Below are 57,290 nucleotides of genomic sequence, written 5' to 3'. Positions count from 1 at the left end.
GACCAGTCATCGACAGATGTAGAGCTGGACGGCTCACTGGTGGAATTCAAAGACGTAGCACTTTCCTATGGGGAGAATTCGGTTTTGAACGGCCTCTCTTTTGCCGCCAACTCCGGCACCACCACCGCCTTGGTGGGACCATCAGGAGCGGGCAAAAGCACCGTGTTCAATGTGTTGACCCGTTTGGTCGACCCAGCCAATGGAACAATCACCATTGGCGGCGTCGACGTCAAAGACATGCCGTTGTCGCAATTGCGCGGGCTGTTCTCGGTCGTGTCGCAGGACGCATTGCTGTTCGACGAAACCCTGCGCGAAAATATCCTCCTGGGACGTGACGATATCAGCGACGAACGCCTGACGCTGGTGCTTGAGGATGCCCATGTAAGCGACTTCCTCAAGAACTTACCGGACGGGTTGGAAACCCAAGTTGGCGCGCGCGGCAGCAACCTATCGGGGGGGCAACGCCAGCGCGTCGCCATCGCCCGTGCACTCTTGCGTGATACACCGATTCTCTTGCTGGATGAGGCGACAAGCGCCTTGGATGCCGAATCCGAAAAAGTGGTGCAAAAGGCATTAGAGCGCCTATCAGAGGGCCGCACCACGTTGGTCATCGCGCACCGCCTGTCAACGGTTCGAGACGCCGACCGGATTTTGGTTTTGGACCACGGCACATTGGCGGAGAGCGGTCCACATGACGAATTGTTGGCCAAAGGCGGCATCTATGCCCACCTACATGACCTGCAATTCCAAACCGGATCGCTACCTTTCACAGGCGAAATTCCCGCGACATCTGACCCGGCGACAGGCGCTACGAGCTTGGGGCGCATGTCCCAAGATAATGGCGAAACAGGCATGGTTGCGAAGATCACAAATTTGATTTGGCGATGGGTGCGCGGCAAAAATCGTTAGTGCGCGCTAGCCGCTCCGCTTTGACATGGCTGCGATTTGACTACGATACGTCCAGCGCTTCGCCTCCGCGATGATCTTTTGCCATAACGTACGTTTACGCGACACGGTGCTGCCGCCAGCTTCGGCAGTCAGATCCGCCACACCAGAAGGCACCACGCAATGTGGGCGCACCGATGTTTCCCAAAACATCTGCAAGAAGGTATCTACCGGGCGATCAATCTGCTCACTTGCCGCAAGCAAACTGCGGGCGGCCTCCAAGCTGACGAGCTGCGCGGAGGTACGAAGCGGCGTGATCTGAGGCCGAACAATCGCAGAAGACCCCAATTGATCGATCACATGGAAAGGTTGCTTCACCTCGCGCACCTGCAACTGGATATAGCCCAAAGATGAAACGTGTTTTTGCGCCATTGCCAACGCCGCATCGAAAACTGGCTGATCGATGGCCACGTCATCCTCAAATATCAGGGCTGCGGGGATATTGCGCGCGGCCATATGACGCCAAACGCTGCGGTGGCTCTCGAAGCAACCAATCTCGCCCATAGACAGTTTGAACGGGTAAGCAGGCTCAAACAAAGGGGCTTGCGATAGCAGCTGATCACGCGCGGTTGCCTCCATCGCGGCCCCATCACAAGCGGGCCAAATCTGCGCGGGTTTCGGTATCTTTGCGAGCATGGAATCGACATGGGGGCGGCGCGCAGTGGCACGCTCTAGATGGATAACAAAGGTTTCGATCACGATCTGCCGGCCTCTTCCCAAAGCTGATGATAGACGGCGTTTATGCCATCCACCTCGGTTTGAATTCCATAGCTTTCGCGTGCAACTTCAACTGCGCGATTGGACATCACCTCAAGGCGATCGGGATTGCTCAGCAACGCGTTGACCTTAGCAACCGCGCCGTCGACATCCCCAAGTGATACCACTTCGCCCGCTGTGCCATCAGATGAAAAGGCCGAGAAATACCCGGTATCTGTGGCCACGAAAGGCACGGCGGATGCCATTGCTTCTAGCGGGGTCATTCCATAACCCTCATACCGAGGCAAAGGCACCAAAAGGCTAAGGCCGCGCATTACTTTTCTAAGCTCATTAGGCTCTAACTCACCACAAAACAGTATTCGTTCACTTAAACCTGCAGTCGCAACACGAGCCTTCAAGTCTGCAAGAAACGTCTCATGCGAGCCACCTGCGCGACCAATCACAAGGGCCGTTGTGTCGGGATGATCAGGCAACACACGGATCATCGTATCCACGAATTGATCCGTGCCTTTTTCAGGTCGAATGCGTCCAACAGTGGCGACCCCTCGATTGCCTGCATGACCGGTTTCAGCCCACGCTTCAGCGCGATTTTGTGCAGGGCAGAACGCCTGTGTATCGACCCCATGCGGCACCACGGCGCGCACATGAGGGACATAAACAGCAGCTGCGTCAGTCGTTGCGATCACGGCGTCCATACGCGAAATCAACCAACGTGGAAATGCGGAGTGCCGCCGTTGGGCCGCGGAAGTGAACACAATGCGAATAGGAAGCCGCAACACATCGCGCGCCCAAAGCGCGGCACGCATCTCGGTGTTGCGACGCACGTGCCAGATCGCGAAGGGGTAGCCATCTGGTGCATTGCGCGACAAGGCGCGGGCGCTGCGTAGATCAATCGGTTGCGGGCAATCTGGCAAGGGGCGACCCACAAGGCGCAGGTCCATGTCCTTTGCCTGCGCACGCACAACCCCGGCCGCAGTCGCAGAGACACCGGTGAAGTTCTTGTTGAAATTGGTCACGAAGAGAGGCGCCGTTTTAGTCATGTTGATTGACTACGCGAGGTCGGGCAACAGCGCAAACTCTATGCTTTATCCATTGCGCCGAAGACCGGACACAATCAGCAACGCCCAGCCTAAAACGCCTTTACTATGAGCCGATAAATTTGCGTCAGCTTGGAACGTCAAAAGCTGTAGCAATTCCAGTGGCCCCGATGGCATCCGAACAACGATTTGCTGCGGCAAACCGTCGATGATCATCCGGTAATATTGGTAATAGGCTTGAGGCGACAACCACGAGAATAGGAAGAGCAGCACCAGACCTATCACCAACCGCAGCACCAAAGGTTTGTTCGCACTAAGACGCCATGAGGCGTAGAGCGTTCCCAAAAACAAAACCAACGACAAAACAAGCAGGCCGATTTGACCCGATTGAGAGAGGGTAAAAAAGCTATCAGATTCGTACATTTTAGACCCTAACTTAGACTAATCAGCTATTTCTTACGACGAGGGTGCAACGGCCATAGAAACGGGCTGATACGAGGAGAGGTGCCTGTTTCAGGCCGAGATCGTGTACGCAACACTGGTGTGCTGGAGGTGGTGGAGCGGCTCTCTCGCAGCACAATATATAAGCCACTGGCGATAATAATCGCTGAACCGAACAACGTGCCAATGTCGGGATATTCGTCGAAGAACAGGGCACCATAAGCGGAAGCCCACAGGATTTGGCTGTATTGCATAGGCGCGACGATCACCGCCTCGCCCGAGTTATAGGCGCCGATCAAAAAGCGACCTGCGATCCAAGCAAACAGCGCAACCACAGCGATGCGTCCTAGATCATCGATAGGCATCGGCACGTAGACCGTCGGCAAGAGCGCCCCCATCACCAAAAAGTTCGCCATCATCGGATACAGCATGATGACCACCGTGCGCTCGTCCCGACCAATTTTGCGCACGATGACAGACGCGAACGCCCCGCCAACGGCGCAGGCAAGCGCCGCTAAATGACCAAGGCCAAGCTCCGTTTGCCCTGGTCGAAGGACGACCAGAACGCCGCAAAGGCCAACCAAAACCGCGATCCAACGGCGTAGCCTGACCTCCTCGCCCAAGATCGGGATCGCTAGCACGGTAATGAGAAGGGGAGACGCGAAGATGATCGCATAGACCTGCGCCAAGGGCAGCACGGAAAACGCGTAAAATGCGGAGAACCCTGTGACCATCGCGGCGACAGCACGGGCGACCATCCAATAAGGGTGTCGTGGGATCAGGGTACCATTCGTTTGATCCCTAAGCAGCCACAAGGTGGCAATTGGGAAGCTAAAGAGCACCGAGAAAAAGACGATTTGCACGGGCGAATAGGTACCGCCCAGCACCTTGATTATAACGTCGTGGGTTGAGAAAACCCCGAACGCGACCAGTGCAAGTAATGCGCCTTTAACATTCGGGGTCATATCTCATCTCCTACAAGCTGGCTTCAAGCGCCCCCAAAATGACGTCGCCCATCTCGGTGGTCGAAATCGGGGTGCCGTCCTCAGGACCCATCAAGTCAGCGGTGCGGGCACCTTCGCTCAGGACCTTCTCGATTGCTTTCTCAAGGCGTGTTGCCTCGTCGCCTTGATCGAACGAGTAGCGCAGCGCCATCGCGAAGCTAAGGATACATGCGATCGGGTTGGCTTTGCCTTGGCCCGTGATGTCAGGCGCAGAGCCGTGAACTGGCTCGTACATTGCCTTAGGGCGGCCGTCTGCGTTTGGCAGGCCCAACGACGCGGAAGGCAACATGCCAAGCGAGCCGGTCAACATTGCCGCGCAGTCGGACAGCACGTCGCCAAACAGGTTGTCGGTAACGATGACGTCGAATTGCTTAGGTGCGCGCACCAGCTGCATCGCGCCATTGTCTGCGTACATGTGGGACAGCTCTACGTCAGGGTATTCGGCGTCGTGAATTTCTTGAACAACGTCACGCCACAGAATGCCCGATTCCATAACGTTCGCTTTTTCCATTGAGCAAACTTTGTTGCCGCGCTTACGCGCCAGCTCGAATGCGGAGCGGGCAACGCGCGCAATCTCGGATTCAGTGTAGCGCTGCGTGTTGATGCCAACGCGCTCGTTGCCTTCTTTGTGGATGCCGCGAGGCTCCCCGAAATACACACCAGAGGTCAATTCGCGCACGATCATGATGTCGAGGCCAGCCACGATGTCTTTCTTCAGCGACGAGAAGTCCGCCAATGCGTCAAAGCACTGGGCAGGGCGCAGGTTGGAGAACAGGTCCATCTCCTTGCGCAAACGCAGCAAGCCGCGCTCTGGCTTCAGCGAGAAGTCCAAGTCATCGTATTTCGGGCCGCCAACAGCGCCGAGCAGAACTGCGTCGACTTCCATGGCCCGGGCCATAGTTTCGTCCGTCAAGGGTACGCCGTGCTTGTCATAAGCCGCACCGCCAACCAGATCAGTTTCAACGTCAAACTTAAGATCACGCTTTTCACCGAACCAGTCGATGATGCGCATGACTTGCGTCATTACTTCGGGGCCGATGCCGTCGCCCGGCAGGATCAGAATGGATGGGTTAGACATGGGAAGCGCTCCGTAAAATATGGTCCACAGCGGGGTATCGCGCGGGGCTTACGGGGTCAAGGTAGCAAGGGCTAATCCATAATCGGGATTGAGGCGTCTTGCGACAATCCCGGCCTTAGACCCTCTTCAAGCACCTTCCAAACCGCGGCCACCTTTGGAGTATGGCGTAACGCCTCATGAGTGCTTAACCAAAGCTCCAAGCCCGGCACAGGGAAACGAGGCAACAGCTCCTCAACATGCGGCATAGATGAGCCAAGCGGACAGGACATGATACCGATACCCACCCCTGCACGGATCATTTCGCAATGTATGTTCTGCGCGTCACAGCGGAAAGCGAAATCACTTCGCGACAACTGCCAACCGAGCTTCGCCGCACCACGAATAAAGCGCTCCGAGCGGTCATATCCCAACAGATCATGCGTCATAAGCTCCTCAATCGTGTTAGGCCGACCACATCGATCCAGATAGCTGGTCGCCGCGAAGAACCCGAGCTTCAGGACGCCAATCTTCTTGGTCACGATTTCCAACTGGGTTGGGCGATACATCCGCAATGCAATATCCGCCTCGCGAAACAGCAGGTTTTCACTTTGGTCTGTCGAGTTCAGCTCGATCTGAATGTCCGGATAGCTAATCCGAAGCTGAGCAATAATGGGCGGCAGGGAATACTGCGCGGTGAACTCGCTGGCGGTAATGCGAACCGTGCCATTTAACGAGTTATCGTGTCCAGCAGCTGCTGTCGCCAGCTCGGATGCGGCCTCCGACATTGCGCGGGCATGGGGCAACAATGCCTCGCCCTCAGGTGTCAGGGTTAAGCCTTTGGGTTGCCGGTGAAACACCTCAATACCAAGCTGTTCTTCCATCAGCTTCACCTGACGACCTAAGGTGGGTTGGCTTACCCCCAACGCCCGAGCGGCACCAGAAAGCGACCCTTCGGCCACCACTGACAGAAATGCTTGAATCAAGGTCCAGTCTAGACGGTCAATACGCTCCATTCAGATATGAATAGCAGACCATCACATTTTGGCAATTCCATCACAAAACTGAATGGTTGACGTTGAGGCATCTCAAGTTTGGAGAATTTAACATGAGCAAGTCAGTCCTTATCCTCGGTGCGAATGGTCGCTTTGGCCGCAATGCCGCCGCCGCCTTTTCTTGGGCGAACTGGAACGTCACACGTTTTGATCGCGCCACCGACACATTGCCAGATGCGGCATGGGGCGCGGATATTATCATCAACGCATGGAATCCAGCTTACCCCGACTGGGCGCGCATTGTGCCAGAGTTAACCGCGCAGGTTATTGATACCGCCAAGGACACTGGCGCAACGGTTCTGATACCGGGGAATATTTACAATTACGGCACTGATATGCCTGCCGAGTTGCGCGAGAGCACCCCTCACAACCCGACCAGTCCGTTGGGCCAAATTCGCAACGATATGGAGCAAAGCTACCGCGATGCCAGAGTGCGCACCATTGTATTGCGAGCGGGCGATTTCATCGACACATCCGCAAGTGGAAATTGGTACGACAAAGTAATCACAGCCAAGTTGGGCAAAGGGCTAGTGGATTACCCCGGCAACCTAGACGTGCCCCATGCTTGGGCCTTTTTGCACGATCTCGCCGATGCCGCTGTCATGCTGTGTGACAAAGCCGCGGAACTGCCAGTATTTTTCGAGGCAAACTTCCCCGGCTACACGTTGACCGCGCGCGAATTACATCACGCCATCGAACAAGCAACAGGGCGCCGCCTCATGTTGCGTGAAATGCCTTGGTGGCCAGTGAAGCTGGCACGCCCGTTTTGGCCCACAGCAAAACCGCTATTGGAGATGCAGTACCTATGGGACACGCCACATAGCATAGTCTCCGAGCGTTTAGGCGAATTGCTCCCAGACTTTGCGCCTACCCCTTTGCATGAGGCCATCGCAGCATCATTGCCAGATCACATCGACCCAAACGGGAAAGTGGCGCGAAGCTCCTGCCCCATCAAACGCCCGTTCAACTTTTGCTGCCCTAATGCCAAAACCACGTGACGCCAAGATGTAGTCAACCTGAAGTGAAAGCCCCGAGGACCACAGCGCGGTAGGCTCCGGTCGCACTGGGTTTTGCAACAACTCATGGCCCAGCAAGGCGTTTAATGCTGGCTTCAAGCCTTCACCCGCAGTGGGATCATTGTTGAGGGTCCCAAGCAAGACAAACGGGGCGTTATTGATCTTGCTCTGCTCAATGTAGCGACGCCAGAAAGTGAGTTGGGCTGCATTGCGCAAGCCGTTACGATCCTCTGGCCCATCAAAGGCAGGTGTTGACGCGTGGGTCGTTAACACATGTATCGGGCCATCGGGGGTTTCGATCTGAACATCCCAAGCCCCGACAGAATGTAACGGCAAAACGTCCAACTCTTGGTTGGAAAAGTAGTTTCCAGCGGGCAAGTTTTGCGCCCCTTCGTCCCGCCATAACGCGGCACTAAGATCCTTTGATTGCCGCTCACGTACAGGGAAGCGGGACAAGATCAACATTCCGCCCTGCCCTGCGAATTCCGCGTAACCTAGCATGTCCCGTGGCTCACCAAGCCGCTGGTTTCTATCTAGGTCAAACCCGCTATCGATCCCAGTATTGGGACGTGCCGTAAATCGATGCGGCATGGCATGGCCCAACTCGCGCAACCGCTCTTGTATCAACGAGGCGGCGTATTGATCGTGATCAAAGTCGACGTTCTGTAGAGCGACGATGTCGGGGGCAAGCTTGGCAATCAGTGACAGATCCTCAAGCGTTTCTTCTCGAAGAAGGTCTCGAACAAGCAAAGCCGGCCCGTCGCGAGACAGGCCGGTATGAAATGTCATTATCCGGTAGGTTTCAGCAGTCGCGGGCCAAACCGCGACCAGCAGAAATATTAGGCCGGCAACAAACCAGCTGCGACGGCACGGGCCCCACGCATCCGCTTTTCGTCGATCATGTCGGCAATGCGGTTCATCGCAATACCACGCATGAACAAGCTTGCGGGAAGGAAAGCCCATATGGCGATCATCCAGACCAGTGTTTGCGGCGATTCCATCATCGACGCATCAAACAAACCTGACGCCGAGCGCGCCACAGCAGGAGTGAAGAATGGCAGGAAAAACCCTAACACGATGTTAAAACGGGCATCGCGGTTCAATCGTGCCACCACATCACCGCCCATAGTTGGGTCGAACGTCGGCAGGTTGGTCCAGAAGTTGAACGCCTGCGTGCGGTTTGGCCACCCCATGACGCGAAGGACGATCAAGAACACCGCCAACGTCAGCAAGGAGACCAGATAGCTGAGGCCCACAGCGGCACGCATCAAGTTCATATGCTCGGCGTTGGTTTGGTCAGGCACCAACAGCATGATCAAACGTACGGGGCTGTAGGGGAAGTCGATAACATAACCCACAAGATGCCCAACAGCTTGAATAAACCGCGTCAGCGTTGTGGGCTCGTAAAGGCCGCGAAAAATGATCGACAGAAGAAAAACTGTCACGAAAAGCGACATGAAACGCACGCGGTTGAACGGCGGCGCATTGCGGAATTCGATGAGGCAGGGGTAATTGGAGCCGTATTCAATAAGCGTAATCAGGCCTGCGAACAGTCCAAGCAACACGACCATCTGTGTCGTGTCTTGCGTCACACCCGGCAGCAATAAAGATGGCGTGCAGATTAACAGCACGACAAACATTGCTCGGGCGACCGCGCCTATTAGGCGTGATACCACTTTTAAAAACCCCTCAACCCGGATGGGCCCGATACTTTGCCGAACCCTATCCCAGAAAGATGATCCTTTGGCTTCTGCCGAAAGGTCTCTCATTTTCATTGCCTCAGTTTTGCTAAATTTCCGCATGTTCTTCAACATTCTGATAAGACTCAGGGGTTTTATAGGGAGATTTCGTGGTATTCTTGTGTCACAACAAACAGCCAAAAAGCGTATGTAGAAGTGACCGCAAGGGAATCCCCTACATTTAGATCTGATCATGTCAGCAATGTGATCTGCAGGCCATTTATTATGGGGTAACTGGTTAACCGCCACGACTCTCCTGCGCCCTTAACCAATGACTTGGTGACGCTTCTTTAATTCTTAAAAATTCGCGGTTGAAATTCGATTTGGTATTAAAGCCCGCAGACAACATTGCGGATGTCACGCTCTCCCCAGCTTTCAATGCCTCACAGGCCACATCAACCCGCAGCTCGTTGATATAGCGAGAAACATTCTCCCCAGTTGTGCGATTTATCGCAGACGACACGGATTTAACCGGCAAGGTTAAACGGCGCGCAATCTGGGTGAGTGTCAGGTCAGGATCAAGGTAGAGCTTTTGCTGCTCCATCAACGCCTTGAGCCGCGCCATGATCTTCACGTCCTCTTCGGGATCAATAACGACCTTCAGGGCTACTGGGGCATCTTCCTTTGGATCGGGATCCATCAAGCTGTTCGACAGGCTCAGTCCCCCAAGCAGCAACAGCATGCCAGTAGAAGATACAACAATGATCCAAGGCTGCCATGCGCCATGCCCCATGATCTGGGCCACAATGATCGCCAAATCGCCAAAGGACGACACGATCAAAGACCCCCCAATTACCCGCCACACCAGCGCAGGCACATTGCCCGCCGACAGGCGCGTGATTGGCAAGGCATCCGACCCTCGTGACGACCCGAGTAAGATAACGCAGCCATACCCAAAGAACGCGGCCGGGATAACATAGTCCAACGGGCCACGCGCGAAGACCACGCAGAACGCGATAAAAATCGGAACCAAAGCGTGCGGCACATGACGAGACCACGAAAAGCGGCGCACGGCAGAGGTCTCAAAGGCGATCCACGCAGTCACTGGTATCGCCGCCGCCGTGATGGGTTGCAGCAAGCGTGCCCACGGCAACCCGTAGTGTTGTGCAAGGGTAATGATCAGGCTTTGCAAAGACGCCTGCAGCAACAGCAAGGCGATAAAACTACGCCCTCGTCCATCGACCACAAGCTTCAAAAACATAAAGCCAAGTACGAGACAGCCAAACAAGGGGACGGGTAAAACGGGCATAGATCGGGGTCCTTTCTAGCCTTCAATAGTCCTCAAACGCGTTCTGCTCGACCTGAAACCGGTTTTGGGACGCCGCACCCCGCAGTTTTTCGCATCACCGCTCCAATAGCATCACACATTGAAGGAGCATCGACATGAAACTACTCACAACTCTTGCAGCCGCAACAGCGCTTACACCCGCCATGACCTTGGCCGAGCCAAACATCGCCATGAGCGACTACACCTACCAAGCAAAGCACCACGGCTCAGAGGTTCCGGCGGTCATCTGGTATCCGTCGACCAGCGGTGGCGATACAACACGCGTGGCCGAGAACGCCGTTTTCTACGGCATCGACGCACGGACCGATGGCACCTTGGCGGATGGAGAAAAACTGCCTGTAGTACTTTTGTCCCACGGGCTAGGCGGGAACTGGCGGTCAATGACATGGCTTGCGGGTGATCTGGCGGCACAGGGCGCGTTGGTTATCAGTTTGAACCATCCGGCGAGCTCTACCTTTGATTTCGACATGCGTAGAGGTTTGAAGCATTGGACCCGCGCACGCGATATGTCGCGCGCATTAGATAAGCTGCTTGATGACCCGATGTTCGCGGGGCGCATTGATACCAGCCGCATCATGGCGGCGGGGTTTTCCTATGGGGGGTGGACTGCCCTATCCCTTGGCGGCGTGACTGCAAACCTTGCGGGCGAGATTGCTGAATGCGAAATCCAGCAAGATGCATCGTCCCATTGTGCGGACCTGCGCAAAGCAGGCGTGAGCTTTGATCAGATGGATGCCGATATGTGGGACGCATCTTACAAGGATGCACGGATCACCCATGTCGCGGCAATGGACCCTGCCCTGCACCACGGCTTCACGGCCAAGAACGTAGCTGATCTGGATACTGACACTTTGCTGATTGGCCTAGGCGAAGGCGAAGACCGGCTGATTGCCACCGATTTCGACGCCAGTGGGCTTACTGATCTACTCAAAGAAGCCGAGGTCGTGCGCATCGCGCCTGCGTTCCATTTTAGCTTGCTGCCCCTGTGCAAACCTGCGGGAGCTGCGATCTTGAAAGACGAGAACGATGACCCCGTTTGCACCGACCCAGAGGGCGCAGACCGTGCGGCGATACATAGCCAAGTGATCGCGCTGATTTCGACGCAACTGGATCTGTAAAATGAAAACGGCCAGCCCCGAGATATCAGGGCTGGCCGTCTTATTCGTAATGTTAGCCGCTTAGACCCAAGGACGGGCTGCGCTGGCTTTTGCCTCGAACGCTTTAACGCTGTCGACTTTTTCCATTGTCAGGCCGATGTCATCAAGACCGTTCATCAGGCAGTGCTTCTTGAAGCTGTCGACCTCGAAGCTGAACGCCTCGCCATCGGATGTCGTGATGGTTTGCGCATCCAGGTCAACGGACATACGTGCGTTGGAGCCCTTCTCGGCGTCCTTCATCAGTACGTCTACTTGCTCTTGCGGCAAAACGATCGGCAGGATGCCGTTCTTGAAGCAGTTGTTGTAGAAGATGTCGGCGTAGCTAGGGGCCACAACGCAGCGGATGCCAAAGTCTTTAATGGCCCAAGGCGCGTGCTCGCGCGAAGAGCCGCAACCGAAGTTATCGCCAGCAACCAAAATCTCGGTTTCACGGTATTGCGTCTTGTTCAAAACGAAGTCCGCAATCTCGTTGCCTTGGCGGTCAAAGCGCATCTCGTCAAACAGGTTCGCGCCAAGGCCCGAGCGCTTGATAGTTTTCAAAAATTGCTTTGGAATGATCATATCGGTGTCGATATTGACCAGCGGCATAGGTGCCGCGATGCCTGTGAGTGTGTCGAATTTATCCATTACATCATCTCCCGAACGTCGGTGAGTTTACCGGTGATTGCAGCCGCAGCCGCCATACCAGGCGAGACCAAGTGGGTACGTCCCTTGTAGCCTTGGCGACCCTCGAAGTTCCGGTTGGAGGTGGACGCGCAACGCTCGCCTTCCGCCAACTGATCGGGGTTCATCGCCAGACACATGGAACAGCCTGCAAGACGCCATTCAAAACCTGCATTTTTAAAGATGTCGGCCAAGCCTTCTTCTTCAGCCTGCGCACGCACAAGGCCAGAGCCCGGAACGATCATTGCGCGCAAACCTTCTTTGACTTTCTTGCCCTTCAGGATTTCAGCGGCAGCGCGCAGATCTTCGATACGACCGTTTGTGCAAGAGCCGATGAAGACCGTGTCGATTTCGATGTCAGTCAGTGGCTCACCGGCTGTTAGGCCCATGTAGTCGAGGGAGCGCTGAACCGCGTCAACCTTGCCGCCTTCATATTCGGACGGCGATGGAACCAAAGCGGTGATTGGCAGAACGTCTTCTGGCGATGTGCCCCAAGTCACGGATGGTGCAATGTCTTCGCCCTTCAGGGTGATGACTTTGTCGAAATGCGCCCCTTCGTCAGTAAAAAGCGTTTTCCAGTAAGCAACGGCTGCTTCCCATGCCGCGCCTTTTGGCGCGTGAGGACGGCCCATGCAGTATGCGTAAGTTGTCTCATCCGGCGCAATCAAGCCAGCGCGCGCGCCGCCCTCAATAGCCATGTTGCAGACAGTCATGCGGCCTTCCATCGACAGGTCGCGGATCGCTTCGCCGCAATATTCGATGACGTAACCAGTCCCACCAGCAGTGCCGGTTTCACCAATCACGGACATAGTGATGTCCTTGGCAGTCACGCCGGGGCGCAGCTTGCCAGTGATTTCGACCTTCATGTTCAGCGACTTTTTCTGGATCAGCGTTTGCGTTGCCAGAACGTGCTCAACTTCCGATGTGCCGATACCGTGGGCAAGCGAGCCAAACGCACCGTGCGTGGCAGTGTGGCTGTCGCCGCAAACCACGGTCATACCTGGAAGGGTCCAGCCCTGTTCTGGGCCAACGATGTGCACGATACCTTGGCGCACGTCGGACACCGGGTAGTAGTGCAGGCCAAATTCCTTGGCGTTCTTGTCGAGGGCCTCAACCTGAATGCGGCTGTCCTCGGTCATGGTTTTCGCATTGGCGCGGTCCAGCGTGGTTGGCACGTTGTGATCAGGAACAGCGATTGTTTTGTCAGGCGCGTGCACCGGACGGTTCGCCATGCGCAGACCTTCAAAGGCCTGCGGGCTGGTCACTTCGTGAACCAAGTGGCGGTCGATATAAAGAAGGCAAGTGCCGTCTTCGGCTTCATGGGCTACGTGTGCATCCCAGATTTTATCATAGATCGTCTTGGGGGACATGATGGTCCTCTCCCGTAATTGGATAAGATTGATAGGCTGACAGAGAACGCGCGCCTATAGGTGCGCGAGTACCGAGAAGGTCGCGCCGTAAAAGCGTTCGCGCAGCCGTGCGCGGTCGTCGATGTCAAACACGAGTGTCATAGCCATGCAGATACACACGCAGACTGAGTCTCGCAAGGTCCAGCGCTTGCGGCTTTGCATTCCACATGCAAGGATTCGTAAAGGCAGCCTAGGAACAACATGGCAAATCACGACGAATTAGCTGAACAGAGCGATCAACTACCGACTGACGCGGTCTCTGACACTGCATCGGACACGAGCCCTGAGTTGGTGCCTGATACAGCAACGCAGCCAGTCACTGATCTCGTCGACCTGAGCCAATCCCTGCTTGCGCAAGCCGACACTTTTTTGACCTCCATGTTGCGACCATGGAACGCCTATCAAATCGGTATCGCATTGGCCCTTTGGGCGGCAGCACATCTGCTGAAGTCAGTGCTTGGCCCCCGAGTGCGCAACTGGATGGCCTCCCGCGAGGGCTGGCCGAAGTGGCGTATGCGTATCCTTGTCGTCATTCACCAAAGATTGCGCCCCATATTTTTTATCCTTCTGCTGTGGATCGCAGTAGGATTGATGCGCGAGATGACATGGCCAAGCAGGTCATACATTCTGGGGATCATTGCCACGCTGGCAACCGCGTGGATCGTAGTTGTGTTCGCGACGAGATTGATCCGGTCCAGATTTCTTCGCCGCCTCGTCCGCTATGGCGCGTGGACCTATGTCACCTTGCATGTGTTGGGATTAACTGGCGACGCCGCCCGTATACTGGACAGCGCCGCACTTGAGGCCGGCGAGTTTCGCATCTCCATGCTGCTTATCGTTCAAGCAGTGGTTATTCTGGGTGTCTTAATCGCACTTGCGCGGTTCTTCACCTCAACGACATCAAGGCGCATCCAATCTAACGAGGACATCTCGCCCTCAATGCGAGTGCTGATCGTCAAAGTTTTGCAAATTGGCGTTTACGGCACTGCCTTCTACATCGGCGTCAAAGCCATTGGCATCGATCTAACGGGGTTGGCGGTCTTATCTGGTGCCATCGGTGTGGGCCTTGGTTTTGGTTTGCAAAAGGTGGTGTCAAACCTTGTGTCTGGCGTCATCATCTTGCTCGATAAGTCCATCAAGCCCGGGGACGTTATATCGTTGGGGCAAACTTTCGGCTGGATCAACACACTTGGTGCGCGCTACGCATCCGTGGTCACCCGAGACGGCAAAGAATATCTAATCCCGAACGAGGACCTGATTACCAACCAAGTAGTGAATTGGTCCCATTCGGATGACTTCGTGCGGCTCGATATCTTCTTTGGCACGGCTTATGGCGACGACCCACATGCGGTTCGAAAGCTGGCGATTGGTGCTGCCAAAGGCGTTGACCGCGTGCTGGCCTTCAAGCCGCCCGTTTGTCACATCGTCGGGTTTGGCGACAGCTCGGTCGATTATATCCTGCGCTTTTGGATTCGCGATCCCACCCAGGGGCTGACAAATATTCGTGGCAATGTGTACCTAGCACTGTGGGATGCTTTCCAAGAAAACAACATCTCTATTCCGTTCCCGCAGCGCGAAGTGAAGATGCTGGACGGCGACCAGCCAAGCCTTCCTGACTAGGTAGACATGCCAGAACGCAAAACGGCGACCCAATTGGGCCGCCGTTAAACTTCAAATCTTCGGTTCTTTTAGCTCTCTGGGCTAACCGAAACCAAATACGCCCAAACATCTGCAGCGTCGTCGGCTTTCTTCAGTCTGAAAGACATCTTCGATTTCGCCTTTGGATCATCCAGCTTGGTCCGTAGGAAATCGGTAGGGTTTGCGACCCAAGCGATGAAATCTTCTTCGGTCCATTCCGCGCCAAGCTCGCTCGCTGCGGCAGCAGATTTGCTGTATTTAAAGTCTGTTGAACCGATCACACGGCTAGGAAGGCCAAACAGGTTCGGGCCGGTCTTACCACCTTTGGTGATTACATTGTCACCGTCAGCGATCGTGTGGCACGATTTGCATTTCTTAAAGGTCTTTTCGCCTTTAGCGGCGTCGCCCTCTGCAAATGCCGGTGCGGCCAGAAGGGCTGTGGTCATTGCTGCAATAGCTGCAAATTTCATGGCTGATGTTCCTCTTAGTGAATCTCGTAAGGGTACACTAGATTGTTATCTGCTAATTAGCTGCCAAAAAAATGAAACTTTTGCGTGAACAGGGCAAAATGACACCACCTCGCCAAACGTCAGGACTTGGTCTAGGACAGATACCAACGTCAAATCTAACGGAGTCCTCCCAATGTCGAAACCAGTAGCAATCGTCACCGGCGCGGCCCGTGGGATCGGTTTGGCCACAACAATGCAGCTGCTAAACGACGGCGTCAGTGTCGTCATGGTAGATTGGGATGGCGAAACCTTGTTGGAGGCGGCCGAGGGCCTTGGCGACGTGCTGCCGTTGGTATTGGACATCTCACAGCCCAGCGATGTGGCAACCATGATTGCCGAAACTGAGAAGAAATATGGCCGCATCGACCATTTGGTTAACAATGCGGGGGTGGCCGATTTCGGGCCCATGCTAGAAACCGATTTCGACCGTTGGCGGGCGGTTATGGCGGTAAACCTTGATGGAGCGTTCCTTTGCTCACAAGCCGCGGCCCCTGCGTTGAAAAAGTCCAAAGGAAGCATCGTTAATATTGCCAGCATTTCCGGCTTGAGGGCGTCCACCCTGCGCGTCGCCTATGGGACTTCCAAGGCGGCTGTGATCCAGCTGACCCAACAACAGGCCGTTGAGTTGGGTGAATTTGGCGTGCGCGCTAACTGCGTGGCACCGGGCCCGGTGCGTACAAAATTGGCGATGGCGGTTCACACCCAAGATATTATCGATGCCTACCACGACGCCATCCCACTGAACCGATATGGCAGCGAAGTCGAGATTGCGAATGTCGTGGCCTTCCTATGCTCACCCAAAGCAAGTTATGTTACCGGACAAACCATCGCGGTTGATGGTGGGTTTGAATGCACCGGCGTCGGCCTGCCAGCACTGCGCGACTGAGACAAATAATGACTGACACTCTGAACATGATTCCCGCGTGGGTCGATGGAACTTTAACCCCTGTCGAGAAGCTGCGCGTCCACCAAGAAGGGATGCGCCATAAGGCCATTTCCGTCTTCGTGATGAACCGCGACAAGGTGCTTATCCAACGCCGAGCACTGTCCAAATATCATACGCCCGGTTTATGGGCGAACACCTGCTGCACGCATCCTTTGTGGGACGAAGTGCCTCTTGATTGTGCCAATCGCAGGCTGGACGAGGAGCTGGGCATCACAGGTCTAAGCCCGAATTTTCGTGACCAGCTGGAATACCGCGCCGATGTGGGCGACGGGCTAACAGAGCACGAAGTTGTTGACGTTTTTGTCGCCGAAGCGCCTCAAACGCTGCATGTTGCGCCAAACCCAGATGAGGTCATGGAGATCCGCTGGATCAGCGTTTTTGAGCTCACCAAAGAGGTTGAACAACACCCTGAACGATTCACCGCGTGGCTTAAGATTTACTTGCACGAACACGCTGATCGCATTTTTGGAAGCTTGGTTCAGGCCTGATTCAGACAAATATGCAGCACTTTTTTCATATTTCACTGCGACAGATTGAGACTCAAGCCCGCAAAGCCTTGATCAACTCGGTTCACACCTGTAAGCGCGCGGATTGAGATTTTATCGTTACACTGCTATCTTATAGTTATGATGCGCCTGAAGTTTGGCGCCTGCACAGGAGGTTTGAGCTCTGTCTCAACATTCAAACGTGGCCGCAAATGCCGCCACTTCACCGGCCAATTCGGCCCCTGAAAAAGACCCGGGCACCAGCGAAGAACTGCTGGCGCTAATCGTCAAATTTCTTGAATCGGAAAAAGCTGAAGAGCTGGTGCAGATTGATCTGCGCGGGCGCTCTGAGATTGCCGATTACATGGTTGTCTGCTCTGGTCGCTCGACCCGTCAGGTCACGGCACTGGCTGAAAAGCTAACCGACACCATCAAGCAAGAATTCGGTCGTTTCTCGAAGATGGAAGGCAAGTCGCAAGGCGACTGGGTTCTTCTGGATACCGGCGATGTGGTTGTACACATTTTCCGCCCAGAGGTTCGCGAGTTCTACCAGCTTGAGAAGATGTGGTTGCCTGGCGCCGGCACTGAAGCCGAGTAACGGGTCACGTAATGAGGGTCACGATTTGCGCGATTGGCCGCCTTCGGGCGGGGCCGGAACTGGACCTTATCAAAGATTACCTTCAGCGATTTGACCGCACGGGCCGCAACCTAGGATTGGGGCCCGCCCAGATCATCGAGCTGGAGGACAAAAAAGGTGGCGGCTCCGCGAGTGAGGCGATCCTGCTGCAACGCGCAATTCCGAAAGGGGCAAAGGTTTGCACCATGGATGAGCGCGGCAAAGTCATGACCTCCCCTGAGTTCGCAAACATGTTGGGCAATTGGCGCGACCAAGGCACCAGCGATTTGACGTTCGTTATTGGTGGGGCTGACGGGTTAACCAAAGAGTTGCGTGCGCAGGCTGATACATCTCTCTCATTCGGCAAAATGGTTTGGCCTCATATGCTGGCGCGAGCGATGTTGACGGAGCAGCTGTACCGTGCGGCGTCCATCCTGTCCGGCTCACCATATCACCGCGTCTAAACGCACACCTGCGTACGGTGCTCCTACCACATCTTAATGCCAAGCTGACAGAACACGTGCCGAATTCACCTTTGATTGGACACAGACATCATGGACAGCTTTTCCGCATTTCCAACCACCCCAATTTCACCTGCTCGCTCTGCCAGCACGGTAGTGCCCAGCGACACAACCGAGCTGCCGCATGTAAGCCGCGCTCTCTATGTCGGACAGTCCGGTGCATTGTCAGTAGAGATGGCCGACGGCGGCATCGCCACCTTTGAGGGCGTGCCAGCGGGAAGCATGTTGCCCATTCGGGCCAGCAAGGTTCGCAGCAGCGATACAACGGCAGCCTCGATTCTATCGCTTTGGTAGCGCGCTAAAGCCGCTCGTCCATTGCTTGCCATCGATGACCGGACGCCATGCGTGACTGGTCATCGGTCCGCTTCCTTAGCGCGACCTCGCTGATTACCCGAGCCAACGCATCCGTGTAATCGCCTAAACGCTCCCCCGCGACCAATCGCGCCACAGAGACTTGTTCGCTCAAGGCTTGGCGGTTTCGGTAGGCATTCAACACAGATCCAACCAAGTTATCTTGCCCCAAGGCGCCGCAATCTAATGTCGCGTCATATCCCAGCGAGCCAAATAATCCCGCAAACTTCCCGCTATAGGCCAAGGGCACAACGGGCACCCCAGATGAAAAAGCCGCAATGCACGAATGCATCCGCGCACCCGTGAAGAAATCCAAACTGCCGATATAAGCCTTGGCCGCACCAGGTGATTGAAACGCTGGTGCCACGGTGACATCTGGGAATTCTCGTTGTAGGCTCAAGCTGGCGGCCATGTCATCCTCATCGGGCACGGTTGGACTGATCACATGCGGGATTAACACAACATCCGGCCGCTCCGACAATGCCAAGAATTGGCCAATCAAAGCCCGCATTGCGGATGGGTAATCGATATTCAGCTTAAACTGATTTTGTCCTGTATACCCGCCCGCCATGAGCAACCCAGACACGTTGATACCAACGGTAGAGCGAGCCCAAGCAGGAGGCACTCCTACAGCAGGAAGTCGCAGCGCAACATCACTAGCCGTCACCACAGGTCGCGTCACACCAAGCTGTCGAAGTGCGCCGGTTGAATGATCGTCTCGCGTGGCAACCAACGTTGCACGTTTCACCAAATCGCGCGCAAATGGTCGCGTGATCCACGAGGTAAAAGGCCCAAAAGTTTGCGGCGCCAGAACAACGGCGCGTCCCGCTAGGTGCACAAGGTACTTCAGGTAGATCATCCGATTTAGTCGCTTTGAGCCGTAGATGTCCGCGAAACTGTCACCCGCCCCGATATCAATCATGACATCGCATTTTTTGAACATCCCAATGATGCGCCTAGGGTCTTTCATCGCCTCGCCATTGATCGGGACAATGGTGATATCAGCCCCCTCTACATAAGCGCGACGCGGACCAACCCAATCAAACAGGGTTATTGCGATTTCGATTCCCGTCGCCCGCGAAATGCCTCGAATGATGTCAATCTGGCCAATGGTTAAAGCGCCCACGCCAAGATTATCCGAGTTCGATGAATGAAAAAGCAAGCCGATGTTCAACATGAGTTCTCTCCATTTCTGGATGCTCGAAAAGATCGTCGCACCATACCGGCAAAGTTGCGAAACAGCTCCGAGACAGGTGCACGCCGCGTCATCAACCCAAGCCCCATCCCCCGATATCGCGGAGTAGGGCGGCCCATCAGCCAAGCTGCCAATAAACGCGCAGATACAACCTTACGACGACGAACCTGTCCGGTCTGAATTTTGGCAAGCTCTTGAATGTCAAAAGGGGCAAGCTTCAGATGCCCAGACATCTGGGCTGAACTAATTAAAGAGTGGCCTAATTCCGTACGCGCCAGCACGAGGCTTTGTCCCGGCCGATCGGAGAAATTCGGATATCCTTCGCCATCGACCTCCCACGCATCCGCGAACACTGCATCCGCGAAGACACCGCTGCCGTCGGCGCATAGTTTACAGCGATGTTGAACCTGCTTTGACAGCACCTCGCCCCAGCTCTCGCTGTAACTTAGGCTAACCTTGCCGCCACCTTTCAGGGTGGCCGAAGCGTGACCCGGCCACCCATCCGAGCGATGTCGAAAGCTCTCCACGTCATCCGTTTTCACCGACATTCGATCAAGAAGCGCGCGGCCTGCATTCAAAGACGGAGCCCCCGCACAAAAGAACGACACTGCAACCGGAACCATCTTGGCGATCTGCGGATCCACGGCCTGAAGCGACCGCAACGCCGATACATCGCAAGGCTTTCCCACAAACGCATACCGCCGCCCGTCGCCGCGCAATTGAGGGAGTATTTCAAGCGGATTTGACGGCGCATACCGCGAACCAGAGGCCGCCAAAATTTCCGCACGTGTAGAGGAAACCGTGGACACATTGGCCAAAGGATCCTGCGGATCTGCCTTGATGTGGATGATCGCATCAACGGTCTTACCTTCAATCAATGCCAGCAGAAATCCTGACAGTGCCCCGCCGGAAGACGCGTAATTTCGCAAATCCGCATCCGTGGAATACCCGACCTCGGTCGATACATATGGGCCCCAATATGGGTCAACGCGCCTATCTTCTTCCTCAACAGATTGCTCAATACTCGGGCAGATACTTGAAATTGTTCTTCGCTCATGGCCCGTCAAGTCGCGACTAAAGTGAGGGCGGGCAAACCCGTCAGATGATACCTGCATCTTGGCCGCACTTGGAGCAACGGCAGCACAACCGCCGCAACCAGCACATAACCCACCTTTTAGAACCTTTGAGAGCTGATCACTCAATTCGACCCACTTTCCGTGTTTGGGAAATACATTTACCTGCCGTTAAACACCTAAGTGGTTAATGGCTCGTAAAGCATGAACGGAGCCGCTCATTTGAAACGCATAGCTATCCTACTCTCAGGCCATAGCCTTGCGGCCCTCGCGACCTTGACGCGAAACCTTGTGCTCGCCCGCATGTTGGGGCCTGAAAACTACGCTTTAGCGGTTGCGTTGATAGTCCTGTTGGCAGCGGCAGAGATGGCAACAACATTGGGTCTTCCCCAGCAGATTGTCAGCCACAAGCAAGGAGGCACACGCCAGCATCAAAACGCGCTTCAAACGGTGCAATTACTTCGCGGTCTCATAGGTGCAGCCATTGTTTTGGCCATAGCAACCCCGTTGGCCAACGCACTTGATGCACCTGACGCGCGATATATCTTTGTCATTGCGTCCTGCATCCCGCTTCTACTTGGGATTAAACATCTCGACCCCTTCAGGTTTCAACGTCAACAACGTCACCTGCCACATATCTTGGTTCTGGGCTTACCTCCGGCACTATCATTTCTCGCCTTGTGGCCGGTAACAACGATTTGGTCCGGTCCGATCGTGATGCTTTATCTGATGCTGTTTCAAACCATTCTAACGGTTGTCATCTCCCACGCTGTATCGCGTCGACGGTATTGTTTACGCCTATCGCGTCCGCACTTCCGCACAGCTTTGCGGTTTGGACTGCCGTTGGCTGGGAACGGTGTTTTGATGCTGGCAGTTTTACACGCTGAAAAAGTCATCGCGGGCGTCCAACTCGGCTTGTCGGAGATGGGGATACTGGCAATGGGAATCACGCTAACCCTTACTCCCGCCTTGATTTCCGCGCGCTGTTTACAAGCCTATTACCTTCCGAAACTCAAAGGGACAGATCACTCCATACTAGGAATATCATTCCTGTCTGCTGCGGCTTTAGCCATAGCTCTATCGGCCTCGGTTCCCTTGTTTCTCCCGATACTTGGTCACGATTTTGAAGCCTTGGCGGGAATGATCCCTCTACTAAGCTTGATCGCCGCTTGCCGTTTACCAAAATCAGCGCTCGCCACGGCAGCACTGGCGCAAGGTCGCACCCATCTACCTGCATTCGCGAACATCCCCAGAGCAATTGCCGCGCCCATTATTTGGGTAGCCTTGGCAAACGGCGGGACAATTCACACCATGCTGGTCATCGCATTGACTGCAGAGATCGCAGGATTAGCAGTGGGATACTTTATGGGACGTAAGCAGAGCACCCCTGCAAATCGCTTGGTAAACCCATGACCCTTGCGGTTCACCTAGGATACCACAAAACAGCCACGACTTGGATGCAGCAGCAAGTCTTTATCCCTAATATGGGGTTTGCCCCATTGCTTAATCACCAAGTAGTTGATCAGCAAATCATTCGACCCCACGATCTATTTTTTGACCCTATTCAAGCGAAAAATTCATTAAAATTGGAGCGTGAAACTATTCCGAAGGGCATGCTTGGTGTTGTATCATCCGAGACCCTATCGGGACATCCATTCTTCGGTGGGCGACAAAGCGCCAGCATTGCGCGCAGGCTTCAGAAAATCGCACCCGACGCTCAAATTATCATCTGTGTTCGGTCACAAAACACCATGCTTCCCTCCGTCTACATGCAATACCTACAGCGTGGCGGGACCCTGCCTCATCAACAGTTCTTTAGCGGTGGTCAGAGCTATGGATATCCATCCTTCGAGTTGGAACATTTTCAGTATCACCGATTGATTTCCCTATATCAAAGCCTTTTTGAGAAAGTTCATGTGATGACATTTGAGGACGTATCCAAAGACCCAGCCCGTGCCCTTCAAAGGTTGTCGAAGGCCATAGATCACCCCATTCCGGCGCTCTCAGACAAAGGTTTGCAAAAGATATCAGCCTCCATCCCGCAGGCATACGCGCCAATATTGCGCGCGGTGAACCAAACCCGTAGCAGCACTTTAAACCCAGCCCCCGCGATTGCATTGTCACGGGAACCAGGTTGGATGTATCGCGCTTTAGGAGCGTTCGCCCAATTGCGCACAGCAAAGCGCTTGATGCGGTCAACGCCCGTTAGTGACTATGTCAGATCGCATCTCGCTGCGTCATTTACCGACAGTAATAAGCAACTAGACCACATCACCAACGGGAGCTTGGATTTGAGCGCTTACCCTTAGGTGGCATCATCGCCCAGTTTCCATGCATCGGCGTTCACCACGCTCGGCGGCCCCGACAGGGACTTATAAGCAGGGGAAACAGGGTCTGTGCCATCAGCCGTGGCGGCCTTCCAAACATCGACCTGATGGATCGTCCCCTCCACCTGATAGGACCCGATTGCAGTCGCAAGCAGCAGCAAGTTTCTATTGTCGGGCAACAATCCCGACCCCGACACAAAAGCTTCATCCATCACCGAAGCCCCGTCGACCCAAATCTTAGCAGTCCCAGCCATATCCACTGATAATACGATTCGTTGCCGCACGAGGTTGGTCACAACGCCGGCAGAAGTTTGAACATTGTTAACTTTAACATCCCCATCTGAATCACGCACTCGAATGCGCAGGCTGCCGCTTGGGAGCACCTCAAGCTTAAGATAGTTGCCAGTGGTCGTCATCAATGTGCGAGACCCCGATGAGGGAACCATCATCGCCAAGTCCAGCGCAAATTGTATGGCCGTAACACCTGACCCTAATGAGGCAGTATCTTTGAAATGAGGGCCGGTAGGGCCGGTCACGAAGCACGGCTCGGCAGCGATCAAAGTGTTCGCCAAAACAGCGAAGGACGGCAAGGGGCGAAGGCTTACACCCTCGATCCGCGCGGCACCAACGTCCACAATAGGAAGATCTAGATAGGTCTGCGCAAGTAAGTCTTGTGGGAAGTTGAGCGCGCCAGTACCGCCGCCCTCGCCAAAGCTGATTACGTCGGCGGCGGTGAAAGTGCCTGCCTCTGGGAACAGTCGAACGCGACCAGAAACCAGCTCCGCCCTGGACGCAGCCGCACCATTTATTTGCCAGCCAAACACATCTGTCCAATGCGCATAGTCGTTGCCCAAGGGGTCTTCCCCTCGCGCATCACGCAAGGTTGTCACTGGGCCTGCCGATGACCACACCTCCACATATGCGCCCGTTGGTTCCCACTCGCACATGTCGAACTCAGGCATGTCCCAAACCGCCAAGCCGGAAGCCTGTAAAATCGCATTGGCTGTCAACCGCGCATAAAGGGCAGCACCGTCGTCGTTGTCTCCAGATGGATGGCTTTGATCTGTCCAACCACCCGACCCGTCGGACATGCCATTTTGGTAGGCCAAGGGTTCCAAGCCCAAAGGCAAAAACCACATGTCTGCATTCGGGTTTTCAACCATACCACGCCACGCCTCTCGCGCGGCCTGCTTGTTGTTCAGGTTGTCCTGCACGGTTCCTGCAGACGTAACGGTGGCGTTTTGCATGTCTTCGCTAATATCAAAGCGATGCGGGCCGAACGGCACCCATCGGGTGTGGCTCGGGTCATAGAGCTCCCCGAACCAGTGGTCCGCCGTAAAGCTTCCGCTGGTGCCATAAGTGATCTGCGCAGGGAACGTGACCGCCGTACCAGTGATTGTTTTACCCGTGAACAACGGGAACAGCGCCTCGGCATAGCTGTTCCCCAATGCTCCGGGCGACGCGAACCACGACACGGCGGGCAGACCAACATGCTGACCATCAGCTGTCGCAAAGTTGTGCAAGCTCACGTCATTTGACCAGTCGCGACCAGCATCGCTATCATCGACCAACTGACGGAAACCTGTCCCAGAGGCTGCGTGGAAAACGATGGCCACCTTGTCGGATGGGCGCTCCTCCAAGAATACATTCGCCATCGCAGCTAGGGCCGCAGTGTGAGGGTCGGCGTCTGTAAGATGTTTGACCTCTGGACTACCGTCCACCCAAATCGCCTGCACCATATCATCCGCCAACAAGGACTCCGAGGGGATCAGATCGTAAGTGCTTGAGTGAATGCGCACGACCTCGGATTGCCCCCAAAGGGCCACCACATGTCCCACGCCAAACCTATTCGCACCCAACGCGCGAGTCAGCGGCTCAGATTTAACTCGGACCTCCGGCCTGATCCAATCCGCACGCCTTGCGTGGCTTGCGACCCCTTCCCAGACTCCGAGCTCATCGATCAAAGCCACGTCTTCCCACACAGTCGTGGTTCCATCCTCGCACAAGAAGCGAGCTTGAACCGTTTCGCCCACAGTCCCCGTGCCACTAAGCGGGATGCTTGCGACGTTGCGTCCAAAAGCAGCTCCGCTATCAAACAGAGTTTTATCGCGACTGAACGTCGTCAATGTGATCTGGGTTTCAGGCACAAAGGGCGTGCTTTCTTGCGCCCTCATTTGTCCAATGGCAAGTCCAAGTAATATCGTCATCAATGCCCTTCCGACGCCCCTTCTATAAAGAGCGCTAAGAGCTGAACGGATGAGATCAACCATGCGCCCTTAGACAGAAGCGATACGTCTCATGAATGTGAATCGTCGGGCATGTGCCCATCATGGTCGGCTCAGTACCACAGTACGCAGCGGTGTTGCTGGCGTTCGCTGGCTGCGTACGGTGTCTAGGTTAAACCCGCTGCCGCCAAGGTGGTCTCTAACTCATCCGCGCTGTCTAGTCTTCCATATGGGCCGCTCGCGATACCCTGACGAATGATTTGGGCAGGGTTACCTGCGACAATGCAGTACTCCGGCACATCTTTGGTCACGATTGCCCCCGCCGCTACAATTGACCCGCGCCCAATGCGCACGCCCGGTAAAATCATAGAACGTGCACCAACAAAGCAATGCGGCTCAATCCTTGTATGCAAATAGGCTCCGCGCGTACGGTCATGCGTCAAGATGCACGCCTCAAACGCAACATAGCTTTCCTCTCCAACGTGAACGCCAATGGGGAAGGTTCGGTCGAAACGCGCGGTAAGCGAGAACTCGGCGCTTGGGTGAATATCCATCCCAAACCCGCGGACACACACAGTGCGTTTTATACCGACCAAGGCCAGCCTAAGCCACCAAAGCCGGTTCAAACCCCGCCGTTTTGCTTTACACGGCGAGGCCTGAATAAGGTCGTCAGAACCTTTGCCCGCACTTTGGCGGGATAAAGTAGGAGCGTCGTCGCGTATGGTGTTTGCGTCCAAACTTCGCCTCTCTCTACCTTCACATTCGCCCCGTTTTAGGGCGTAGCCTCTGGGGCTCTCTTCCATTTAGCTAAAAGGCTATGAATCTTTCGTTAACCCAGATTCATATGTGAAGCGTTAACCAGTCATTATCCAATCAACCGCATCGTGGAGCCAACGAAACTCAAAAGCCTCGTCATGTCCAAAACCAAATTATCCCCAATGGTATTGCTCTACCTCGCAGCGATGGCGCTGCCAGTAAGATACTCTGTCGGATCGGTTCAAATGACCGGATTGCGCACGATAATGGCCACGATGTTCATCCCTTTACTCGTTATCTACTTCCGAACCCCCAATCGAGCTGGAAGGGCTACGGACGTCTTGCTCACGCTTTTTATCTGTTGGGCGGCAGTAGCCTTCTCGCAAACCTCCCCAAGCCACGCGATTGAGAACACCGGTGTCCTAATGTTGGAAATGTTGGGTGGGTACCTAGTTGGCCGTTGTCTCATTCGCTCACCAGATGAAATGATTGCCGCAATCAAAGCAATCTTTTTGATCAGCGCAATCTCCCTGCCCCTCGCAATCTTTGAAAGCCAAACGGGGGTGCCGCCACTGATCGCATTGATCAATGCTGTTCCCGCAATAAATTCAGTCACGGCAATCTCAATTGAGCCTCGACTGGGGCTGGAACGTGCTCAAGTCCTTTTCGCCCACCCAATTCATTACGGGCTGTTTGGCTCTACGTTAACTGCGCTTGCCTTGCTTGGGACAATTGGCCGATGGTCTGTTTGGATCAGATTCCTCGCCGCTGCTTGCGGGATATTTGCCAGCTTCCTCGCGCTGTCCAGCGGGGCATTTCTATCGGTTCTATTGCAACTTTTCTTGATCACATGGGCCTTGGTTTTCCCCACAAGTCGCAAGCGCTGGGTCTTATTGGCCGCCACATGCATCTGCGCATATGTCTTTGTGGATATTGCGTCTAACCGAAGCCCCGTTCGCGTCTTTTTCAGCTACGCAACATTCTCCGCCCACAACGCATATTGGCGGGGCATTATCTTCGAGTGGGGCGTGTTGAATGTCTGGCAAAACCCGATCTTCGGCATCGGATTGAATGACTGGGTTCGCCCTCATTTCATGCGCTCTGGAAGTATGGACAACTTCTGGTTGGTATTGGCTGTAAGATACGGTGTCCCAGGGTTCGCCCTATGCGTAAGTGCTTATCTATTGGGCCTGTTTAGGGTCATGTTTTCATCTGTCTCGCCTGAACTTCAACAAATCCGACGCGCATGGGTAATTTGCTTCATCGGTCTGACATTCACCCTATGCACCGTCCACATTTGGACTTCCGTTTTCTCATATGTGTGGTTCCTATATGGGGCAGGTCTTTGGTTAATAAATCCGAACTCAAAAGCCACCGAGGCAGCGCCCAAGCGCTCCGCCGTAAGATATACGCGGTTCCCAGCGGTGCCAGCATGACCGCAAAAATGGGCTGCGTGATCGTTACATATAATTCCGAACACGATATCACTAATTGTCTTCACGGGCTGATAACGGCCCCTCAGGTCGATCTAGAAGTGGTCGTAGTTGATAATGCGTCTAATGATGGGACCGTACGAACCATTCAAGAGTGGTGCTCCACCCACAACATGAGCGTTACCCTTGTCCAAGCTTCCAAAAACAACGGATTTGCCGCCGGGGTGAACCTCGGTTTATGCAGGCTTTTGGAGCTCCCAGACCTAGACCGTTTCTGGATCCTGAATCCAGACTGTATTGTACCAGCCCAAACTCCTCAAAAACTCGCGATGGCACCCTTGCCCTTCGCGCTGCTTGGACACCGGATTTGCTACAACGAGCCGCGCAGCAAAATTCAGATCGATGGAGGGGAGGTCAGCAGATGGACCGGGGCAACGCGAAACACCCATATCGGGATGTGTTCCTCCTCAACCCCAGCACCTAATTTGAAAGACATTGATTTTATCTCTGGAGCCAGCATGGTTGCTTCCCGCGCATTCATTGAACAAGCTGGTCTCATGCCTGAAGAGTATTTTCTGTATTACGAGGAAGTCGATTGGGCTCAAAGGCGAACGCATCTACCCCTTGCTTACTGCCCGGACGCAATCGTCTATCATAGTGCAGGTGCATCTATTGGCTCACCAACCCTAACGCGCGGCCCATCCCCGATGTCGGCGTATTTCAAACATCGCGCTCGCCTGAAATTCATGGCTAGGTTCCATCCTTTCCGCCTACCTGTCGCCTATGTATTTGGATGGGGGAAAGTCTTACAACATGCTTTACGTGGGCAATTCGCGCCAATCCCCGACATAATACGGGCAATTCACGGGATGCAGCCTAGCGCTAAAATTACGTCAATTCTCACCACAAATGATCAATTCACAACAAACTGCCGAATACGATCAACCAGCTGATTTTGTCGGTAGTTTTTCTCTACTGACGACACTTCAAACTGCTGATCGAGTAGGTCGGAAATTTGATCAACATCCCACGCGATCCTGATACCCTTCCGGCCGTCCAACGCTGTCGCGGTCGCCATCTGGTGATCATTTCTATGCTCTTGGAGCCTAACCTGGCGCGGGACCAAAATTATCGGCGTCCTTGCGCGGCGCGCCGAGATAACAGACCCGATGCCAGCATGGGAAATCACGACTCGCGCCTCCTCCAAGAAAGCTTGGTATTGCTCCGCTGATAAGGTGTGATCCGCTTCACATTCTGTACCCACCACTTTTGCGCAAGTCTGAAGCACGACGCGCTCTTCATGCCTTCCCTGCCAATCTTGCATGTAGTTCACCAACCTCGGAAACGGCAGTTGTGTACCAACTGTTACGAAAATCACAGCACTGCACCAGCATAGGTCGCGCCAGATTGCTCTGCTACATTTGGCCATTGCGTCACCCAAAGATCGCTAAACCTTCGCGCAATTCTCCCCGACAATGACATGCGCTCCGCATTCGCGATGGAATCAATCCATACCGTTCGACACCCGATGCTCTTGCCCGCGATAATCGCCAGAACACCCGGCGCCGCACCGGTAGAAATCACCACGTCGGGCCTCAAGATGCACACTAATCTAACAGCGGAAAATAACGTCAGTAACACCTGTTTCGGCGTCCTTGCATTGCAATCAGGCAAACTACGGACCAGGGGCCCCTTCGCTGTTCCAGCACATGCGTAGGTCACATCCTCGCCTTCGAAGGCTTCGGAGAGCAACATCAACTGTTGCCAATGACCGCCGCCCGAGGAAACTGCCAATACTCGCGCCATTCTTAGAACTTTCCTGAAAAGCTACGCTCGAAGGTAAAAGACACGGAGTTTGAACCCGTGCGCCCATCAATGGAATTGCGGCGGACGCGACGTTGTGCACCCGCAACCCAGCGCCAGTCACGCCTAATTTCGTGATGATACGAGGCCGTCAACTGACCTGCTGACCGAGCGTCGGTCAACACTGTATGGTCTGTTCGAACATACGTCATGGATATCTGCAGATCTCCCCGATCCCCAACGTCATGCATCATCTTCGCAAAGAGCTTTGTGCCCATTCTAGTCTCACCCGTTTCATCCGAGCCTACGAAACTTCGAGAAATAGAGGCCTGTAACTTAGCCCCTTTCACATTCAGACCGCTTTCCAAGAGCAACGTCGGCTTGGTCGAACCCGCACTAATTTTGGCAACACCTACCTCTAACTTCGAACCCCCACGACGCCTTGAACTGGTTAGCCCCATAGCAAGGCTGGACACCGATCCTTCCTCAACCCGTTCAACCGAGGCCTGCCCATACACACGCCCCCGCGCAAGACTGCGTGCAATTGATGTTTGCCATTCCGCTCCCGTTTGAACGCGGTTGTCCGCTTTAATGCGCCGCCACCCAATTTGGACATCAAATTCTAGCAACTTGGTCGGTTTTTGATTGAGTCCAAACGCCACTGCACTTTGGCTCTGGGACAACACCGCGTCCGTATTTAAGCGTTCATAGACGGATAACACGCGCCCCGTAGTTCGCGAATTGATCCGCGCACGTAACTCCGCTGAGGCCTTGTGTCTTGTTGTGCTACTCGCCCCGTTTTGGAGGTCTCGGTGATTTATCCCGTAGCTCAACACGGTGCTGACAGGGCGCCCGATGCCAGATTTAATCAGAAATTGGCCGTTATATATACGCAGGTCTGTGCGCCCCGCGACAAGGTCTAGACCCGCATCACCGGATGTGAAATCCCCGACAAACACATCACCAACCGGCAACATATGGCTACTTAGGTTTGCCGAAAATGAGCTAGATTTTGTTCGTCGCTCATATGCAACTTCCAGATCCCCACGCGCCCCAAAACTAGAAATTTTCTCACTGGAGACCCTCAAGCTCAAATCCTGAGTACGGGTTTTGCTCGTTACCCCAAATTGCAATGACGCGACCTCGTGAGCATTACTGGTATTGGTTCCCGACAGGCTCGGGTCACGGTCAATTAAAGCCCCAAATCCAAGGGTCAATTCCGCCTGCATTCCATCTGCTCCGTTTGCGTGCAACGTCGAACCGAACCCAATAGATACGCCCAAAGCCAAGAGCCTCAATATCATTCAAACAACTTACGTTCGGGCACGATCACAACATCACCCGGAGCCAACAGAAAGCTGTTTCCGTGACCCTGCATCAACTTCTTAACATTCACACGGTAGGTTTTTACTGGCCTGTCGTCGGCAGCCACCCGACGTATTTGCACCCGCTTCATTGCGGCGTATGGCGTGGCGCCGCCGGATTGGGCCAAGAATTGCAATAAAGTGGCGCCGGATTGCAAACTCACCTTGCCGGGTTTTTCCAGCTCGCCCATGCCGTAAACCGTCATGGTGTTTGCCTCATCGTTGGTCACAACACGAGCGGCGGACCTTGTTCTAACGGCAGGTTTTCGGGCCAATGATGCGACTGACACATGCAAGGTTGGTCGTTGCGCAAAATTTGGAGCCAACCCCTTGGTCAAAGCGCTATGCACCGCACTCAAAGAGAGACCTGCCGCTTGCAGTTGCCCAACCATTGGAAAGGCAATCGTGCCGTCAGGCAAAACAAGGGCGTTGCGGTTCAAGCTGTTGTCTTCCATCACCTCAATGCGAAGCATGTCGCCTGATTGAATGACGTATGATTTAGCCCAAAGCGGTCCCGCAATAAGCCCAACACAGAGGGCGAGTAAGCGTATCGTTATCAATGCCCCGTCCCCCCAAATACGACACCAACCGTTCGCACAATCAGGGATAAATCGTTCCGAATACTCATCTCACGCTCATACATCGCGTCATACTTCGCCCGTGATGCAAAGCTAGCGTCATTCCGCCCGAAAACTTGCCAAGGCCCTGTGATACCTGGGCGCAATCTGAAGTAGGCCAAACCAGGATACATCCCCACCTGCTCTCGCAACATGGGACGCGGGCCGACAAGGGACATCTCACCTTTGAGTACATTCCAAATCTGCGGGAGTTCATCCAAGGAAGACTTACGTAACATCTTTCCGATGATCGTAATGCGCGGATCTCTCCGTAACTTCTGGGTCTGCTGCCATTCGATTGCGGCGTGCGGGTCGCTCATTAAAATCTCGGTTAGCTGCCTCTCCGCGTTGACGCGCATAGTCCGGAGTTTCAACATTTGAAAGGCTCTACCCCCTCGCCCAACACGAGGTTGCCTGTAAAAGGCAGGGCCGCCATCCAACATCGACAAAAGGATACAAAGCGTCAAAATTGGGATGGAAATCGGAAGTGTTACGATCACCAAAACCAAGTCCAACGGACGCTTCCAGCTCTGCATGGCATTCGCCGGAAGTCTAACAGGTGCCATATCATTTGGTCGCGGTTTTCCTTCTACGGCGACAGCATCCTCAAACCGGTTTGTAACACGAACATCCATCAATCTTATGTCTCCCGTCGAAAGCTATTTAGCTCGATTAACTACTTTCAACGAAGATGAACTGAGATGAATTAATTATGTCTTAAGTTTTCAAAGGTCTGAATGACAACGAGATTTCAAGGTTTGAATATGTGGATGGTCTGATGATGAACTGGAAATACTGGAGTTGGCAGATCACGAGAAGTATTCCGCTTGCCATTTGTGCAGCAGCCCTTCTCGGGACTGCAGGCTTGTTCACACTCAATGCATTCACCATGGCGTTCACCGCATCAACAAAGATCGTTTTAGAGCGACCTCTCGACTTATCTGGCACATCCATAGTTCAACGCACGACAGCCGAAGTACAACACCTTCAATTGCTCATTCACGCCATGAGTACACCCTCGTCCGAAACTCAGCCCCTTACGCTCTTTGAGTCGAAAATCGAGACCTCCCGCGACAAGCCCACATACCTCGAGCTGACCATGACCCAGCCATCCGCGTCCCAAGCGATTGATGCATTGCAGTCTCTCTCACATCGCATACAGGAGCAAAGTGAAGCCATTCAATTGAAGCGCGAGAACAGCAGCATTGCTAAATTCCAAGCCCGCGCGAAAAGCACCGAGATTACGCTTACAGCTTCCCGGGAAACCTTAGCCACGCATTTAGACGGCAAGCCAGATTCGTCCCTTGAGGAATTACGCAAAACCTCTGCAGCGCTTCGCGGCAGATTGCTGAACAGCCCATCCGATATGGCCACCAATCCAAATTTGGCGAAGCTTTACACTGAATTGGAAATCGCCAAAGGGGTGTACTCGGACGCTCACCCAAAGGTTCGCCTTATCCGCACAAAAATCGTGCGGGCACAAGATGAAGGTAACCCTGAAAAAATCAATGCAATCTTCCGGAGTTCCATTGTCCGACAGTTGGAATTGGTTGATGTCGCAATAACAAATCATGTGAAATTTCGAACGGAGGAGCAGCGGTTAACGCAGCACATTGAAACAGCCTCCACGGAAAACAGAATCGCAAACGACAATTTGTCAAAAGCATTGCAAGCTATCCACAGCAATCACATTCACCTGAAGGTTGTTGATCGCGCCGGCCTTTCGGGTCGCGACCCCATCCAAGTTCGCACAACCCTGCTTGCGCTTCTCTTTCTCTGCTCCATGGCCGCAGGCCTCGCTGTACTGGCGATGCGTATCAAGTTTGATTCCCGACTTCGCAGACCTGAAGATTTATACAAGAAACTAGGTCTCACGCCTTTTGCGACACTTCCCGACCTTGGACCAAGCCTCGGCTAGGAGAGAAATATGGAACAACTTACCAACACAGGCGAATTGCTACGCGCTGCTCAAGATACAGCCTCTCCCTCCCTTGAACTGAACGATGACGCACGACCAAATTCGGCTGACCCTCACAAAAGCTGGGCGCGCTTGACCGAGGCACCCTTGGACCCCGTTACGCTAAAACGTCATCATATCCTGACAAGCAAACCAAACAATAAATCCGCACCTTACGACCAATTGAGAACAAGAATGCTTAGTCATATGCGGGTCGCGGGACATAGGCGGGTTGCAATTGCCTCACCTACCGCCGGTTGCGGCAGCTCCACTATCACCGCGAATTTGGCTCTGGGGCTGGCACGTCAAAGCGATCTACGGATTATGGTTTTGGATCTGAACTTGCGTCAACCAAGTCTAATTCATCTGTTTGGCCTAGAGGAAGCAGGGCCTCGGTTTTCCGTTCTTACCGGAAGCAAGCGAAACTTCGACAGCACCTGTTTACGTGTTGGAGAGAACCTAGGCCTTAGCTTGAACGCAACACCGGTGAATGATGCATCCGAGCGGCTGTCTCATACGAATACAGCCGAGCTTCTTGATCACGTTGAACGCGAGTTCGTGCCCGATGTTATCCTCCTAGATTTGGCCCCGTTAAGCCCCATGGATGACGCATTGGCAGCATTGTCTTTGACCGATTGCGCCCTACTCGTCGCACGTGCGGACCATTCCACAAACACTCAAATTGATGTCGCCGAAAGAACAATGGCAGAGCACACTACATGCCTAGGCGTGGTTCTAAACGCATGTCGCTTTGCACGGGAGTATGGAAATGGTTGACGTCAGCATTCCAGAACAGGTTGAGCTTCAAAAGCCCGTGCTTACACCCCAATGGCGCGTGTTACGGTTTTTTCTCTCAATCATTGACCCCCGAGCATACCTTCACGCATTTCGGTTGCTCAACCATTACAACCAAACGCATGTGATCCCGCGAAGGGCGTTGGAAATCGGCGCAAACTCGGCCATAAGTCCCACCAGCCAATTCGCCAACCCGTCACGCATCCAGATCGGTGAAAGGGCGCATATCGGCGCTGGCTGCTTTCTGTGGGCTGGACCAAAATCGGGGCACATCGAAGTTGGCGATGACCTTCTGCTTGGCCCAAATGTTATGATTACCGCTGCTAATTACCGTTTTCGTGATGGCGCTCCGGTTACAAAGCAGGCGATGAGCGAAAGCAGTGTTCGGATTGGCAACAACGTCTGGATTGGCACGGGTGCCATCGTCTTACCTGGGTCTAACATTGCGTCTCATGCCGTCATTGCCGCCGGTTCCGTGGTCCGCGGACACGTCGGGACCGGCGAGGTTTTTGCAGGTGTTCCTGCGCGAAATGTTCGCCCAAAATGACACGCCCACAAGCCAGCGTCATAATCCCACACCACAATGACGAAGAAGCCCTAATCCATTGCTTGAACTCATTGGCTCATTGCGACCATCGTGCTGACGTTGAGATAATAGTTGTCGACAACGGTGCGCCTAAATTAGATCACAAAATCATCCACGCGCATCCTGACATCCGGTTCCTGCGCGCCACCGAAAAGGGCGCAGCTCACGCCCGAAACTACGGCGTGCGTCACTCGAATTCACGCATTTTGATTTTTACGGATAGCGACTGCCAAGTACCTACCAATTTTCTAACGAAAGCAATGGATGCTTCGATCGCTCACGATATTTCCGGCGGCGCAATAGACATGATGAGCAACGACCCCGATTACGCGAACGCAGTTGAGGCGTTTGAGCACGTGTTTGCCTTTAACCAACAACATTACATCCAGCGCAAAGGATTCTCCGTCACCGCTAATCTGGTCACAAACACCGATGTGTTTAAGCATGTCGGCCCCTTCCGAGCAGGGGTCTCCGAAGACTACGATTGGGGCCAGCGCGCAACCGAGTACGGCTACAAGATCAAATTCAAGCCAAACCTGCGGGTCTTTCACCCCAGCAGGTCATCGTGGGAAGGACTGACCTCAAAATGGCGCCGAATTACCATCGAAAGCTACGGCATCCATAGATCACGCAGGCAATCTACAGCCCTATGGCTATTCCGCGCCTTACTAATGCCCCTCTCGGTCCCAGCCCACATCCCTAAGGTATTATTTTCATCTGCATTGAACGGCCCATCAGAACGGATTGCCGCTATAAAGACCCTTGCGCGAATTCGAATATGGCGAATGAGGGAAATGTTGCGTGTTACTACGCATCCAGATTTTGCCAAAACCAACTGATCCGTGCAGCCTTTGGTTGAAGCCCGAACTCTCGCCCCTTAGAAGGGTTGCAAACCCAAAGCGAGCTTTCATATGTCTACGCCAAAACCAGTCGTTCTTTGTATTCTTGATGGGTGGGGGCTGTCCGGCGACACTCAGGCCAACGCCCCTGCACTGGCTAACACCCCCACTTTTGATCGCTTGATGGCGACTTGCCCCAATGCCACGCTGATCACTCATGGGCCGGACGTGGGTCTGCCGAAAGGCCAAATGGGTAATTCGGAGGTTGGGCATACCAACATTGGCGCTGGCCGTGTGGTCGCTATGGACTTAGGTCAGATTGATCTCGCAATCGAAGAAGACACGTTTCAACACGAGGCCGCCCTTCAAGGCTTCATCGCAAAGCTGAAAGAAACCGGCGGCACTGCGCACCTGATGGGCGTGATTTCAGACGGTGGAGTTCATGGGCATATCACGCATATTGTTGCCGCAGCAAAAGCACTAAATTCAGCTGGTTTAGACACTGTTTTGCACGCAATCACCGATGGTCGTGATGTAGCACCCGCATCTGCGTTGGGCTACGTGGAGCAATTGGAGCAGCAGCTTCCGGAGGCCGTCAAGATTGTTACCGTTTCTGGTCGATACTACGCAATGGATCGCGATACTCGCTGGGAACGCGTAGCGCTCGCTTACGCCGCAATGATCCAAGGCAAAGGCGAGACCGCAGACAGCGCAAAGGCCGCCGTCGAGGCGTCTTATGCCCAAGATAAATCCGACGAATTCATCCTTCCATGCGTCATTGGCGACTACCAAGGTGTACAAGGTGGGGACGGACTGTTCTGCCTCAATTTCCGCGCGGATCGTGCGCGTGAAATCCTGTCTGCGATTGCTGACCCAAGGTTTGATGCTTTTGAGACGGCTCCTAGGCCAACGCTGGCTGAATGCCTTGGCATGGTTGACTACTCGTCAGATCATAACGCCTTCATGACAACCGTGTTCCCAAAGAAAAAGATCGACAACACTTTGGGCGCTTGGGTCGCACAACACGGATTGCGCCAATTCCGCGTGGCTGAAACCGAAAAATACCCGCATGTGACCTTCTTCTTGAACGGCGGCAAAGAGGTCCCCGAGGATGGCGAAGATCGGCACATGCCCAAAAGCCCGAAGGTCGCGACCTATGATTTGCAGCCCGAAATGTCGGCTGACGAGGTAACAGCTGATCTGGTGAACGCAATTAACGACCAATACGATCTGATCGTCGTGAACTTCGCCAACCCTGACATGGTGGGCCACACCGGCGATCTTGCAGCTGCGATTGCCGCCTGCGAAGCTGTAGATAAGGGTCTATCACATGCCATATCGGCCTTAGATGCCGTCGGCGGTAGCATTATCGTGACCGCAGACCACGGCAATTGCGAAACTATGATCGATCCAATCACAGGTGGCCCGCACACAGCCCACACCACCAATCTGGTGCCAGTAGTTCTTTATGGAGGACCCGAGGGCATTACCCTGAATGACGGTCGCCTCGCAGACTTGGCCCCGACGTTGCTCGAACTCATGAATCTTCCAAAGCCGGACGAGATGACCGGAGTGTCATTGATCAACGCATGAAGCAAATCCTGTTCGCCCTAAGTCTGCTGGCGTCGACCAGCACTGCAATCGCTCAAAGCGATCCAATTACGACTGCCAAACGGGCGAGCCAGATGCTCGACAACGCCGCCAATAGCCTTGTGGCTGCGCAATCTGCGTCCGACCGTGTAGGCGCGTTGACCGAGACAGTTCGTGCCTACGAGGAGGGCTTGTCCGCCCTTCGCGAGGGGCTGCGCCGCGCATCCATTCAAGAACGCAGCATCGCTTTGGTGTTTGAGGCCAAGCGTGACCGTCTGTCTCGCTTGTTGGGCATTTTACAAACAATCGGCACCTCGCCCGCGCCGCTGCTAATGATGCACCCAACTGGCGCGATAGGCACGGCGCGCTCTGGGATGATCCTAACCGAGGTCACGCCCGCATTGCAGAATGAGGCCTTGACCCTGCGCAACCAGCTAGAAGAAGTCCGTGACATTCGGAACCTTCAACAAAGCGCTGCAACTCAATTGACCCAATCCTTGGCACAAGTGCAAACCGCGCGTGCCGAGCTGTCTAAGGCAGTGGCCGATCGCGTTGAACTACCTAGAAGCTTCACAAGTGATCCTGACAAAATGCTCGCTTTGATTGAAAGCAGCGACACATTGCAGGGATTTGCCTCTGGATTAACGGACCTGAATCCGTCGGACCTCAACAACCCAGCTGATTTCGAATCTGCGAAAGGCAGCCTAACTTTGCCAGCCGCCGGCACAATACTGCACCGGTTCAACGAAACTGACGCCGCTGGCGTGACCCGACCAGGGATGGTGGTCGCCACACGCGCTCAATCCCTAGTAACGGCTCCGTGGCCTGCCACGTTGCGATATTCGGGACCGCTGTTGGACTACGGGATTGTCGCCATATTGGAACCCAGCAAAGGGTATTTGCTGATTCTGGCCGGTTTGGGCGAAACATTCGGCGAAGTCGGAGAAGTCCTCGATCAAGGTGCCCCGGTGGGCTTAATGGGCGGTTTAACACCCAATCCTGACGCTTTTTTGATCACAGCCGCCAAAGGTGGTGGCGGCAATCAGCAAGAGTCGCTTTATATAGAACTTAGACAAGGCAACGAACCGGTCGATCCGATCAGTTGGTTCGCCACCAATAAGGAATGACGTCCATATGAAAAAGTTTCTGATGGCAGCCACTTTGGGCACCGCCGCGAGTGTTTTAGTCACGACGCAATTCGCGGGGCCCTTGATCGCTCAAGAGACCAAGAAGCAATCAACCGTCTATGAGCAGTTGGATCTTTTTGGCGACATCTTTGAACGCATCCGCGCCCAGTATGTCGAAGACGTCGATGAGGCCGATCTGATCGAAGCCGCCATCAACGGCATGCTGACCTCGCTTGATCCGCATTCCTCCTACCTACCTCCAAAAGACTTCGACGACATGCGCACCCAAACATCGGGTGAGTTCGGTGGTCTTGGCATCGAAGTGACTCAAGAAGATGGCTACGTCAAAGTGGTCTCGCCCATGGACGGAACTCCTGCCGATGAGGCTGGCATGGAATCCGGTGACTTCATCACCACCGTAGACGGGAAAAGCCTACTGGGCCTCACATTGGAAGAAGCCGTGGAAATGATGCGCGGGCCCGTTGGGTCCGAGATCATCTTGATGGTCGTGCGCGAAGGCGTGGACGAGCCGTTTGAAGTGTCCATCGTACGTGACACCATCAAGTTGACCGCCGTGCGCTCTCGCATTGAAGGTGACTCCGTGGTTCTTCGCGTGACCACGTTTAACCGTCAAACCTACCCGAACCTGAAAGACGGGCTGGCCAAACAAATCGAAGAGGCCGGCGGCGAAGACAATGTGAACGGCATCGTTCTTGATCTGCGCAACAACCCTGGTGGCCTGTTAACCCAAGCTATCGCCGTATCTGACGCATTCCTTGAAGAAGGCGAGATCGTATCGACCCGCGGCCGCAACTCACGTGACAGCGAACGCTACAATGCAACAGAGGGTGATCTGTCTAACGGCAAGCCGCTTGTGGTTCTAATCAATGGGGGCTCTGCCTCCGCGTCGGAAATCGTAGCAGGCGCACTGCAAGATCACCGTCGTGCAGTCGTGATCGGCGAGAAAAGCTTCGGCAAAGGTTCTGTTCAAACCATCGTACCCGTACGCGGTGATGGCGCCATGCGCCTGACCACATCGCGCTACTACACGCCGTCAGGCCGCTCCATCCAAGCGCTTGGTGTTTCACCCGATATCATCGTGGTTCAACCTCCACGTCGACCGGATGAAGAGGTGAGTGAGGAAGAGGAAACACAACGCAACAACCGCTCTGAGGCTGATCTGCGTGGTTCTCTTTCCAACAACGACAACATCTCGGAAGATGAACGTGCCCTTCTTGAAGCGGAACAAAAGAAAGCAGAAGAAGTCGCCGCGCTGCGTGAGCAAGATTACCAGCTCGCCTATGCCCTTGATGTGCTGAAAGGCCTTAGCGCCTTGTCTCCCGCTGACAAATAAAGGAATGGGCGGGGTTATGACCCCGCCCTTCAATGACCATGACACCTGAAGAAATTTCCAAACTCCCCTACCGTCTGAACGTGGGCGTTATGCTGATAAAACCCAATGGACAGGTTTTCGCGGCACAACGTATCGATAGTGATGTCGCTGCATGGCAGATGCCCCAAGGTGGCATCGATGAAGGCGAAGAAGCAGAAGTCGCCGCGCTGCGTGAACTGGAAGAAGAAACGGGCGTTCCAAAGCGGTTGGTCACTGTTGAGGCACAGACCGATGATTGGATTCCATACGATTTACCGCACCATCTTGTGCCGAAGCTTTGGAAAGGCCGCTACCGCGGACAAAAGCAGAAATGGTTCCTACTTCGCTTCCATGGAACTGATGCAGACATCAATATTGAAACCGAAATACCCGAGTTCTCGGAATGGCGGTGGATGGATACTGAAACATTGCTCGGCAATATTGTGCCATTCAAGCGGGACGTTTACGCAAAAGTTATCGCGGCTTTTCAATCTCGGCTGTAAGGTCGCTTCATGATTAAAAACCTCACCACAGCGGCATTGGCATTAGCCATCGCCGCAGGTCCCGCCATTGCCCAATCCTGCGGGCCTACGCATCCTGTTGCAGCCTATAATGCGGTCGCCAAGGCTAAAGAGAGCTTTGTGATTTTGCATGGGGAGTTCGACTTTGACGTCTCAAGGGTTCCAGACGTAAATGCCCCGCCAACCATAGCACGTATCCCCACGGTGTTCACCGGCAAGCTTCTAACAGGAGCAGGATTTACCGATGAAGTGGAGGCACCAGTAACACTGAACCTCGATTGTGCAGGAGCATGGTGCGCACGCGTATCCCCAAAGGTCGATTATTTGGCATTTGTTCTTCAAACCGATAATGAGCTGATTTTCAATGTCGACCCATGCTATGCCTTCGCGTTCTCCGATCCAGAGGATCAAGTCATCGAAGCGATAGAGCAATGCGCAGCGGGCGGCGATTGCACGCCGAAGTAAGCTCACCTGAATGAAACGAAAAAGGGCGGGAACAATTCCCGCCCTTTCGCATTTGTTGTCAGCAGTTACTCCGCCGGAATCGCTTTGTCCTCAAGGCTAAGAGGCGCAGGGATATGGATCAGCATTTCCTTCGGGCAAACCTGCACGAAATTCGCCTTCTCCAGCTCCCAATCCTGCAAGATCCGAGCCGCTTTTACGCTACCGGTTTCACGCTCATGTTGCTCTATCAGGCCTTTAAGCTCAGCCTCCCAGTGATCCACGGTCACTGGGCAAGTTACCAGCGTCTCCATGTTCATCAGGGCATCGGTTTGGCCCTCTGGGTCGTATAGATAGGCCATACCGCCAGTCATACCCGCCCCGAAGTTCGCACCAATAGATCCAAGGATCACGGCCACGCCGCCGGTCATATACTCACAACCGTTTGTGCCGCAGCCCTCGATCACAACCTTAGCGCCCGAGTTACGAACCCCGAAACGCTCACCCGCACGCCCAGCGGCAAAGAGGTAGCCGTCGGTTGCACCATAAAGAACAGTGTTGCCGATGATTGTGTTTTGATCGGCCATAAGCGGGCTATCTTGTGTAGGGCGCACAACAATGCAGCCCCCTGACAGACCTTTGCCCACATAGTCATTGGCGTCGCCAAAGACTTCCAGCTTCAGGCCTGGCGCCGCAAAAGCACCCAGCGATTGGCCCGCAGATCCAGACAGCTTCACGGTCAGATGATCCGGTTGCAAATCATTGCGCATACCGAACCGTTGAACGATGTGGCTAGACGCGCGTGTACCAATGGTACGAAGCGTGTTTTGGACCGCGTAAGACAGCTGCATCTTCTCGCCGTCTTTAAAGAACGGCTGCGCGTCATTCACGATTTGCGCGTCCAGAGTATCCGGAACGGCGTTCCGATCCTTGGAGCGATCATAAACGATACGCTCCGCGCCATCGACGGTAATCAAAAGCGGGTTCAGGTCCAGATCATCTAGGTGGGCCGAGCCACGTGAAACCTGCGTCAGCAAGTCCGCACGACCAATAACCTCATCCAGTGACCGTGCACCGATGGACGCCAAGATTTCGCGAACCTCAGTGGCGTAGAATGTGATCAGGTTTACGACCTTATCAGCGTTACCAGTGAATTTGTCGCGAAGCGCTTCGTCTTGCGTACACACACCGACCGGGCAAGTGTTCGACTGACATTGGCGAACCATGATGCAGCCCATTGCGATCAGCGCAGCGGTTCCGATGCCGTATTCCTCAGCACCCATCATTGCGGCCATGACAATGTCCCGACCTGTGCGCAAACCACCATCGGTGCGCAAAGTCACACGCCCACGCAGGTTGTTCATGGCCAAGACTTGGTGCGCCTCGGTCAGGCCCATCTCCCATGGAAGGCCTGCGTATTTGATCGACGTCGCAGGCGACGCGCCAGTACCACCATTATGGCCGGAGATCAGGATCACGTCAGCTTTCGCCTTTGCAACACCGGCGGCAATCGTGCCAACACCAGACGCCGCAACCAGTTTAACCGTCACTTTACAGCGCGGGTTAATCTGCTTGAGGTCGTAGATCAGTTGCGCCAAATCCTCGATCGAATAGATGTCGTGGTGTGGCGGAGGCGAGATCAGCGTCACACCTTTGGTGGAGTGACGAAGGCGCGCAATCAGATCGGTCACCTTCATACCCGGAAGTTGTCCACCCTCACCAGGCTTAGCGCCTTGGGCAACTTTGATTTCCAGCTCTTCACAGTGGTTCAGATACTCGGCGGTTACACCAAAACGGCCCGACGCCACCTGCTTGATCTTCGCGGACGGGTTGTCGCCATTGGCTTCTGGTACGAAGTGCGCCGGATCTTCGCCGCCTTCGCCACTGTCAGACTTCGCGCCAATACGGTTCATCGCTACGTTCAGCGTTTTATGCGCCTCGGGGGACAACGCGCCCAAGGACATGCCCGGTGTGACAAACCGCTTGCGGATAGATGTGATGGATTCAACTTCATCAACCGAGATCGGCTCACCCAGAGTTTTGATATCTAGCAAGTCGCGCAGATGAATTGGCGGGTTCGCCTTCATTGTTTGGCTGTATTGCTTCCACATGTCATAGGACGCACGGTTACAGGCCGCTTGCAGCATGTGCATGGTCTGCGCTTCCCACGCGTGCTTTTCGCCGGAACGACGGGATTTGTAGAACCCCCCGATTGGCAGCACGGAAGTCTCCGCGCGCCAGCCAGCAGAGTGAACACCCGCAGCCTTAGTCTGGATACCGGAAACCCCAATACCGGAGATGCGCGACTGCATGCCTGGGAAGTACTCAGCAACCATAGCACGCGACAGGCCTACGGCCTCAAAGTTCAGACCACCACGGTAAGACGAAATCACCGATATGCCCATCTTAGCCATGATCTTCAAAAGACCCTGATCAATCGCGTTGCGGTACTTCGCAACCACCTCAGTCAAAGAGCCTTCAAGCAAGCCGCGTTCAATGCGGTCAGCCAGCGAGTCTTCGGCCAAATAGGCGTTCACAGTTGTCGCGCCACAGCCGATCAAAACGGCGAAGTAGTGGGGATCAATACACTCAGCTGAACGCACGTTCAGCGAGCAGAAAGTGCGCAAACCTTTACGTGTCAGCCAGCTGTGAACAGCGGAGGTCGCCAAAATCATTGGCATACCAATACGGTCTTCACTTTGACCTTCGTCAGTCAGCACAATGTGACCAGCGCCCGAACGCACGGCGTCCTCAACTTCGTTGCGGATGCGGTCCAATGCAACGCGCAACGCGCCCTCATCATTGGCGACATCAAACGTACAATCAATTGTAGCCATGTCCGCGTTAAACTGCTCAACAAGTTTATTGAACTGCGAGTTGCCAACGAACGGGCTGTCTAGAACCAGAATTTCTGTCTGCGACGAATCTTCATCCAACACGTTCTTCAAGTTACCAAAGCGCGTTTTCAGGCTCATCACGCGAAACTCGCGCAAGCTGTCGATTGGCGGGTTGGTCACCTGCGAGAAGTTCTGACGGAAGAAATGGCTCAACGGGCGGTACTTTTTGGACAGCACAGCGGATGGCGTGTCATCGCCCATAGAGGCAAGTGTTTCTTTGCCATCATCAGCCATTGGCGCAAGGATTTGCTCCAATTCTTCAATCGAATAACCAGCAGCGATTTGACGTTTGCGCAGTTCCGCACCCGTAAATTGCGCCTTCTCTTCGACGTCGAGCGTGATCTCTTCCAGATCGGTGATCTTACCCACCCATTCACCAAACGGCAGCGCAGCAGCCATTTTGTCTTTCAGCTCTTCGTCGTGGTAAAGCTTGCCTTTGCCCATATGTACGCCGATCATTTGACCCGGCCCAAGCGCGCCTTTTTCACGTACTGTTGCCTCATCAAACGGAACCATACCTGTCTCGGAGCCCGCGATCAGCAGGCCGTCACCAGTCACTGCATACCGCATCGGACGAAGGCCATTCCGGTCAAGACCCGCACAAACCCAACGACCATCAGTCATCGCCAATGCAGCGGGGCCATCCCATGGCTCAATCACTGAGTTGCAGTAGGAATACATATCCTGCCAAGCTTTGGGCATCTCAACCGCTTGCTTGGACCAAGACTCTGGCACCATCATTGTCTTCGCCATAGGGGCGGAACGACCCGCGCGCACCAGCACTTCAAACACAGCATCCAAGGCAGCAGAATCCGAAGACCCTGCAGGCACGATAGGCTTGATGTCTTCTGCACGATCCTCAAAAGCGCCGGACGCCATGCGGATTTCGTGGGACTTCATCCAGTTCAAGTTGCCTTTCAGCGTGTTGATCTCACCGTTGTGAGCCAACATGCGGAACGGCTGTGCCAACCACCATTGCGGGAAGGTGTTTGTCGAGTAACGTTGGTGGTAAATCGCAAACGCGGATTCAAAGCGCTCGTCCATAAGGTCGGGATAGAACTCCGCGACCTGCTCTGCCAGCATCATGCCTTTGTAAATGATGGAGCGGCAAGACAACGACGCCAAATACAGAGTAGGAACCTGCGCGGTCAATGCGGCCTTCTCAATCCGGCGACGGATCACGTAAAGCTCGCGTTCGAATTCTTCTTCCTCAACCCCTTTGGAGTTGGAAATTAGAATTTGCTCAATCTCCGGACGGGTTGCGTTAGCCTTCTCGCCCAGTACGCCCGTGTTCACTGGAACATGGCGCCATCCGTAGATGCGGTAACCCATCCTAAGGACTTCGGTCTCAATGATCGTGCGGCATGTTTCCTGCGCACCGTGATCAGTACGCGGCAAGAACACCTGCCCAACAGCAATAAGCTGTTCTTTATCTGGGGTGTGGCCAGTGCGCTCAATTTGGTCGTAGAAAAAGTTCACGGGGATCTGCACGTGAATGCCTGCGCCATCACCCGTTTTACCGTCAGCATCTACGGCACCACGATGCCAGATCGCCTTCAGTGCGTTGATGCCATTTTCCACAACTTTGCGGGACTTTTTGCCATCGACAGATACAACCAGCCCCACGCCACAAGAGGCGTGTTCGTCTTCGTCGCGATACAGAGAGTTCTCCGCCATCCAGCGGCGTTTCTCTTCCTCGCGGGCCACCCAGTCCTGGTCAAATGTGGTCATGCTAAAGGCTCCTCATCATGGAAGTATTCGTAGGGTTAACCGGCGTAGCCGCCATAATTAATTTGGGGGTCGTAACGCCGCTCAGTCGTTGAGAGATCTGGGGCGTTTGGACTTTCTGTGCGTTTCGAAATGCTCTTGCGCCAATGCGTATTCCGCATAATCCGCGCGCCGAATCCCGCCTGCACGTTGAACGACCTTGTTCACACGAATTGGGCGGCCGTTGATCGCTACGGTCACAATTCTGCGGAGCGTATTTGCCCCTTTGAGTTTGCGAACGAAGTTGTGGTCCGCGCCTCTGAATATGTAATGACGCAAATTCGGGGCGGTTGGAAACTGCTCCCAATGCATCTTTTCGTCGGGCGTATCCCCATGGAACATGTAGATTTGTGTTGGCGGTTTGGGCAACACATCCATCTGCTTGAACGGCCAATTGGTGATCTTTCTGCGAAAGAACTGCCAGCGATTTTCCTCCGGCATGACCTCCGGATGAACCGAATACTGAGGCGTAAAGCAGACGATCCGCTTCAATGGTATTTTGCGACCCAATACGAGCGCATTGAACGCGCCCATGCTCGTGCCAATCGCGATCACATTCGTAATCCTGTGATCCAGCACATAATCGCTGATTTTGGATACAACCAGATTCGACATGCCCTTGGCATTCAGCCAACTGCGCGAAATGTCCGTTACGCAGATGACATGATTGCGACCTTGCTGCGATGCAATGCCAACGAATTCCTTCGGTGGCCACTTGTCGCGCTCGTGCCCAACGCTGGTGAAACTGACGATCAAACGCGAGCTTTCGCCCACCGCGGATTCGATCCGAAGAGGGTGCTCGTCGTGCAGGAGCGAAAACTCCAACAGTTTCTTTTGGTCGCTCATAGATCACTCGGCTGCTACCTGCGCCGCCGCATTGATTTGATCCAAGATCGCATCCGCAGCTTCGCGCCCGTCACGAATAGCCCAAACAACGAGGCTAGCGCCACGTTGAATATCACCACAGGCATATACACCTTTCATAGAAGTCTCGTGAGTTTGGAAATCGGCCTTAACCGTACCCCAGCGCGTAACGCCTAGTTCCGGCACATCCCACAAGGTAGGCAACGCTTCCGGCTCAAAGCCCAAGGCCATAATGACAATGTCCGCGTCTTCAACATAGTCAGCTCCCTCGATTTCCTCAGGGCTTTGGCGACCAGACGCATCAGGTGCGCCAAGGCGCATTTTGGAAACCATGACACCTTCAACAGTGTCACCTTTGAAACCTTTAGGTGCGGTCAGCCAAACAAACTCGACGCCTTCTTCTTCGGCATTCGCAACTTCGCGCTGCGAGCCGGGCATATTTGCTTTGTCGCGACGGTAGAGGCATTTCACCGACGTCGCACCCTGGCGGATAGACGTGCGCAAGCAGTCCATCGCAGTGTCGCCACCGCCGATAACGACGACCTTTTTGCCTTCGGCGTTCAACTCACCGCTGTCGAATTCCGGGACCGCATCGCCAAAGCTCTTGCGGTTGGAGGCAGTCAAGAAGTCGATGGCACGGACGATCCCCTGCGCACCAACACCCGGGGCAGGCAACTCACGTGATTTGTATACACCTGTCGCAATCAAGATGGCGTCATGTGTTTCGCGCAATTCCGCAAAGGAAATATCCTCGCCAACATTGCAGTTCATTTTGAAGTTAACACCGCCCTGTTCAAGTTGGTCGATACGCTTCATCACCACATCTTTTTCCAGCTTGAAGCCCGGAATACCATAAGTCAGCAAACCACCTGCGCGGTCGTAGCGATCATATACGGTAACTTGCACACCCTGACGGCGCAAAACATCCGCAGCCGCCAGCCCACCAGGCCCAGCGCCAATGATGCCAACGCTCTCGGTCCGTTCACTCAATGGGGCAGCTGGCTTAACCCAGCCATTCTCCCACGCAGTATCAGTGATGTATTTCTCTACGGAGCCGATAGTAACAGTCCCGTGGCCCGACTGCTCAATTACGCAATTGCCTTCACACAAACGATCCTGAGGGCAGATGCGGCCACAAATTTCGGGAAATGTGTTTGTGGCTTGGGAAATCTCGTAAGCTTCTTGCAAACGGCCCTCTGCTGTCAGGCGGAGCCAATCAGGAATGTTGTTGTGAAGCGGGCAGTGCGATTGGCAATATGGAACGCCACATTGGCTACAACGGCTTGCTTGCTCTTCCGCTTTGGCAGTCGCGTATTCCGCGTAAATCTCACCAAAATCCTGCGCACGCAAATTAGGTGGCCGCTTCTCCGGCATATCCCGATCTACATCCACAAACTTCAACATGCGCTGTTTAGCCATTTCAATTCTCCCGATTTGAAGTGCCTCTCTAATTCTACTCGCGCAGAAAGAAAAGTAACTTATACTGACCTATTAATTCTTTTTACCCGTACAAGTAAGCAAAAAGTGCTCACTCCTCCAAAATAAAGGTCAATACTAGTTACCTACTTATGTTCTTCTCATTTATTTTCCTGCCATTAGGTTGAGGAAAAATGATTCGAGGCAAAGCAGATGTCCCTATTCCAACTCATACTCGTTGCCTTGATCCAAGGCCTGACAGAGTTTCTGCCCGTGTCCTCTTCGGGGCATCTGATTCTGTTGCCCAACCTCACGGGCATGGACGATCAAGGACAAGCCATCGACGTTGCAGTGCACATCGGAACACTGTTTGCGGTCATTATGTTCTTTTGGGCAGACGTCAAAATAGCCATCGGCGGGACTGGGCGACTACTTCAAGGCAAGGTCGACACCAAAGGCGCGCATCTGGCGCTGCAGTTGGGTATTGCGACAATACCAGTCATGATTTTTGGCTTAGTCCTCAAGCTAACCGGCCTTGATCAAGCGTTACGCTCCGTGACGGTCATTGGATGGACAATGCTAATCTTCGGGCTTGTGTTGTATTGGGCGGACCAAAAGGGGGCCACTACAAAGACGTCACCTGACTGGTCTATCAAAGATGCGTTGATCATGGGTGTTTGGCAGGCCTTGGCCTTGGTACCCGGGACGTCACGTTCTGGCGCCACCATCTCGGGCGCGCGTCAGCTTGGATACGCTCGCGAAGACGCCGCTAAACTGTCGATGCTTATGTCCATACCAACGATTATTGCATCAGGCGCGGTATTGGGCCTCGACGTTGTATCAACTGCCAATATACAACTTGCCAAAGACAGCCTAATCGCTGCGGTCTTTGCCTTTGTCGCCGCACTACTGGCGCTATCACTCATGATGCGTTTGCTGAAAACAGTCAGCTTCACACCTTATGTGATCTATCGCGTCTTCCTAGGGATTGGCCTGCTGGTATTCGCCTACTCGTGACCAGCCTTTAGGTTTTGAGCGGATTCCTTGATCGCATCATACTGACCGGACGGGCGGAAGCGCCAAAGGTAGTTAGGCAGGATCACTTCAAACGATGTGGCTTCAATACCTAGATCATCAAGACCTTTCGCATCCTCGGCCACCACATTGTCTTTGGCGAGATTGCGTACCTGATCTTTTGTAAGTGGACCGGAAATCAAACCGCCGCTTACCATCTTGATGATGTCAAACGTTCCACCCATAATGCGAGCTGCGAAGAATGGGACATTCAAGATCAAACGGCGGCGACGCACAACGTTAAGCATAGCTTGCGTCAATTCACGAAGTGTTCCGACTTCAGGTCCGCCCAGCTCATAAGTACCAGCCTCGGCCTGCCCAAGAACGCCCATAACCGCGGCGTGAGCAACATCGTCTACGTAGACGGGTTGGAACTTCGTATCGGCACCAACAATCGGCAGCACTGGCCCGAAGCGCGACATCGACGCGAAGCGGTTGAAGAACCCATCCTCAGGCCCAAACACAATTGATGGGCGCAAAATTACCGCTGTTGGGAAGTTCGCTAAAACGCCCTCTTCACCGAGGCCTTTGGTCGTAGCATATTCGCTATTGCTGTCCACGTCGGCCCCGATGGCCGAGATGTGTACCAGCCGACCAACACCTTCTTCAGACGCCAGACGCGCTACACGCTCTGCACCTTCATGCTGAACATCGTCAAATTTGTTTTTTCCAACAGGCGCCAAAATGCCCACGCAATTCACAACAGCGTCCGCACCAAGCAAGGCGTCACGCACAGAAGCGTCATCGCGGATGTTGCACAAAATTGGCTCCACTTGGCCGACCGCACCGTAGGGCTTCACGAAAATCGCTTCATTTGGACGGCGAACGGCAACCCGCACACGCCAGCCTTCTTTGGCCATTCTGCGCGCGATATAGCGTCCGACAAAACCTGATCCGCCGTAAATAGTGACGAGCTTCGACATGGTGTTCCCCTTCAAGGCTGGCTGTACTCGGTTTACCGAGCCAAATTTCGTCAGACAAGGCGCTTTTCGCGTATCTCACCCCTAGCCTAGGGATAATTCGCAACAAACATTCGATTGAGCAGCCGAATCCCGTTGACACCTGCCCTTCACAGACCTAATCACCGCCCACCAATACCTGTGCCCAGGTGGCGGAATGGTAGACGCGCCAGCTTCAGGTGCTGGTGTCCTTATGGACGTGGAGGTTCGAGTCCTCTCCTGGGCACCAATTATTTGATTTATTTAATACAAAATCTATATGTTAGATTGAAAGAACTTCAGCGAACCCCATCGTTAGCCCCATTTGGAAAAGCTGTTGAATATCCCCCCAACGCCAAGATGAGCACCCATCCTAACTTATGCTGCGTACCATACCTCGCCTTAGATGCCTTGCACTTCAGTGGTGTTGTTTATGGCAAGCATCGGCAGGATAGCAGACAACAACTCAATCGCGACAAACGACGATGGGTTGCGAACCCTAGCGAGCACGGCATTCACTTGCTCCTCGTCATAGTCAGTCTCCTTTGGTGCAGTAAATGCTCTCAAAAAGAGCGGCATCAAGCCGCGACGGGTCCAGATCGGGCCGATCTGAGCCTGTCCAAACATTGTAAACAGCCGAAGAACAGTCGGTCGCCGCTGTATTACGTGCCTGTTGGCATGAATGCCGAGACACAGGAGCTGGTGACGAGATTGAGCCGGCGTTCACGCATAAAACACTTGAAAGGTAACTCAACCAAAGTCAGTTGAGCGATACAATGAGACAACAAGTTTGAGACGCTAAGACAATAAGTGATGGTTTTCACTCATCTAAAACATATCTAGTGTAAGGGTTATCTCAAGAGATGTTTAACTCTATTTCATGGCAATCGTGATGGTGGTCAAACTCACCGATCTGACGTCCGTGTTGGAACAAACAATAGAAAGAATGGCCGATGGCGGACGCTACCAGTATTGATCAAGTGGCCGAAAAAGAAGAAAAGCAGTCCACGGTCGAATTTTCTGTTTCTGGCGGGTTGCATGCCCGTCTGCGCGGTCTAAATGCGTCATTCGCTTTGACGTCCTACCAATCAAATATTCTCTACATGATTGGCCGGAATTCGAACGCCGGCATTAATATTCACCAGTCAGTGATGCCTCGCCCCATGGGTATCTCTGCAAATCAAAAGGGTGAAGACCCGGTCGGCATGACAATGACTGCAGGATTTCAGATTATGCGCTTGGAAAACGTACTTGTCGGAGATCAATTGGCCAACAAAAAATTCGACAAATGCTTTGCGCCACGAATTACCTATGTGACGGGTGGGTTGGATGCGCATGATGTCGGCTTGGACCAAACGGGCCGTCCTGTTTTCGTGAACACCAGGTTCAATTGCCTTTGTGTTCCATCGGAAAAACACTCATTCGAAGAAATTTGGCGCCCACCATTCATTACCGAGATCGTTGATGAAGACCGTTGCCACTTGAATGGCTTGGCAATGGAGAATGGAGACCCAAGATATGCAACGGCTGTATCCAAATCCAACACCATTGATGGGTGGCGCGATAAGCGTGGAAACGGGGGGGTGGTCATCGATATTAAGACCAATAAGATCGTTTGCGAAGGACTCTCAATGCCGCATTCGCCTCGGATGCACAACGGCGAGTTGTGGTTGCTAAACTCAGGCAAAGGTGAACTTGGCGTCGTTGTATTCGACAAAAAAGGCAAAGGCCGTTTTGAACCACGTGCCTTTTGTCCGGGTTTCTTGAGAGGGTTGAGCTTTTTGGGAGAACTTGCTTTTGTCGGACTCTCGAAGCCAAGATACAAGAGATTTGAAGGTCTAGAACTCGACCAAAAGCTCGCCGACGCAGACTCAGAGCCATGGTGTGGTGTTCAGATAATTGACCTTAGCAAAGGATCCTGTGTGGATTGGTTCAGAATCGATGGAAATGTATCAGAAATTTATGACGTGGAAGTCATACCAGAAACTTTCTGCCCTATGGCCGTTGGGCCAAATTCTGACGAAGTAAGATCCTTAATCACATATGAAGGGATGAGGGTGGCGAAGTCTTGATTTGACTATGCATGCCGAAAGTAAAAGGTTGGTACTGCCAGATTATTTCGAAGCGTTACGCGACGTAGCAGCTAGACTCAGGCTATCATCTAAGTGATGCTTTCTACCCATTAGCTTAAAAGGAGTAGTGCCACAGGATTTCAACACACAGTTATACTTTTCGACAACGGCGTTCATGGAGCAACATCCTCGACGCATTGGCGGCGAAATTGCTCGCGGGAATGTAGATAGATCGAAGCCCCTGTAAACTATGCACTTGAAAAAGAGCGCACGAAGCATTTGTTCCGGCATGCCGATCCCAAGTATTTCGCTAGAAAGCTCTTACTACAGAATCCGAGTTCGCAAGGCATTCCCTCAAGTCACAGCCAAGGGCGGTATTGGATAAGGTTCCTGATCAAAACAGTGCATATTCAAAGTAGTTGTCTGAACGTCTCAACATTTTACTTTGATATGGTAAAATTGAGCTTCCGGGTGCAGTTAGGAAGTCAGGGTTTGTCGAGTCAACCTTGGCACTTTGACGCATTTGATGTTAAGGAATAAGGGAGTACATGAAAATGCCAATTTCTGAACGCATAACAAAGTCCAATTGCCAACCCAAGAAGACGGAAGTACGGCCGTTGACATTTGACAGCACTTCTTTCGCTGGCCTAGACCCGTTCGAAGCGATGAATGAATTTAGTCAGGGTCTATATAAGTACTCGGCCCATGCATCTCGTGCAGATAGTTCAGAAAATCCATATTTACGACTTAACGCGTGGCTTCTTGGTGACGTTGCTGCCGCAAGCTTTGAACACTCCGCAATGACTGTGGATGGGTTGCACAACATCAATCCAGAATTGCAAGATCACGTTATGCTACGCATTGTTAAAAAAGGGAACGTGCCCTTGCGAAGCGGCGACGATGAAACGCTGATGGTCCCAAAAAAACTCTATATCTATCATCCCAACAATGAACTTTCCCCGGGTCAGGAAGGGGCTTCAATTGGGCTGCGATTGCCGCGACACGCGATCAATTACAATCCACCAAACCACCATCGTATTTTAACCTTTGAGGCTGACAACCCCATTGGATGTGTCGTCAGATCGGCAATCGATTCATTGCTTGGCCAACTTGAAAAAACCTCCAGAAACCAAGCGCAAATCTCCGGTCAGATGATTTGTAACTTGGTGCGGATGTTGTTGAGTGCAACAGAAGTTGACGAAGAAGCCTACACGGATTGGCGTGCTGCACGACATCGATCAATGCGTGATTACCTTCTTGAAAACCTCAATGACCCGAATATCGGCACGGCGCAATTGATGACACGATTTGGGGCGTCTCGCGCCACTATCTATCGTTCGTTTTCTGATGATGGCGGTGTGATGAATTTTGTTAGAGATCACCGGTTGAAAGTGATCGATCGCGAGCTGCGTCACACGCCATATAGTTATGGATGTGTAAAGCGCATCTCCGAACGTTATGGTTTTGTGGACCAAAGTGTTTTTACAAAGTCTTTTAGACAGCATTTTGGATACAGACCAAGTGACGTGGTTGGCATGGAGTGTCTCAAGTTGGATAGTCATGTCATTGACGTAAAAACTGCATATAACGACATGCCAAAACTCGCGTCTTTTTGGTCTGCGGCTTGATGGCTGACACGCGCGGTTCGTGGCCTTGTTGATTTTCGCACACACCGTAATCTAATTACCGGCTAGGTCGTTAATGGCCGAATGAGACCTCGGCGTCCCCCTTACGGGAAAGTAAGCATCTTCTACCCCTCAAAGAGGTACGTAGTACTCCAGCTCTATACTTGTGATCTATCGCGAATTCCTTTGGATTGCTTCGGTTATTCGATGGATGAATATGTCAGCTATGTGAAAGGCGTTAGCACCCTATCAGAATTCCGTAGAGCGAATGCGCCCCCAACATAGGCCTCGATCGAGGCTCAGAGCCCATCACCATCAAATTCTGTTGGTGACCCGCTCATGGCGATCTCGTTATCGTAATTTATGTATCGAACTTGACTGTCATCATAAAAGCCACTGGCGTGTTACCACGTGCTGGTTTCGCCAACATCAAAAAAACTAGTGACGATTCTTCCGTTACCAATCGCCCCAAAGTTCACCAAATCGCTCGTTGTCACCGACCGCATCACAGAAATCTCCGAGCCAGCAGCACCGCCGCAGAGGTCATCAATCCCGTCATAACATACACCGATAAGGCCAGGGGAAATGACCACCAGGTAATCAGTGTTATCACTGCGCAAATAAAACCAATAAATGTGGCGACAAGACACACGGCAGCGGCATCAAGCTCCTCGTCAGCCAAGCGTATTTGTAGCAGATCTTCTTCCCTGATCTTCTCTTTTTGAGTCAGATCGGTTGTTTTCCGACGCGCTCTGCGGTTCATTGTGTTGGTATCTGACATATGTGTTTATTCCATGCCTCTAGCTTGACGGGTTCACGCGGGTGGTGTCCCACCCCCACGTTAGCCAAGACAATTTACCAATATTTTTCAGTCGTTAAACGTATCATCATACGATCTCTGCAGCGTGTCATTGACCCAGCGTCTCGACTTTTGACTAACTTTGTTGATGCGTTTAAAGGCTGCAGCCCCATGTGCGTTGTGCGGTTCAGGGTTTTTGATGGCGATGGCGGTTTCTGTTCTCTATGTCTCAAATTTGCGGCTACACAACTGGCAATCAATGGTGTTTTTGTAACGACCGACTTGGGCCTCAACACGAGAGCGCAGATTGTAACCCGAGGTCTTTTATCAAGAGCTGATCGACTGTGTTTGGCAATGTGATCGATGTGTTCGTTTCGCAAGGCTCTCTTTCCATAAGCCGGATTCTTCAGCGGGGGTATGCTCCGGCGCGCGCCAACTTTAAGCGTTGGGCTCGTTACAAAGTCATGCGCATCGGCAAAAACACCTGTGTAGCGCAAACGAACCGTATTTGTGGGGCCGAGACCCGCCCGGCCTGAAGTCCCGCGACCCAACCACGGTCCGCGTTGACATCAGTGTCAAAAATATACCCCGTGTGCAGGCCATAGTACCCTCCGGCTGTGCCACTTGCATCGCTTCTGAAGGCCCCTCCAACCAATTGCCCCCAGATAGAAGCCGCGTTTTCACCGGCGGATTGTGCGAAAGCCGCACGACTTTCCACAGGGTCCGCGAAAGTTTGAGCCGTCGTTTGGGCCAATTGATCCATTGCAGCGAAGCTCGTAGCGTCTACGTGATGGACCACGTTGTCATCCACCAAAATGGCACCAGATCTTGTCGTGATTTTACCGGCATTTCCACCCACAAACTCCACGCTGGCGTTCAGCCCTGTTCCAAATAGGTGATGCCACCCGTACCTTGAATGCCAATCTCGGATGCATCTGTGTCTAAGGCGTGGATCAGCCCAGAATTCACGATGGTACCACTATCTTCGGTGCATAGATTCCACTGAAGAATCCCGAATGCTCCTCTGTCACGCGTTATGATTGTAGCGAAATTATCTTGCACGTCATCAGAGCCAAAGTGAGACATCCCATACCAAAAAAATATCAGATGTTTCGATCATGACGTTGCCGTTCCCTGTCGCAGTCAAGGCGCTACCATCATGAAGCTCGGGCGCCCCTGCTACATTTACGTTTCCGTGATTAATCAGAGTATTGCCCTCGCCAGTGGCAACAACCGCATCGCTTGACCAATCTAAAGGGGCCAGCTCGTGTGGTAAGTTTAATCTGCTCCATTACATTACCAAGTAAACTGACCACCCAATTTGATCTCCAAGCCATAATTGTCCGAAGCATTCTCTAAGGCACCTGTAAAGTTCGTCTGCATGAATACAGACATGCGGTCATCATCGACACTGCGCATATACCCCAAACCAACCTCAAATGACTTGCCTTCCAAACGGCTTTTGAGAGGCGAACCCGCGATTAATACGTCATGCTCAGCGCCTTGTTCAAAGTGAAGATTACCGAAGATCGAAATCTCCTCTCTTTGGAGGCCTGAAGCTGTTTCCCACTCAGAAATCTTGTCTCCAGAAAGGCCCATGCGCAATTTTAGGCTGTCGGTCTGATTGGATGAGACCAGAAGGCCACTGGAGTCGATGAAAGAGTCATATTCGACCGATGAATATGCCAGCTGCACAGAAGGCGTTAACACCCAATCAGAATTCTGCAGAGTGATCGCTTGTCCGAGCTCAATTGCGGCGGAGAACCCATCACCACCAAATTCCGTTGGTAGCCCAGTCGTGGTTATCTGGTTATCGTAGTTTATATATTGAACTTGACCGTCAACATAAAAACCACTGGCGTGTTGCCACGTGCTGGTTAAGCCAACACCGAAATAATTTGTATCGAGACTTCCGTTACCAGTCGCCGATGTGATGTTCGCGTTTGCCTCACCATAGAACCCGTTAAGCCCAAAGCTGAGCCGCGCATCGGTCCCCTCGTAGGCCAAATATTCAACCCCTGCCCTTAGACTGAAGTTCGTCACCTCAGCATCATAGTTCGTCGCTGAGCTCTCTGGCGTAAATTTATCATGGCTGTTGGCAAAATGTATCCACGTATGACTTGGCATCGCTGTTTCAGCAAAAGATACATTGCCACGGCTAACATCAGGTCCTCCGAAGAACTCTCGTTGCTTCAAACGTTCGCGCAGTGGAGCAAGTTCGTTCAACGACAACAAAGTGAAACCAATAGCCTCTAGGCCAGCAGTCTCTGCTACAAAGTTGTCATTACTTTCAAGGACAAAATCAGAACCTTGTTGTTCAAGATCGTACAAGAACACGCCAGACCTTACTGGTTGTGCCAACGCAAAACTATCTGAAGACGCATCGCCACCCACGTTGACCACAACAACATCATTGCCTGTGAGGGTGCCAGAAGAAATATCATTCAGTGCGATTGTCGTTGTATCCCCAGTCACATCTCCCGTCACCGTAAACAAATCACTAATGTCTGTGGCGAAATCAACATCAACACTGATCAGACCACCGCCGGAAAAGTTACCAGCCAGTATAAATTCATCACTTGCTGAATTGTTCTGGAAGCTAAGTTGCGTTCCCGCGTTCAGCGCGAAACGACCCGTGGTCAGGCTGGAATCGGCAAACGAGACGGCAGAGCCACTCGCCAAAGCAATTTGCTCCCAACCAGTTAGGTTTGCACCTGTTAAGACGCCAGACACGCCGTTCAGGTTAAGTGTATCAGAAAATCCATCAGCATCAGACACATCGTCGCCACCATCAAGACTAGTCACCGCGCTGAAATCGCCACCATCGAACGTCAGCGTATCGCTACCACTTCCCAGTTGAATTGCACCGCTGATGATAGCGCCCGAGCCTACCGTGATAACACTATCCGAGTAGGTGTTTCTGATCGCAAGACCAGAAACCGCACTCACCGTGGCACCGGAATTCAGCGCTATTTCGGTCAAAGATCCAATCGTACCGTCGGTATCGATACCGGCACCAGTGCCGCCAGAAACAGCCCCAGAAACGGTAATATCAATATCGCCATCAGATGTGGTTGTGGCAGATACACCAGAAGTATAGCCCGAAACGCTGCCGTCGGTTGTATCGACTGTGATGCCGCCGCCGCTTGCAACGGCGTAGATGCCATCACTGGTCGTGCTGGTGACGTCGCCGAGCGCGGTGTTGCCGCCAATATTGATGCTGCCC

At 53.5% G+C, this 57,290-nt stretch carries 54 protein-coding genes and 1 tRNA gene (1 of these 55 running past the window's edge); 25 read left to right on the top strand and 30 right to left on the bottom strand.

Going from position 1 to position 57,290, the window contains the following annotated elements; translation table 11 throughout:
• Positions 1 to 909 carry the 3' portion of an ABC transporter ATP-binding protein gene (locus ABJN86_RS07800; protein WP_348366070.1) on the top strand. Its footprint begins 1,011 nt before the window's first position, so 909 of the gene's 1,920 nt are visible here — the last part of the coding sequence; its start codon lies off the left edge, out of view; it ends in the stop codon at positions 907 to 909.
• Between the two features lie 6 nt (positions 910 to 915).
• Here ABJN86_RS07800 and ABJN86_RS07795 read toward each other — a convergent pair whose 3' ends face one another.
• The 6 genes from ABJN86_RS07795 to ABJN86_RS07770 all read right to left on the bottom strand — a co-directional run bounded on the left by ABJN86_RS07795 (position 916) and on the right by ABJN86_RS07770 (position 6,214).
• Positions 916 to 1,644, bottom strand: a complete 729-nt coding sequence (locus ABJN86_RS07795) for a glycosyltransferase family 25 protein (protein WP_348366068.1) — start codon at positions 1,642 to 1,644, stop codon at positions 916 to 918.
• Positions 1,641 to 2,702 (bottom strand): glycosyltransferase family 4 protein, encoded by a 1,062-nt coding sequence (locus tag ABJN86_RS07790; protein WP_348366066.1) that lies wholly within the window; start codon positions 2,700 to 2,702, stop codon positions 1,641 to 1,643. The genes ABJN86_RS07795 and ABJN86_RS07790 overlap by 4 nt, the downstream gene beginning before the upstream one ends.
• 45 nt (positions 2,703 to 2,747) lie before the next feature.
• Complete coding sequence (locus tag ABJN86_RS07785) at positions 2,748 to 3,122, bottom strand: hypothetical protein (RefSeq protein ID WP_348366065.1); 375 nt, start codon at positions 3,120 to 3,122, stop codon at positions 2,748 to 2,750.
• Between the two features lie 26 nt (positions 3,123 to 3,148).
• Positions 3,149 to 4,105, bottom strand: a complete 957-nt coding sequence (locus ABJN86_RS07780) for a DMT family transporter (RefSeq protein ID WP_348366063.1) — start codon at positions 4,103 to 4,105, stop codon at positions 3,149 to 3,151.
• Between the two features lie 10 nt (positions 4,106 to 4,115).
• Positions 4,116 to 5,222, bottom strand: coding sequence for a 3-isopropylmalate dehydrogenase (gene leuB / locus ABJN86_RS07775; protein ID WP_348366061.1), 1,107 nt, complete (start codon positions 5,220 to 5,222; stop codon positions 4,116 to 4,118).
• A gap of 71 nt (positions 5,223 to 5,293) precedes the next feature.
• Complete coding sequence (locus ABJN86_RS07770; protein WP_348366059.1) at positions 5,294 to 6,214, bottom strand: LysR family transcriptional regulator; 921 nt, start codon at positions 6,212 to 6,214, stop codon at positions 5,294 to 5,296.
• A gap of 92 nt (positions 6,215 to 6,306) precedes the next feature.
• Between ABJN86_RS07770 and ABJN86_RS07765 the strand changes: the two genes are divergently transcribed.
• Positions 6,307 to 7,251 carry an epimerase gene (locus tag ABJN86_RS07765; RefSeq protein ID WP_348366058.1) on the top strand — a complete coding sequence of 315 codons (945 nt, stop codon included), beginning with the start codon at positions 6,307 to 6,309 and terminating at the stop codon, positions 7,249 to 7,251.
• Here ABJN86_RS07765 and ABJN86_RS07760 read toward each other — a convergent pair.
• The 3 genes from ABJN86_RS07760 to ABJN86_RS07750 form a co-directional block, all read right to left on the bottom strand.
• Positions 7,150 to 8,058 (bottom strand): endonuclease/exonuclease/phosphatase family protein, encoded by a 909-nt coding sequence (locus ABJN86_RS07760; protein WP_348366056.1) that lies wholly within the window; start codon positions 8,056 to 8,058, stop codon positions 7,150 to 7,152. The genes ABJN86_RS07765 and ABJN86_RS07760 overlap by 102 nt on opposite strands.
• A gap of 50 nt (positions 8,059 to 8,108) precedes the next feature.
• Positions 8,109 to 8,945, bottom strand: coding sequence for a hypothetical protein (locus ABJN86_RS07755; protein ID WP_348366055.1), 837 nt, complete (start codon positions 8,943 to 8,945; stop codon positions 8,109 to 8,111).
• Between the two features lie 301 nt (positions 8,946 to 9,246).
• Positions 9,247 to 10,257, bottom strand: a complete 1,011-nt coding sequence (locus ABJN86_RS07750) for an AraC family transcriptional regulator (RefSeq protein ID WP_348366054.1) — start codon at positions 10,255 to 10,257, stop codon at positions 9,247 to 9,249.
• A 134-nt stretch (positions 10,258 to 10,391) separates the two neighbouring features.
• On the opposite strand from ABJN86_RS07750, the gene ABJN86_RS07745 reads away from it, so the two are divergent.
• Positions 10,392 to 11,414, top strand: coding sequence for a hypothetical protein (locus ABJN86_RS07745; protein WP_348366052.1), 1,023 nt, complete (start codon positions 10,392 to 10,394; stop codon positions 11,412 to 11,414).
• 60 nt (positions 11,415 to 11,474) lie between these two features.
• Here ABJN86_RS07745 and leuD read toward each other — a convergent pair whose 3' ends face one another.
• From leuD to ABJN86_RS07730, 3 genes are read right to left on the bottom strand one after another with little or no spacing between them, the layout of a single operon-like run.
• Positions 11,475 to 12,080 carry a 3-isopropylmalate dehydratase small subunit gene (leuD, locus tag ABJN86_RS07740; protein ID WP_348366051.1) on the bottom strand — a complete coding sequence of 202 codons (606 nt, stop codon included), beginning with the start codon at positions 12,078 to 12,080 and terminating at the stop codon, positions 11,475 to 11,477.
• On the bottom strand, positions 12,080 to 13,486 hold the full coding sequence (gene leuC, locus ABJN86_RS07735) for a 3-isopropylmalate dehydratase large subunit (protein ID WP_348366049.1): 1,407 nt from the start codon (positions 13,484 to 13,486) through the stop codon (positions 12,080 to 12,082). The genes leuD and leuC overlap by 1 nt, the downstream gene beginning before the upstream one ends.
• Positions 13,487 to 13,540: 54 nt before the next feature.
• A complete protein-coding gene (locus ABJN86_RS07730) occupies positions 13,541 to 13,633 on the bottom strand; it encodes an isopropylmalate isomerase (protein ID WP_348366047.1) in 93 nt (30 codons plus the stop codon).
• Between the two features lie 93 nt (positions 13,634 to 13,726).
• On the opposite strand from ABJN86_RS07730, the gene ABJN86_RS07725 reads away from it, so the two are divergent.
• Positions 13,727 to 15,145, top strand: coding sequence for a mechanosensitive ion channel domain-containing protein (locus ABJN86_RS07725; protein ID WP_348366044.1), 1,419 nt, complete (start codon positions 13,727 to 13,729; stop codon positions 15,143 to 15,145).
• A gap of 68 nt (positions 15,146 to 15,213) precedes the next feature.
• On the opposite strand, the gene ABJN86_RS07720 is transcribed toward ABJN86_RS07725, so the two are convergent.
• Complete coding sequence (locus ABJN86_RS07720; protein WP_348366042.1) at positions 15,214 to 15,633, bottom strand: c-type cytochrome; 420 nt, start codon at positions 15,631 to 15,633, stop codon at positions 15,214 to 15,216.
• A gap of 172 nt (positions 15,634 to 15,805) precedes the next feature.
• On the opposite strand from ABJN86_RS07720, the gene ABJN86_RS07715 reads away from it, so the two are divergent.
• The 5 genes from ABJN86_RS07715 (at position 15,806) to ABJN86_RS07695 (ending at position 18,534) form a co-directional block, all read left to right on the top strand.
• Complete coding sequence (locus tag ABJN86_RS07715) at positions 15,806 to 16,558, top strand: SDR family oxidoreductase (protein WP_348366039.1); 753 nt, start codon at positions 15,806 to 15,808, stop codon at positions 16,556 to 16,558.
• Positions 16,559 to 16,566: 8 nt separating this feature from the next.
• Positions 16,567 to 17,106: an isopentenyl-diphosphate Delta-isomerase gene (gene idi, locus ABJN86_RS07710; RefSeq protein ID WP_348366036.1), complete on the top strand. Its 540-nt coding sequence runs from the start codon at positions 16,567 to 16,569 to the stop codon at positions 17,104 to 17,106.
• Between the two features lie 199 nt (positions 17,107 to 17,305).
• Positions 17,306 to 17,701 carry a ribosome silencing factor gene (rsfS, locus tag ABJN86_RS07705; protein ID WP_348366035.1) on the top strand — a complete coding sequence of 132 codons (396 nt, stop codon included), beginning with the start codon at positions 17,306 to 17,308 and terminating at the stop codon, positions 17,699 to 17,701.
• Between the two features lie 11 nt (positions 17,702 to 17,712).
• On the top strand, positions 17,713 to 18,183 hold the full coding sequence (rlmH, locus tag ABJN86_RS07700; protein ID WP_348366033.1) for a 23S rRNA (pseudouridine(1915)-N(3))-methyltransferase RlmH: 471 nt from the start codon (positions 17,713 to 17,715) through the stop codon (positions 18,181 to 18,183).
• Positions 18,184 to 18,273: 90 nt separating this feature from the next.
• Positions 18,274 to 18,534, top strand: coding sequence for a hypothetical protein (locus ABJN86_RS07695; RefSeq protein ID WP_348366031.1), 261 nt, complete (start codon positions 18,274 to 18,276; stop codon positions 18,532 to 18,534).
• 4 nt (positions 18,535 to 18,538) lie between these two features.
• On the opposite strand, the gene ABJN86_RS07690 is transcribed toward ABJN86_RS07695, so the two are convergent.
• Positions 18,539 to 19,768, bottom strand: coding sequence for a polysaccharide pyruvyl transferase family protein (locus ABJN86_RS07690; RefSeq protein ID WP_348366029.1), 1,230 nt, complete (start codon positions 19,766 to 19,768; stop codon positions 18,539 to 18,541).
• On the bottom strand, positions 19,762 to 20,988 hold the full coding sequence (locus tag ABJN86_RS07685; RefSeq protein ID WP_348366028.1) for a Coenzyme F420 hydrogenase/dehydrogenase, beta subunit C-terminal domain: 1,227 nt from the start codon (positions 20,986 to 20,988) through the stop codon (positions 19,762 to 19,764). Before ABJN86_RS07685 ends, ABJN86_RS07690 begins: the two co-directional genes overlap by 7 nt.
• A gap of 93 nt (positions 20,989 to 21,081) precedes the next feature.
• On the opposite strand from ABJN86_RS07685, the gene ABJN86_RS07680 reads away from it, so the two are divergent.
• Positions 21,082 to 22,272, top strand: a complete 1,191-nt coding sequence (locus ABJN86_RS07680) for an oligosaccharide flippase family protein (protein WP_348366026.1) — start codon at positions 21,082 to 21,084, stop codon at positions 22,270 to 22,272.
• Positions 22,269 to 23,168, top strand: coding sequence for a hypothetical protein (locus ABJN86_RS07675; protein WP_348366024.1), 900 nt, complete (start codon positions 22,269 to 22,271; stop codon positions 23,166 to 23,168). Before ABJN86_RS07680 ends, ABJN86_RS07675 begins: the two co-directional genes overlap by 4 nt.
• Here the strand turns inward: ABJN86_RS07675 and ABJN86_RS07670 are convergent.
• Both ABJN86_RS07670 and ABJN86_RS07665 read right to left on the bottom strand, forming a co-directional pair.
• Positions 23,165 to 25,393: a hypothetical protein gene (locus ABJN86_RS07670; RefSeq protein ID WP_348366022.1), complete on the bottom strand. Its 2,229-nt coding sequence runs from the start codon at positions 25,391 to 25,393 to the stop codon at positions 23,165 to 23,167. The genes ABJN86_RS07675 and ABJN86_RS07670 overlap by 4 nt on opposite strands.
• Positions 25,394 to 25,578: 185 nt before the next feature.
• On the bottom strand, positions 25,579 to 25,965 hold the full coding sequence (locus ABJN86_RS07665; protein WP_348366020.1) for an acyltransferase: 387 nt from the start codon (positions 25,963 to 25,965) through the stop codon (positions 25,579 to 25,581).
• A gap of 360 nt (positions 25,966 to 26,325) precedes the next feature.
• Between ABJN86_RS07665 and ABJN86_RS07660 the strand changes: the two genes are divergently transcribed.
• On the top strand, positions 26,326 to 27,603 hold the full coding sequence (locus ABJN86_RS07660) for an O-antigen ligase family protein (protein WP_348366019.1): 1,278 nt from the start codon (positions 26,326 to 26,328) through the stop codon (positions 27,601 to 27,603).
• 910 nt (positions 27,604 to 28,513) lie between these two features.
• Here ABJN86_RS07660 and ABJN86_RS07655 read toward each other — a convergent pair.
• From ABJN86_RS07655 to ABJN86_RS07635, 5 genes are all read right to left on the bottom strand, one after another.
• The gene (locus ABJN86_RS07655) at positions 28,514 to 28,924 is read right to left on the bottom strand and encodes a glycosyltransferase (RefSeq protein WP_348366017.1); all 411 of its coding nucleotides are present in this window, start codon (positions 28,922 to 28,924) and stop codon (positions 28,514 to 28,516) included.
• A 50-nt stretch (positions 28,925 to 28,974) separates the two neighbouring features.
• Complete coding sequence (locus ABJN86_RS07650; protein ID WP_348366015.1) at positions 28,975 to 29,406, bottom strand: UDP-N-acetylglucosamine--LPS N-acetylglucosamine transferase; 432 nt, start codon at positions 29,404 to 29,406, stop codon at positions 28,975 to 28,977.
• A 2-nt stretch (positions 29,407 to 29,408) separates the two neighbouring features.
• Positions 29,409 to 30,632 (bottom strand): hypothetical protein, encoded by a 1,224-nt coding sequence (locus ABJN86_RS07645; protein WP_348366013.1) that lies wholly within the window; start codon positions 30,630 to 30,632, stop codon positions 29,409 to 29,411.
• 71 nt (positions 30,633 to 30,703) lie between these two features.
• Entirely contained in the window at positions 30,704 to 31,327 is a 624-nt protein-coding gene (locus tag ABJN86_RS07640) for a polysaccharide biosynthesis/export family protein (protein ID WP_348366011.1), read from the bottom strand.
• Positions 31,324 to 31,920: a sugar transferase gene (locus ABJN86_RS07635; protein WP_348366914.1), complete on the bottom strand. Its 597-nt coding sequence runs from the start codon at positions 31,918 to 31,920 to the stop codon at positions 31,324 to 31,326. The genes ABJN86_RS07640 and ABJN86_RS07635 overlap by 4 nt, the downstream gene beginning before the upstream one ends.
• 242 nt (positions 31,921 to 32,162) lie before the next feature.
• Between ABJN86_RS07635 and ABJN86_RS07630 the strand changes: the two genes are divergently transcribed.
• The 9 genes from ABJN86_RS07630 to ABJN86_RS07590 all read left to right on the top strand — a co-directional run bounded on the left by ABJN86_RS07630 (position 32,163) and on the right by ABJN86_RS07590 (position 40,636).
• The gene (locus ABJN86_RS07630; RefSeq protein WP_348366008.1) at positions 32,163 to 33,302 is read left to right on the top strand and encodes a hypothetical protein; all 1,140 of its coding nucleotides are present in this window, start codon (positions 32,163 to 32,165) and stop codon (positions 33,300 to 33,302) included.
• Positions 33,303 to 33,311: 9 nt separating this feature from the next.
• Positions 33,312 to 34,118, top strand: coding sequence for a hypothetical protein (locus tag ABJN86_RS07625; protein WP_348366006.1), 807 nt, complete (start codon positions 33,312 to 33,314; stop codon positions 34,116 to 34,118).
• Positions 34,111 to 34,683, top strand: coding sequence for an acyltransferase (locus ABJN86_RS07620; protein WP_348366004.1), 573 nt, complete (start codon positions 34,111 to 34,113; stop codon positions 34,681 to 34,683). The genes ABJN86_RS07625 and ABJN86_RS07620 overlap by 8 nt, the downstream gene beginning before the upstream one ends.
• Complete coding sequence (locus tag ABJN86_RS07615; RefSeq protein WP_348366003.1) at positions 34,680 to 35,561, top strand: glycosyltransferase; 882 nt, start codon at positions 34,680 to 34,682, stop codon at positions 35,559 to 35,561. Before ABJN86_RS07620 ends, ABJN86_RS07615 begins: the two co-directional genes overlap by 4 nt.
• A 72-nt stretch (positions 35,562 to 35,633) precedes the next feature.
• The gene (gpmI, locus tag ABJN86_RS07610) at positions 35,634 to 37,154 is read left to right on the top strand and encodes a 2,3-bisphosphoglycerate-independent phosphoglycerate mutase (protein WP_348366001.1); all 1,521 of its coding nucleotides are present in this window, start codon (positions 35,634 to 35,636) and stop codon (positions 37,152 to 37,154) included.
• Complete coding sequence (locus ABJN86_RS07605) at positions 37,151 to 38,278, top strand: peptidase M23 (protein ID WP_348365999.1); 1,128 nt, start codon at positions 37,151 to 37,153, stop codon at positions 38,276 to 38,278. The genes gpmI and ABJN86_RS07605 overlap by 4 nt, the downstream gene beginning before the upstream one ends.
• A 7-nt stretch (positions 38,279 to 38,285) precedes the next feature.
• Positions 38,286 to 39,632, top strand: a complete 1,347-nt coding sequence (locus ABJN86_RS07600) for a S41 family peptidase (protein ID WP_348365998.1) — start codon at positions 38,286 to 38,288, stop codon at positions 39,630 to 39,632.
• Between the two features lie 38 nt (positions 39,633 to 39,670).
• Positions 39,671 to 40,153: an RNA pyrophosphohydrolase gene (locus tag ABJN86_RS07595; protein WP_348366912.1), complete on the top strand. Its 483-nt coding sequence runs from the start codon at positions 39,671 to 39,673 to the stop codon at positions 40,151 to 40,153.
• 9 nt (positions 40,154 to 40,162) lie between these two features.
• On the top strand, positions 40,163 to 40,636 hold the full coding sequence (locus ABJN86_RS07590; protein WP_348365996.1) for a hypothetical protein: 474 nt from the start codon (positions 40,163 to 40,165) through the stop codon (positions 40,634 to 40,636).
• A 65-nt stretch (positions 40,637 to 40,701) separates the two neighbouring features.
• On the opposite strand, the gene gltB is transcribed toward ABJN86_RS07590, so the two are convergent.
• The 3 genes from gltB to ABJN86_RS07575 form a co-directional block, all read right to left on the bottom strand.
• Positions 40,702 to 45,240, bottom strand: coding sequence for a glutamate synthase large subunit (gltB, locus tag ABJN86_RS07585; RefSeq protein ID WP_348365995.1), 4,539 nt, complete (start codon positions 45,238 to 45,240; stop codon positions 40,702 to 40,704).
• Positions 45,241 to 45,321: 81 nt separating this feature from the next.
• On the bottom strand, positions 45,322 to 46,122 hold the full coding sequence (locus ABJN86_RS07580; RefSeq protein WP_348365994.1) for a hypothetical protein: 801 nt from the start codon (positions 46,120 to 46,122) through the stop codon (positions 45,322 to 45,324).
• 3 nt (positions 46,123 to 46,125) lie between these two features.
• Positions 46,126 to 47,559 (bottom strand): NAD(P)-dependent oxidoreductase, encoded by a 1,434-nt coding sequence (locus ABJN86_RS07575; RefSeq protein ID WP_348365993.1) that lies wholly within the window; start codon positions 47,557 to 47,559, stop codon positions 46,126 to 46,128.
• A gap of 210 nt (positions 47,560 to 47,769) precedes the next feature.
• Between ABJN86_RS07575 and ABJN86_RS07570 the strand changes: the two genes are divergently transcribed.
• Positions 47,770 to 48,573 (top strand): undecaprenyl-diphosphate phosphatase, encoded by an 804-nt coding sequence (locus ABJN86_RS07570; RefSeq protein WP_348365991.1) that lies wholly within the window; start codon positions 47,770 to 47,772, stop codon positions 48,571 to 48,573.
• On the opposite strand, the gene ABJN86_RS07565 is transcribed toward ABJN86_RS07570, so the two are convergent.
• Entirely contained in the window at positions 48,564 to 49,553 is a 990-nt protein-coding gene (locus tag ABJN86_RS07565) for a complex I NDUFA9 subunit family protein (protein ID WP_348365990.1), read from the bottom strand. The two genes, ABJN86_RS07570 and ABJN86_RS07565, sit on opposite strands and share 10 nt — an antisense overlap.
• A 179-nt stretch (positions 49,554 to 49,732) precedes the next feature.
• On the opposite strand from ABJN86_RS07565, the gene ABJN86_RS07560 reads away from it, so the two are divergent.
• Positions 49,733 to 49,818: transfer RNA gene (locus ABJN86_RS07560), tRNA-Leu, on the top strand.
• A gap of 152 nt (positions 49,819 to 49,970) precedes the next feature.
• Here ABJN86_RS07560 and ABJN86_RS07555 read toward each other — a convergent pair.
• A complete protein-coding gene (locus ABJN86_RS07555; RefSeq protein ID WP_348365988.1) occupies positions 49,971 to 50,195 on the bottom strand; it encodes a hypothetical protein in 225 nt (74 codons plus the stop codon).
• A 326-nt stretch (positions 50,196 to 50,521) separates the two neighbouring features.
• Here ABJN86_RS07555 and ABJN86_RS07550 point away from each other — a divergent pair, with 326 nt between their 5' ends.
• Both ABJN86_RS07550 and ABJN86_RS07545 read left to right on the top strand, forming a co-directional pair.
• Entirely contained in the window at positions 50,522 to 51,640 is a 1,119-nt protein-coding gene (locus ABJN86_RS07550) for a TIGR03032 family protein (protein ID WP_348365986.1), read from the top strand.
• A 554-nt stretch (positions 51,641 to 52,194) separates the two neighbouring features.
• Complete coding sequence (locus ABJN86_RS07545; RefSeq protein ID WP_348365983.1) at positions 52,195 to 53,268, top strand: helix-turn-helix transcriptional regulator; 1,074 nt, start codon at positions 52,195 to 52,197, stop codon at positions 53,266 to 53,268.
• A 502-nt stretch (positions 53,269 to 53,770) separates the two neighbouring features.
• Here ABJN86_RS07545 and ABJN86_RS07540 read toward each other — a convergent pair.
• From ABJN86_RS07540 to ABJN86_RS07530, 3 genes are all read right to left on the bottom strand, one after another.
• Positions 53,771 to 54,046 carry a hypothetical protein gene (locus ABJN86_RS07540; RefSeq protein ID WP_348365981.1) on the bottom strand — a complete coding sequence of 92 codons (276 nt, stop codon included), beginning with the start codon at positions 54,044 to 54,046 and terminating at the stop codon, positions 53,771 to 53,773.
• A 472-nt stretch (positions 54,047 to 54,518) separates the two neighbouring features.
• Entirely contained in the window at positions 54,519 to 54,932 is a 414-nt protein-coding gene (locus ABJN86_RS07535; protein ID WP_348365979.1) for a hypothetical protein, read from the bottom strand.
• 428 nt (positions 54,933 to 55,360) lie between these two features.
• On the bottom strand, positions 55,361 to 57,290 hold a 1,930-nt coding region (locus ABJN86_RS07530; protein WP_348365976.1), incomplete at its 5' end, for an autotransporter outer membrane beta-barrel domain-containing protein.

This window comes from Litoreibacter sp. (genome assembly GCF_039974535.1).
In the GTDB taxonomy this organism is placed as follows: Bacteria; Pseudomonadota; Alphaproteobacteria; order Rhodobacterales; family Rhodobacteraceae; genus Litoreibacter.
Note: the sequence above shows the minus strand (reverse complement) of the source record. Positions and strands in the feature narration are given on the sequence as shown.

What these genes read in the sequence shown, in the direction of transcription:
- ABJN86_RS07790 (WP_348366066.1), bottom strand. Translation starts at nt 2,702, where the DNA reads ATGACTAAAACGGCGCCTCTCTTCGTGACCAATTTCAACAAGAACTTC.
- ABJN86_RS07785 (WP_348366065.1), bottom strand. Translation starts at nt 3,122, where the DNA reads ATGTACGAATCTGATAGCTTTTTTACCCTCTCTCAATCGGGTCAAATC.
- ABJN86_RS07780 (WP_348366063.1), bottom strand. Translation starts at nt 4,105, where the DNA reads ATGACCCCGAATGTTAAAGGCGCATTACTTGCACTGGTCGCGTTCGGG.
- leuB (WP_348366061.1), bottom strand. Translation starts at nt 5,222, where the DNA reads ATGTCTAACCCATCCATTCTGATCCTGCCGGGCGACGGCATCGGCCCC.
- ABJN86_RS07770 (WP_348366059.1), bottom strand. Translation starts at nt 6,214, where the DNA reads ATGGAGCGTATTGACCGTCTAGACTGGACCTTGATTCAAGCATTTCTG.
- ABJN86_RS07765 (WP_348366058.1), top strand. Translation starts at nt 6,307, where the DNA reads ATGAGCAAGTCAGTCCTTATCCTCGGTGCGAATGGTCGCTTTGGCCGC.
- ABJN86_RS07760 (WP_348366056.1), bottom strand. Translation starts at nt 8,058, where the DNA reads ATGACATTTCATACCGGCCTGTCTCGCGACGGGCCGGCTTTGCTTGTT.
- ABJN86_RS07750 (WP_348366054.1), bottom strand. Translation starts at nt 10,257, where the DNA reads ATGCCCGTTTTACCCGTCCCCTTGTTTGGCTGTCTCGTACTTGGCTTT.
- ABJN86_RS07745 (WP_348366052.1), top strand. Translation starts at nt 10,392, where the DNA reads ATGAAACTACTCACAACTCTTGCAGCCGCAACAGCGCTTACACCCGCC.
- leuD (WP_348366051.1), bottom strand. Translation starts at nt 12,080, where the DNA reads ATGGATAAATTCGACACACTCACAGGCATCGCGGCACCTATGCCGCTG.
- leuC (WP_348366049.1), bottom strand. Translation starts at nt 13,486, where the DNA reads ATGTCCCCCAAGACGATCTATGATAAAATCTGGGATGCACACGTAGCC.
- ABJN86_RS07730 (WP_348366047.1), bottom strand. Translation starts at nt 13,633, where the DNA reads ATGGCTATGACACTCGTGTTTGACATCGACGACCGCGCACGGCTGCGC.
- ABJN86_RS07725 (WP_348366044.1), top strand. Translation starts at nt 13,727, where the DNA reads ATGGCAAATCACGACGAATTAGCTGAACAGAGCGATCAACTACCGACT.
- ABJN86_RS07720 (WP_348366042.1), bottom strand. Translation starts at nt 15,633, where the DNA reads ATGAAATTTGCAGCTATTGCAGCAATGACCACAGCCCTTCTGGCCGCA.
- ABJN86_RS07715 (WP_348366039.1), top strand. Translation starts at nt 15,806, where the DNA reads ATGTCGAAACCAGTAGCAATCGTCACCGGCGCGGCCCGTGGGATCGGT.
- idi (WP_348366036.1), top strand. Translation starts at nt 16,567, where the DNA reads ATGACTGACACTCTGAACATGATTCCCGCGTGGGTCGATGGAACTTTA.
- rlmH (WP_348366033.1), top strand. Translation starts at nt 17,713, where the DNA reads ATGAGGGTCACGATTTGCGCGATTGGCCGCCTTCGGGCGGGGCCGGAA.
- ABJN86_RS07695 (WP_348366031.1), top strand. Translation starts at nt 18,274, where the DNA reads ATGGACAGCTTTTCCGCATTTCCAACCACCCCAATTTCACCTGCTCGC.
- ABJN86_RS07690 (WP_348366029.1), bottom strand. Translation starts at nt 19,768, where the DNA reads ATGTTGAACATCGGCTTGCTTTTTCATTCATCGAACTCGGATAATCTT.
- ABJN86_RS07675 (WP_348366024.1), top strand. Translation starts at nt 22,269, where the DNA reads ATGACCCTTGCGGTTCACCTAGGATACCACAAAACAGCCACGACTTGG.
- ABJN86_RS07670 (WP_348366022.1), bottom strand. Translation starts at nt 25,393, where the DNA reads ATGACGATATTACTTGGACTTGCCATTGGACAAATGAGGGCGCAAGAA.
- ABJN86_RS07665 (WP_348366020.1), bottom strand. Translation starts at nt 25,965, where the DNA reads ATGGATATTCACCCAAGCGCCGAGTTCTCGCTTACCGCGCGTTTCGAC.
- ABJN86_RS07660 (WP_348366019.1), top strand. Translation starts at nt 26,326, where the DNA reads ATGTCCAAAACCAAATTATCCCCAATGGTATTGCTCTACCTCGCAGCG.
- ABJN86_RS07655 (WP_348366017.1), bottom strand. Translation starts at nt 28,924, where the DNA reads ATGCAAGATTGGCAGGGAAGGCATGAAGAGCGCGTCGTGCTTCAGACT.
- ABJN86_RS07650 (WP_348366015.1), bottom strand. Translation starts at nt 29,406, where the DNA reads ATGGCGCGAGTATTGGCAGTTTCCTCGGGCGGCGGTCATTGGCAACAG.
- ABJN86_RS07645 (WP_348366013.1), bottom strand. Translation starts at nt 30,632, where the DNA reads ATGCAGGCGGAATTGACCCTTGGATTTGGGGCTTTAATTGACCGTGAC.
- ABJN86_RS07635 (WP_348366914.1), bottom strand. Translation starts at nt 31,920, where the DNA reads ATGCAGAGCTGGAAGCGTCCGTTGGACTTGGTTTTGGTGATCGTAACA.
- ABJN86_RS07630 (WP_348366008.1), top strand. Translation starts at nt 32,163, where the DNA reads ATGATGAACTGGAAATACTGGAGTTGGCAGATCACGAGAAGTATTCCG.
- ABJN86_RS07625 (WP_348366006.1), top strand. Translation starts at nt 33,312, where the DNA reads ATGGAACAACTTACCAACACAGGCGAATTGCTACGCGCTGCTCAAGAT.
- ABJN86_RS07620 (WP_348366004.1), top strand. Translation starts at nt 34,111, where the DNA reads ATGGTTGACGTCAGCATTCCAGAACAGGTTGAGCTTCAAAAGCCCGTG.
- ABJN86_RS07615 (WP_348366003.1), top strand. Translation starts at nt 34,680, where the DNA reads ATGACACGCCCACAAGCCAGCGTCATAATCCCACACCACAATGACGAA.
- gpmI (WP_348366001.1), top strand. Translation starts at nt 35,634, where the DNA reads ATGTCTACGCCAAAACCAGTCGTTCTTTGTATTCTTGATGGGTGGGGG.
- ABJN86_RS07605 (WP_348365999.1), top strand. Translation starts at nt 37,151, where the DNA reads ATGAAGCAAATCCTGTTCGCCCTAAGTCTGCTGGCGTCGACCAGCACT.
- ABJN86_RS07600 (WP_348365998.1), top strand. Translation starts at nt 38,286, where the DNA reads ATGAAAAAGTTTCTGATGGCAGCCACTTTGGGCACCGCCGCGAGTGTT.
- ABJN86_RS07595 (WP_348366912.1), top strand. Translation starts at nt 39,671, where the DNA reads ATGACACCTGAAGAAATTTCCAAACTCCCCTACCGTCTGAACGTGGGC.
- ABJN86_RS07590 (WP_348365996.1), top strand. Translation starts at nt 40,163, where the DNA reads ATGATTAAAAACCTCACCACAGCGGCATTGGCATTAGCCATCGCCGCA.
- gltB (WP_348365995.1), bottom strand. Translation starts at nt 45,240, where the DNA reads ATGACCACATTTGACCAGGACTGGGTGGCCCGCGAGGAAGAGAAACGC.
- ABJN86_RS07580 (WP_348365994.1), bottom strand. Translation starts at nt 46,122, where the DNA reads ATGAGCGACCAAAAGAAACTGTTGGAGTTTTCGCTCCTGCACGACGAG.
- ABJN86_RS07575 (WP_348365993.1), bottom strand. Translation starts at nt 47,559, where the DNA reads ATGGCTAAACAGCGCATGTTGAAGTTTGTGGATGTAGATCGGGATATG.
- ABJN86_RS07570 (WP_348365991.1), top strand. Translation starts at nt 47,770, where the DNA reads ATGTCCCTATTCCAACTCATACTCGTTGCCTTGATCCAAGGCCTGACA.
- ABJN86_RS07565 (WP_348365990.1), bottom strand. Translation starts at nt 49,553, where the DNA reads ATGTCGAAGCTCGTCACTATTTACGGCGGATCAGGTTTTGTCGGACGC.
- ABJN86_RS07555 (WP_348365988.1), bottom strand. Translation starts at nt 50,195, where the DNA reads ATGTTTGGACAGGCTCAGATCGGCCCGATCTGGACCCGTCGCGGCTTG.
- ABJN86_RS07550 (WP_348365986.1), top strand. Translation starts at nt 50,522, where the DNA reads ATGGCGGACGCTACCAGTATTGATCAAGTGGCCGAAAAAGAAGAAAAG.
- ABJN86_RS07545 (WP_348365983.1), top strand. Translation starts at nt 52,195, where the DNA reads ATGCCAATTTCTGAACGCATAACAAAGTCCAATTGCCAACCCAAGAAG.
- ABJN86_RS07540 (WP_348365981.1), bottom strand. Translation starts at nt 54,046, where the DNA reads ATGTCAGATACCAACACAATGAACCGCAGAGCGCGTCGGAAAACAACC.